This window comes from Xanthobacter autotrophicus ATCC 700552 (assembly GCF_043194565.1).
Lineage (GTDB): Bacteria > Pseudomonadota > Alphaproteobacteria > Rhizobiales > Xanthobacteraceae > Xanthobacter > Xanthobacter autotrophicus_F.
In genome coordinates this window covers 1-56,086 of sequence record NZ_JBAFVS010000021.1, presented here as the reverse complement: position 1 = coordinate 56,086, position 56,086 = coordinate 1, and the positions used below count along the sequence as shown (strand labels likewise).

Annotated in this window: 55 protein-coding genes and 2 riboswitches (1 of these 57 cut by a window edge); of the genes, 34 read left to right on the top strand and 21 right to left on the bottom strand. The window is 68.6% G+C overall.

The genetic code is table 11. The annotated features are described in order from the left end of the window. A protein-coding gene (locus V5F48_RS19040) for a primosomal protein N' (RefSeq protein ID WP_394259976.1) crosses the window boundary here: on the bottom strand, positions 1-1,027 show its 5' portion. 1,154 nt of this gene lie to the left of the window's left edge; 1,027 of the gene's 2,181 nt are visible here — the first part of the coding sequence; the start codon lies at positions 1,025-1,027; the stop codon falls past the left edge of the window. A gap of 95 nt (positions 1,028-1,122) precedes the next feature. Between V5F48_RS19040 and obgE the strand changes: the two genes are divergently transcribed. The 4 genes from obgE to proB all read left to right on the top strand — a co-directional run bounded on the left by obgE (position 1,123) and on the right by proB (position 4,050). Then, positions 1,123-2,157: a GTPase ObgE gene (obgE, locus tag V5F48_RS19035; protein WP_394259975.1), complete on the top strand. Its 1,035-nt coding sequence runs from the start codon at positions 1,123-1,125 to the stop codon at positions 2,155-2,157. Positions 2,158-2,218: 61 nt separating this feature from the next. Next, the gene (locus V5F48_RS19030) at positions 2,219-2,494 is read left to right on the top strand and encodes a type II toxin-antitoxin system VapB family antitoxin (RefSeq protein ID WP_394259974.1); all 276 of its coding nucleotides are present in this window, start codon (positions 2,219-2,221) and stop codon (positions 2,492-2,494) included. Next, positions 2,491-2,883, top strand: coding sequence for a type II toxin-antitoxin system VapC family toxin (locus tag V5F48_RS19025; protein ID WP_394259973.1), 393 nt, complete (start codon positions 2,491-2,493; stop codon positions 2,881-2,883). Before V5F48_RS19030 ends, V5F48_RS19025 begins: the two co-directional genes overlap by 4 nt. Positions 2,884-2,907: 24 nt before the next feature. Continuing rightward, positions 2,908-4,050: a glutamate 5-kinase gene (gene proB, locus V5F48_RS19020; protein ID WP_394259972.1), complete on the top strand. Its 1,143-nt coding sequence runs from the start codon at positions 2,908-2,910 to the stop codon at positions 4,048-4,050. Positions 4,051-4,062: 12 nt separating this feature from the next. On the opposite strand, the gene V5F48_RS19015 is transcribed toward proB, so the two are convergent. Next, a complete protein-coding gene (locus tag V5F48_RS19015; RefSeq protein ID WP_394259971.1) occupies positions 4,063-4,896 on the bottom strand; it encodes an FG-GAP repeat domain-containing protein in 834 nt (277 codons plus the stop codon). 421 nt (positions 4,897-5,317) lie between these two features. Between V5F48_RS19015 and V5F48_RS19010 the strand changes: the two genes are divergently transcribed. The 7 genes from V5F48_RS19010 (at position 5,318) to V5F48_RS18980 (ending at position 10,680) form a co-directional block, all read left to right on the top strand. Next, positions 5,318-6,190 (top strand): hypothetical protein, encoded by an 873-nt coding sequence (locus V5F48_RS19010; protein WP_394259970.1) that lies wholly within the window; start codon positions 5,318-5,320, stop codon positions 6,188-6,190. 250 nt (positions 6,191-6,440) lie between these two features. Next, positions 6,441-7,712: a glutamate-5-semialdehyde dehydrogenase gene (locus V5F48_RS19005; protein ID WP_394259998.1), complete on the top strand. Its 1,272-nt coding sequence runs from the start codon at positions 6,441-6,443 to the stop codon at positions 7,710-7,712. Continuing rightward, positions 7,709-8,392 (top strand): nicotinate-nucleotide adenylyltransferase, encoded by a 684-nt coding sequence (locus tag V5F48_RS19000; protein ID WP_394259969.1) that lies wholly within the window; start codon positions 7,709-7,711, stop codon positions 8,390-8,392. Before V5F48_RS19005 ends, V5F48_RS19000 begins: the two co-directional genes overlap by 4 nt. 109 nt (positions 8,393-8,501) lie before the next feature. After that, entirely contained in the window at positions 8,502-8,864 is a 363-nt protein-coding gene (gene rsfS, locus V5F48_RS18995; RefSeq protein WP_041575393.1) for a ribosome silencing factor, read from the top strand. A 30-nt stretch (positions 8,865-8,894) separates the two neighbouring features. Beyond that, entirely contained in the window at positions 8,895-9,377 is a 483-nt protein-coding gene (rlmH, locus tag V5F48_RS18990) for a 23S rRNA (pseudouridine(1915)-N(3))-methyltransferase RlmH (RefSeq protein ID WP_394259968.1), read from the top strand. A 260-nt stretch (positions 9,378-9,637) separates the two neighbouring features. Beyond that, positions 9,638-9,763, top strand: coding sequence for a type B 50S ribosomal protein L36 (gene ykgO, locus V5F48_RS18985; protein ID WP_012114086.1), 126 nt, complete (start codon positions 9,638-9,640; stop codon positions 9,761-9,763). Between the two features lie 404 nt (positions 9,764-10,167). Further along, a complete protein-coding gene (locus tag V5F48_RS18980) occupies positions 10,168-10,680 on the top strand; it encodes a tetratricopeptide repeat protein (RefSeq protein ID WP_394259967.1) in 513 nt (170 codons plus the stop codon). A 124-nt stretch (positions 10,681-10,804) separates the two neighbouring features. Here the strand turns inward: V5F48_RS18980 and V5F48_RS18975 are convergent, their stop codons facing one another. Together V5F48_RS18975 and V5F48_RS18970 are read right to left on the bottom strand one after the other, a co-directional pair. Continuing rightward, positions 10,805-11,347, bottom strand: coding sequence for a DUF1036 domain-containing protein (locus tag V5F48_RS18975; RefSeq protein ID WP_394259966.1), 543 nt, complete (start codon positions 11,345-11,347; stop codon positions 10,805-10,807). A gap of 56 nt (positions 11,348-11,403) precedes the next feature. Then, the gene (locus V5F48_RS18970; protein WP_394259965.1) at positions 11,404-12,381 is read right to left on the bottom strand and encodes a DMT family transporter; all 978 of its coding nucleotides are present in this window, start codon (positions 12,379-12,381) and stop codon (positions 11,404-11,406) included. 417 nt (positions 12,382-12,798) lie between these two features. Here V5F48_RS18970 and V5F48_RS18965 point away from each other — a divergent pair, with 417 nt between their 5' ends. After that, positions 12,799-13,062: a DUF2312 domain-containing protein gene (locus tag V5F48_RS18965; RefSeq protein ID WP_138401459.1), complete on the top strand. Its 264-nt coding sequence runs from the start codon at positions 12,799-12,801 to the stop codon at positions 13,060-13,062. Between the two features lie 128 nt (positions 13,063-13,190). On the opposite strand, the gene V5F48_RS18960 is transcribed toward V5F48_RS18965, so the two are convergent. The 3 genes from V5F48_RS18960 to V5F48_RS18950 all read right to left on the bottom strand — a co-directional run bounded on the left by V5F48_RS18960 (position 13,191) and on the right by V5F48_RS18950 (position 18,017). Beyond that, a complete protein-coding gene (locus tag V5F48_RS18960; RefSeq protein WP_394259964.1) occupies positions 13,191-14,642 on the bottom strand; it encodes a peptidoglycan L,D-endopeptidase MepK in 1,452 nt (483 codons plus the stop codon). A gap of 454 nt (positions 14,643-15,096) precedes the next feature. After that, positions 15,097-17,157: a L,D-transpeptidase scaffold domain-containing protein gene (locus V5F48_RS18955; RefSeq protein WP_394259963.1), complete on the bottom strand. Its 2,061-nt coding sequence runs from the start codon at positions 17,155-17,157 to the stop codon at positions 15,097-15,099. Between the two features lie 95 nt (positions 17,158-17,252). Beyond that, entirely contained in the window at positions 17,253-18,017 is a 765-nt protein-coding gene (locus tag V5F48_RS18950; protein ID WP_394259962.1) for a response regulator, read from the bottom strand. A 219-nt stretch (positions 18,018-18,236) separates the two neighbouring features. On the opposite strand from V5F48_RS18950, the gene V5F48_RS18945 reads away from it, so the two are divergent. The 22 genes from V5F48_RS18945 to V5F48_RS18840 all read left to right on the top strand — a co-directional run bounded on the left by V5F48_RS18945 (position 18,237) and on the right by V5F48_RS18840 (position 41,123). Continuing rightward, complete coding sequence (locus V5F48_RS18945; RefSeq protein WP_394259961.1) at positions 18,237-20,144, top strand: M3 family oligoendopeptidase; 1,908 nt, start codon at positions 18,237-18,239, stop codon at positions 20,142-20,144. 103 nt (positions 20,145-20,247) lie between these two features. Then, positions 20,248-21,669: a murein hydrolase activator EnvC family protein gene (locus V5F48_RS18940; RefSeq protein ID WP_394259960.1), complete on the top strand. Its 1,422-nt coding sequence runs from the start codon at positions 20,248-20,250 to the stop codon at positions 21,667-21,669. Further along, entirely contained in the window at positions 21,666-23,027 is a 1,362-nt protein-coding gene (locus tag V5F48_RS18935; RefSeq protein ID WP_394110439.1) for a S41 family peptidase, read from the top strand. The genes V5F48_RS18940 and V5F48_RS18935 overlap by 4 nt, the downstream gene beginning before the upstream one ends. Positions 23,028-23,295: 268 nt before the next feature. Then, entirely contained in the window at positions 23,296-24,105 is an 810-nt protein-coding gene (locus V5F48_RS18930) for a transporter substrate-binding domain-containing protein (RefSeq protein ID WP_394259959.1), read from the top strand. 255 nt (positions 24,106-24,360) lie between these two features. Continuing rightward, positions 24,361-25,035, top strand: coding sequence for an amino acid ABC transporter permease (locus V5F48_RS18925; protein WP_394259958.1), 675 nt, complete (start codon positions 24,361-24,363; stop codon positions 25,033-25,035). Beyond that, positions 25,032-25,691 (top strand): amino acid ABC transporter permease, encoded by a 660-nt coding sequence (locus V5F48_RS18920; RefSeq protein ID WP_394259957.1) that lies wholly within the window; start codon positions 25,032-25,034, stop codon positions 25,689-25,691. The genes V5F48_RS18925 and V5F48_RS18920 overlap by 4 nt, the downstream gene beginning before the upstream one ends. Continuing rightward, a complete protein-coding gene (locus V5F48_RS18915) occupies positions 25,669-26,394 on the top strand; it encodes an amino acid ABC transporter ATP-binding protein (RefSeq protein ID WP_282641801.1) in 726 nt (241 codons plus the stop codon). Before V5F48_RS18920 ends, V5F48_RS18915 begins: the two co-directional genes overlap by 23 nt. Before the next feature lie 185 nt (positions 26,395-26,579). Beyond that, the gene (locus V5F48_RS18910; RefSeq protein ID WP_394110444.1) at positions 26,580-27,185 is read left to right on the top strand and encodes a F0F1 ATP synthase subunit delta; all 606 of its coding nucleotides are present in this window, start codon (positions 26,580-26,582) and stop codon (positions 27,183-27,185) included. Continuing rightward, a complete protein-coding gene (atpA, locus tag V5F48_RS18905) occupies positions 27,185-28,714 on the top strand; it encodes a F0F1 ATP synthase subunit alpha (RefSeq protein ID WP_394110445.1) in 1,530 nt (509 codons plus the stop codon). The genes V5F48_RS18910 and atpA overlap by 1 nt, the downstream gene beginning before the upstream one ends. A gap of 36 nt (positions 28,715-28,750) precedes the next feature. Continuing rightward, a complete protein-coding gene (locus V5F48_RS18900; protein ID WP_394259956.1) occupies positions 28,751-29,626 on the top strand; it encodes a F0F1 ATP synthase subunit gamma in 876 nt (291 codons plus the stop codon). Between the two features lie 48 nt (positions 29,627-29,674). Next, a complete protein-coding gene (gene atpD / locus V5F48_RS18895; protein ID WP_394110447.1) occupies positions 29,675-31,111 on the top strand; it encodes a F0F1 ATP synthase subunit beta in 1,437 nt (478 codons plus the stop codon). A gap of 137 nt (positions 31,112-31,248) precedes the next feature. Next, positions 31,249-31,485: a hypothetical protein gene (locus tag V5F48_RS18890; RefSeq protein WP_394259955.1), complete on the top strand. Its 237-nt coding sequence runs from the start codon at positions 31,249-31,251 to the stop codon at positions 31,483-31,485. A gap of 152 nt (positions 31,486-31,637) precedes the next feature. Beyond that, positions 31,638-32,057, top strand: coding sequence for a F0F1 ATP synthase subunit epsilon (locus tag V5F48_RS18885; protein WP_394259954.1), 420 nt, complete (start codon positions 31,638-31,640; stop codon positions 32,055-32,057). 321 nt (positions 32,058-32,378) lie between these two features. Beyond that, positions 32,379-33,155 carry a Crp/Fnr family transcriptional regulator gene (locus tag V5F48_RS18880; RefSeq protein WP_394259953.1) on the top strand — a complete coding sequence of 259 codons (777 nt, stop codon included), beginning with the start codon at positions 32,379-32,381 and terminating at the stop codon, positions 33,153-33,155. 181 nt (positions 33,156-33,336) lie between these two features. Beyond that, positions 33,337-34,806, top strand: coding sequence for an ABC transporter substrate-binding protein (locus V5F48_RS18875; protein WP_394259952.1), 1,470 nt, complete (start codon positions 33,337-33,339; stop codon positions 34,804-34,806). Positions 34,807-34,811: 5 nt separating this feature from the next. Beyond that, entirely contained in the window at positions 34,812-35,774 is a 963-nt protein-coding gene (locus V5F48_RS18870) for an ABC transporter permease (protein WP_394259951.1), read from the top strand. Between the two features lie 43 nt (positions 35,775-35,817). Then, positions 35,818-36,693, top strand: coding sequence for an ABC transporter ATP-binding protein (locus V5F48_RS18865; RefSeq protein WP_394259950.1), 876 nt, complete (start codon positions 35,818-35,820; stop codon positions 36,691-36,693). A gap of 261 nt (positions 36,694-36,954) precedes the next feature. After that, positions 36,955-37,320, top strand: a complete 366-nt coding sequence (gene fdxA / locus V5F48_RS18860; protein WP_394259949.1) for a ferredoxin FdxA — start codon at positions 36,955-36,957, stop codon at positions 37,318-37,320. A gap of 10 nt (positions 37,321-37,330) precedes the next feature. Then, positions 37,331-38,104: a ferredoxin--NADP reductase gene (locus V5F48_RS18855; RefSeq protein ID WP_394259948.1), complete on the top strand. Its 774-nt coding sequence runs from the start codon at positions 37,331-37,333 to the stop codon at positions 38,102-38,104. Between the two features lie 124 nt (positions 38,105-38,228). Then, positions 38,229-38,780 carry an SH3 domain-containing protein gene (locus V5F48_RS18850; RefSeq protein WP_394259947.1) on the top strand — a complete coding sequence of 184 codons (552 nt, stop codon included), beginning with the start codon at positions 38,229-38,231 and terminating at the stop codon, positions 38,778-38,780. A gap of 148 nt (positions 38,781-38,928) precedes the next feature. Then, on the top strand, positions 38,929-39,963 hold the full coding sequence (locus V5F48_RS18845; RefSeq protein ID WP_394259997.1) for a YeiH family protein: 1,035 nt from the start codon (positions 38,929-38,931) through the stop codon (positions 39,961-39,963). Between the two features lie 218 nt (positions 39,964-40,181). Beyond that, positions 40,182-41,123, top strand: coding sequence for a LysR family transcriptional regulator (locus V5F48_RS18840; protein WP_394259996.1), 942 nt, complete (start codon positions 40,182-40,184; stop codon positions 41,121-41,123). Here the strand turns inward: V5F48_RS18840 and V5F48_RS18835 are convergent. The 14 genes from V5F48_RS18835 to V5F48_RS18770 all read right to left on the bottom strand — a co-directional run. Further along, a complete protein-coding gene (locus V5F48_RS18835) occupies positions 41,092-42,975 on the bottom strand; it encodes an ABC-F family ATP-binding cassette domain-containing protein (protein WP_394259946.1) in 1,884 nt (627 codons plus the stop codon). The two genes, V5F48_RS18840 and V5F48_RS18835, sit on opposite strands and share 32 nt — an antisense overlap. 85 nt (positions 42,976-43,060) lie before the next feature. Then, positions 43,061-44,632 (bottom strand): aminomethyl-transferring glycine dehydrogenase subunit GcvPB, encoded by a 1,572-nt coding sequence (gcvPB, locus tag V5F48_RS18830; RefSeq protein ID WP_394259945.1) that lies wholly within the window; start codon positions 44,630-44,632, stop codon positions 43,061-43,063. Continuing rightward, a complete protein-coding gene (gene gcvPA, locus V5F48_RS18825) occupies positions 44,632-45,972 on the bottom strand; it encodes an aminomethyl-transferring glycine dehydrogenase subunit GcvPA (protein WP_394259944.1) in 1,341 nt (446 codons plus the stop codon). Before gcvPA ends, gcvPB begins: the two co-directional genes overlap by 1 nt. Before the next feature lie 12 nt (positions 45,973-45,984). After that, positions 45,985-46,458, bottom strand: coding sequence for an OsmC family protein (locus V5F48_RS18820; RefSeq protein ID WP_394259943.1), 474 nt, complete (start codon positions 46,456-46,458; stop codon positions 45,985-45,987). A gap of 2 nt (positions 46,459-46,460) precedes the next feature. Beyond that, the gene (gcvH, locus tag V5F48_RS18815; RefSeq protein ID WP_394110460.1) at positions 46,461-46,838 is read right to left on the bottom strand and encodes a glycine cleavage system protein GcvH; all 378 of its coding nucleotides are present in this window, start codon (positions 46,836-46,838) and stop codon (positions 46,461-46,463) included. Between the two features lie 3 nt (positions 46,839-46,841). After that, positions 46,842-47,987 (bottom strand): glycine cleavage system aminomethyltransferase GcvT, encoded by a 1,146-nt coding sequence (gene gcvT, locus V5F48_RS18810; protein WP_394259942.1) that lies wholly within the window; start codon positions 47,985-47,987, stop codon positions 46,842-46,844. 93 nt (positions 47,988-48,080) lie between these two features. After that, positions 48,081-48,194: riboswitch (glycine riboswitch) on the bottom strand. Positions 48,195-48,197: 3 nt separating this feature from the next. After that, positions 48,198-48,294: riboswitch (glycine riboswitch) on the bottom strand. A 75-nt stretch (positions 48,295-48,369) separates the two neighbouring features. Beyond that, positions 48,370-49,308 (bottom strand): hypothetical protein, encoded by a 939-nt coding sequence (locus V5F48_RS18805; protein WP_394259941.1) that lies wholly within the window; start codon positions 49,306-49,308, stop codon positions 48,370-48,372. Between the two features lie 247 nt (positions 49,309-49,555). After that, on the bottom strand, positions 49,556-50,848 hold the full coding sequence (locus V5F48_RS18800; protein ID WP_394110463.1) for a M16 family metallopeptidase: 1,293 nt from the start codon (positions 50,846-50,848) through the stop codon (positions 49,556-49,558). Between the two features lie 77 nt (positions 50,849-50,925). Continuing rightward, positions 50,926-52,335 carry a M16 family metallopeptidase gene (locus V5F48_RS18795; protein ID WP_394110464.1) on the bottom strand — a complete coding sequence of 470 codons (1,410 nt, stop codon included), beginning with the start codon at positions 52,333-52,335 and terminating at the stop codon, positions 50,926-50,928. A gap of 111 nt (positions 52,336-52,446) precedes the next feature. Beyond that, positions 52,447-53,202: a hypothetical protein gene (locus tag V5F48_RS18790; protein WP_394259940.1), complete on the bottom strand. Its 756-nt coding sequence runs from the start codon at positions 53,200-53,202 to the stop codon at positions 52,447-52,449. A 76-nt stretch (positions 53,203-53,278) separates the two neighbouring features. Beyond that, positions 53,279-53,812: a signal peptidase II gene (gene lspA, locus V5F48_RS18785; RefSeq protein WP_394110466.1), complete on the bottom strand. Its 534-nt coding sequence runs from the start codon at positions 53,810-53,812 to the stop codon at positions 53,279-53,281. Positions 53,813-53,874: 62 nt separating this feature from the next. Then, positions 53,875-54,177, bottom strand: coding sequence for a type II toxin-antitoxin system RelE/ParE family toxin (locus tag V5F48_RS18780; RefSeq protein WP_394259939.1), 303 nt, complete (start codon positions 54,175-54,177; stop codon positions 53,875-53,877). Then, entirely contained in the window at positions 54,174-54,398 is a 225-nt protein-coding gene (locus V5F48_RS18775) for a hypothetical protein (protein ID WP_394259938.1), read from the bottom strand. The genes V5F48_RS18780 and V5F48_RS18775 overlap by 4 nt, the downstream gene beginning before the upstream one ends. A 52-nt stretch (positions 54,399-54,450) precedes the next feature. Next, positions 54,451-56,086, bottom strand: a 1,636-nt coding sequence (locus V5F48_RS18770) for a class I tRNA ligase family protein (protein WP_394259937.1), incomplete at its 5' end; no start/stop codon positions are given.

The window sequence follows — 56,086 nt, the reverse complement described above, 5'->3', positions numbered from 1 at the left end:
GCCGCGCCCGCACCACCGCCATGTCGCGGGCGTGGTAGGCGACGCCGTCCTCCTGCTTGTAGGCCGGGTCGTGCTCCTCATCCACGATGATGAGGCCGAGGTCGCGGAACGGCAGGAACAGGGCCGAGCGGGCGCCGGCCACCACCTTCACCTGTCCCGAGGCCACCTCGTTGAGGATGCGCCCGCGCCGCCGCGTGGAGACGCCGGAATGCCATTCCGCCGGCTTCACCCCGAAGCGGGTGGTGAAGCGGTCGAGGAAGGCCTGGGTGAGGGCGATTTCCGGCAACAGGATCAGCGCCTGCCGGCCGTCGCGGATCGCCTGCGCCACCGCCTCGAAATAGACTTCCGTCTTGCCCGATCCGGTGACGCCGTCCAGCAGGAAGACGCCGAAGCCCCTGGCGTCCACCGCGCCGCTGAGCGCCTGCGCGGCCTGTGCCTGCGGCTCGGACAGCGTGGGCGTGGCAAAGGCCGGGTCGGGGGGATAGGCGGCGGGCTCGGGGGGCAGCACCACGGTTTCGAGCGCGCCCTCGTCCACCAGCCCATCCACCACGGAGGGGGAGACCCCGGCTTCCCGCGCGGCTTCCGACTTGCCGCGCACGAAGCCGTCGGCGAGGAGGTCGAGCAGCCGCGCGCGGGCCGCCGTCATGCGCGCGGGGGCCGGGCCGCTGACGCGCACGCCCACCCGCTCGCGGCCGGCGCCGGGACTTTCGCCATGCCGCAACGCCATGCGCAGCACCATGCCGCGCGGGGCGAGGGTGTAGTCGGCCATCCAGTCGACCAGCTTCAGGAGGTCCGGCGGCAGCGGGACATAGTCCAGCTTCGCCTTCACGGTCTTGAGCCTCGCCGCGTCCACCGGCTGGCCGGTGTGGCCGTCGGTGCGGGGCCAGACGCAGCCGATCATCCCGCGCGCGCCCAGAGGCACATGCACGAGGTCGCCGGGGGAGAGCGTCATCCCCTCGGGCACGAGGTAGGAATAGGGGGTGTCGAGGCCCAGGGGCAGCAGGACATCGACCGTGCGCAGGCTCATGGCGGTGTTTTGGTCCGGCGCGAGGCAAAGGTCAAAGGGGACGTGAATCTGGCGCGCCCCTTGCGTTTGCGGCGCCTCCCGTCTACCTCCAAGCCATGAAATTCCTCGATCAGGCCAAGGTCTATGTGCGCTCCGGCGACGGGGGGGCGGGTTGCGTCTCCTTCCGGCGCGAGAAATTCATTGAGTTCGGCGGTCCCGATGGCGGCGACGGCGGACGCGGCGGCGACGTGTGGATCGAGTGCGTGGATGGCCTCAACACGCTCATCGACTATCGCTACCAGCAGCATTTCAAGGCCAAGAAGGGCGACCACGGCAAGGGCGCCAACCGCACCGGGGCCCGGGGCTCCGACGTGGTGCTGAGGGTGCCGGCCGGCACCCAGATCCTCGACGAGGAGGAAGACACCGTCCTCGCCGACCTCACCGAGGTGGGCCAGCGGGTCAAGCTGCTGGAAGGCGGCAATGGCGGCTTCGGCAACGCCCAGTTCAAGACCTCCACCAACCAGGCCCCGCGCCGCGCCAATCCCGGCCTCGAGGGGCAGGAGCGGTGGATCTGGCTGCGCCTGAAGCTGATCGCCGATGCCGGCCTCGTGGGCCTGCCCAATGCCGGCAAGTCCACCTTCCTCGCCGCCACCACGTCGGCCAGGCCCAAGATCGCCGACTATCCCTTCACCACGCTGCATCCCGGCCTCGGCGTGGTGCGGGTGGACGGGCGCGAGTTCGTGCTGGCGGACATTCCCGGCCTCATCGAGGGGGCGCACGAGGGGATCGGCATCGGCGACCGCTTCCTCGGCCATGTGGAGCGCTGCCGGGCGCTGCTGCATCTGGTGGACGGCACCTCCGAGCACGCCGGCAAAGCCTACAAGACCGTGCGGGCCGAGCTTGCTGCCTATGGCAATGGCCTCGACGAGAAGCCTGAGATCGTTGCGCTTTCCAAGGTGGATGCGCTCTCCCCCGAGCTGCTCAAGCAGCAGAAGGAGCGCCTGAAGCGGGCGGCCAAGAAGACGCCGCTGCTGCTCTCGGCCCAGTCGGGCCAGGGGGTGCAGGAGGCGCTGCGCCTGCTGCTCTCCGTGGTGGAGCAGGAGCGGGGCGCCGAAAGGGCAGAGGAACCGCGGGACAGCTGGCGGCCGTGAGCGGGCCGGGCTGACGTCGGTTCCCATGTGTGCTAGCATTTCGTGATCGGGAGCTAGCATCATGGCGCGACAGCTGAATATCCGCAGCGACGAGGCGTTCGAGACCGCCAGGCGACTGGCGGAACGCCATGGATGGACCACCACGGAAGTGGTGGTGCGGGCCTTGCGCCGCATGGATGAAGCCGAAGGCCAGGCCCTGCGGCATGCGGATCTTTCGCCCCGGCAGAAGTCCTTGCATGATCGCCTGGCGGAGCTTGGCCGCAAGGCGCGGGAGGCGGCACCCGAGGCCACATCCGAGCATGGGGACCTCTATGGTGACGATGGCGCCCCCCGGTGATCGCCATCGATACATCGGTGCTCATCGCCACCTTCACCAACGAGCCGGATGCCGATCTCTACCGCCCCATCCTCGCCGGCGCGCCCTGCCTGATCGGCGCGCCGACCCTGTTGGAGACCCACCTCGTGCTGCGGGGGCGGGGCTATGCCTACACGCTGGAAGCGGTCGAGCTCTGGCTGGAGGAAGGCGACGTGACGGTGGTTCCCCACGACCTGCTCCAGGTGCGGCTGGCGCGGCAGGCCTTCGACCGTTTTGGCAAGGGCCGGCATCCGGCGGGCTTGAACTTCGGCGACTGCATGGCCTATGCCGTCGCCAAGGCGCATGACGCGCCGCTCCTCTTCAAGGGGGATGACTTTTCCCGCACCGACGTGCGCGTGCTGCCCGTCTGAGTGCCTTCCGGTCGCAAGAATACCATGGCCTCGCAGGTTTCCGGGCAAGCCCCCGTCTTCACCGACTTCCGCCGCATCGTCATCAAGGTGGGCTCCGCTTTGCTGGTGGACCGCGACCACGGGCGGGTGAAGCTCGCCTGGCTCACCTCGCTGGTGGAGGACATCGCGACGCTGCACGCCCGCGGCTGCGAGGTGATGGTGGTGTCGTCCGGCGCCATCGCTTTGGGGCGCACCGTGCTCGGCCTGCCCAAGGGGCCGCTGAAGCTGGAGGACAGCCAGGCCGCCGCCGCCGTGGGCCAGATCACCCTGTCGCGCACCTGGGCGCAGATCCTCGGGCATTACGGAATGACCGCCGGCCAGGTGCTGCTGACCCTGGGCGACACCGAGGAGCGCCGGCGCTATCTCAACGCCCGCTCCACCCTCGGCCGGCTGATGGACCTGAAGGCGGTGCCCATCATCAACGAGAACGACACGGTGGCCACCACCGAGATCCGCTACGGCGACAACGACCGCCTCGCCGCACGGGTCGCCACCATGGCGAGCGCCGACCTGCTGGTGCTGCTCTCGGACATCGACGGGCTCTATACCGCCCCGCCGGCGCAGGACCCCAACGCCACACTCATCCCGGTGGTGCCGCGCATCGGCGCCGAGATCGAGGCCATCGCCGGGGATGCGGGCTCGGAACTGTCGCGCGGCGGCATGCGCACCAAGATCGAGGCCGGCAAGATCGCCACCTCCGCCGGCACCCACATGGTCATCGCCTCCGGCCATGTGAAGAACCCGCTGAAGCGCATCATGGAGGGCGGGCGCTGCACCTGGTTCCTCACCTCAGCCAATCCGGTGCGCGCCCGCAAGAGCTGGATCGCCGGGGCGCTGGAGCCGCGCGGCACGCTGCATCTGGACGATGGCGCCGTGGCGGCCCTGCGCCGTGGCGCCAGCCTTCTGCCGGCCGGGGTGAAGCGGGTGGAAGGCCTGTTCGACCGCGGCGACGCGGTGGTGCTGCGCGGCCCGGACGGCGCTGAGGTGGGCCGGGGGCTGGTGGCCTATGATTCCACCCACGCCGCCCGCATCATGGGCCGCACCACCCCCGAGATCGAGGCGCTGCTGGGCGGCCAGGGCCGCTCGGAGATGATCCATCGGGATGACATGGCGCTTGGCGTGGAGTGAGGCGGTAACGCCTCAGGGCGAGACCTGCTCGCGTCGACCGCCGGCAAGGCCGACCTCCACCACCGGATGACCCGCCGTTACCACCAGCGTGAAATCCGCGACCGCCTGACCGTTCAAGGGCTTCGTGCCAATCTCGTGCACGCCGCCCTTGAAGGAGAGGAATCGCAGCCGGGTTCGATCGAAGCTTGGCACCGCAAGATCGGCTACGCCGTCGCCGTCGAAATCGGCAACGGCGGAAAGCCCCATCTGGTGCGACCCTGCCACGTGGTTGGAGGTGTTTCCGGTCGCGGCGATTTCCACGAGCGCACCATTGCGCAGGGTGAAGACGCGGAGCCGCCCCACGGCATGGGGCTGCTGCACATAGGCGATGTCCAGATGGCCGTCGCCGTCGAAATCGGCGATACCGGCCGGGTTGAGCCAACGGCGCGGTGCGCCGGTCGGCGGACCTTCCGCAACGATAGCAAGCATCCCGCTGCGTTCGGCCACCACGACAATGGCCGATCCGGTTTTCAGCGAGGACCGCACCAGCACCACCTCGTCGCGCCCGTCGCCATCGAGATCGACGATGCGTGGGCGACGGTCCTCGAACACCTGGTCGGCCGGAAGGTCGATCTGCAACGTCCGCCCATCCTTCAGGCGCACCTGCAACCCGGCGGCCTCCACCTCGGCGCCGAGGACGAAATGCCGATAGCGGTCGGTGGGATGAACGAGCCTGGCCTCAGCGAGGGAGCCATTGCCGCGCGCCGTGCGCGCCTGCGGCAGGTCGCCGGTGGCATTCGCGCCCGCAGCCGCGGCGGGGAGCGGTGCGGCGAGAAGGCCGAGCAGGACGAGAGGGAGAGAGCGCACGATGGAAGCTCGCTTTGGATGGGAAGGATGAGCGCGGTGTGGCATCGCTTCACTGCCACGCTTCGATCGGTGCCGCCGCTGACAATGCCGCGAGCCCGCGAACCCGGTACCCCGCGCCGGCCTGCCGCATTTCGCCTCTGACGGGCTAGGCCGACATGGGCCGTCGCGCAGCCGCAGGCGCCTTAAGGGTTTGGCCGCTCGTGCCAAGTCGGCTCATGGCCCGGCGCCAAGTCCGATGCCAAGTCCGGCTCCTCTCCCGGCTCCTCTCCCGCTGCGCCTGCTGCCGTTGCGTGATCGGCAAGTTGCCGCACCGTCGTCCGCTCGACAGGTTGCACATCCTCCAATACCGGTTGTGCCCGCGACGGTTGAGGGGGCCGGCTGTCGCCCGCGCGCAGCGTTGCCCCGGTCAGGCGGTTGGACCATGGTCGAGGTGTATCGGGACGAGGATGAGGGGCCGACTGTAAAGCTGCCGGTGTTCCGCTCGGTGAAGCTGGCACTGCTGTGGACCGCGGCGGTGCTGGCGCGGCATTGGCGCTTCGTGGGGCTTCTCACTCTGGCGCCGGCGCTTGCGGTGATAGCGTCGCGGGTCTTGCCCTCGCCTGTTGTGTCCATACTCGTGGCTGTGGTTTTCGTCCTGGCATACTGTGCGCTGATCCCTTTGGCGCTGATCACCCACAACGAAGTTCTGCGGGGGCCGTCGGGCCTTGATGCGGCGACTCTCGGCAAGGGTCCGGGCCGGGCACTCGGCTATGTGCTGGACTGGATCGTGATCTTCATCTTCACGGCGCTCTATATGCTCCTGCTGGGAATTGGAGCGGCGCTCATTGGTGCCCTCATTCAGGCGATCAGAATTCCCGAGCCATTGGCCGCCTTGATCGTGTTTCTGGTTTTTGCCTGCGCATATGTGTCGTGGCTGGGTTTTTTCGTGCGCCTGATGCTTCGCCTGCCGTCGCGCGCCCTTGGGCAGCCCCTGCCGTGGAGCGAGGCGCGGGCCTTGGGAAGTGGGAACTCGCTGCGCCTCGTGGCGGCCCATTTTCTTGTCGGGCTCGTGACGATAGTGCTGCTGGTGCCCGTCGGAGCTGTCGTGTTCAACTTTTTTCCGCTCGCCGACCTGATGCCGGATCCCCATACGTTGGCGGCAAAGGGGCCGATGTGGGCCGGTCCACCCGTGGTCCTGCAGGTCGTCATGGCCGTCCTGAGTTCCGTCCTGGCGCCGGTCCAGATCATCCTTGTGTGCGCCCTGATCTCCGTCGTCTATCTGCAGCTTCGGCAGCGCACCCCGCGCATCACCTAGCTTGCAAGCGTGACCTTCACGAACGGAAGACCTTCAGGCCGGCGCACGGCGATGACCGTGTACCCAGTCCGGTACCCCGATCCGGCCTGTCGCATTGCGCCCCTGACGTGCTAATCAGGGCGATGATGCCTATCTTATGAGGCATCATCGTCTTATCCGTCAGCGAGACCCCGCCATGGCCACCGCCACCGCCGCCCGCACCGATGTCTCCGCCGCCGCGGGCCGGTCCGTGCCGCCGACGGAGGCCGGGATGGAGGCCGGGATGGATCTTGCCGTCGCCATGGCCGACATGGGCCGTCGCGCCCGTGCCGCCTCCCGCATCCTCGCCCTCGCCGCGCCCGAGGCGAAGACGCAGGCGCTCCATGCCGCCGCCGCCGCCATCCGCGCTGCGACGGACGAAATTCTCGCCGCCAATGCCGGTGACGTGGCCAAGGCCAAGGCGGACGGTATGACCGGCTCGTTCCTTGATCGCCTGACCCTCACCCCCGCCCGCATCGCGGCCATGGCCGAGGGCGTGGAGCAGGTGGCGGCCCTTCCCGATCCCGTGGGCAAGGTGACCGAGCGCTGGACCCGCCCCAACGGCTTGATCATCGAGCGCGTGCGCACGCCGCTGGGCGTCATCGGCGTCATCTATGAGAGCCGGCCCAACGTGACGGCGGACGCCGCCGCCCTGTGCCTGCGCGCCGGCAATGCCGTGATCCTGCGCGGCGGCTCCGACAGCCTCGCCTCGTCCGGCGCCATCCACCGCGCCTTCGTTTCCGGCCTCAAGGCCGCCGGCCTGCCGGAGGATGCGGTTGAGTTCGTCGCCGTGGCCGACCGGGCTGCGGTGGGGCTGATGCTGGCCGGGCTTGACAACACCGTGGATGTCATCGTGCCGCGCGGCGGCAAGAGCCTGGTGGCGCGGGTGCAGAGCGATGCGCGGGTGCCGGTATTCGCCCATCTGGACGGCATCAACCACGTCTATGTGGACAAGGCCGCCGACCTCGCCATGGCGAAAACCGTGGTGCTGAACGCCAAGATGCGCCGCACCGGCGTCTGCGGCGCCGCCGAGACCCTGCTGGTGGACCAGGCGGTGGCCGCCACCCATCTGAAGCCGCTGGTGGAGATGCTCATCGACGCCGGCTGCGAGGTGCGCGGCGACGACGCCGTGCAGGCGGTGGACGCACGGGTGAAGCCCGCCACGGCGCTGGACTGGGACACGGAATATCTCGACGCCATCATCGCTGCGAAAGTGGTGGACGGGGTGGCCGGTGCCGTCGCCCATATCGAGGCCCACGGCTCCCACCACACCGATTCCATCGTCACGCAGGATGCGGCGGCGGCGGAGCGGTTCCTGGCGGAGGTGGATTCTGCCATCGTGCTCCACAATGCCTCCACCCAGTTCGCCGACGGCGGGGAATTCGGCTTTGGCGGGGAGATCGGCATCGCCACCGGGCGCATGCATGCCCGCGGCCCGGTGGGGGCCGAGCAGCTGACCTCGTTCAAATACCGCATCCACGGCACGGGGCAGACCCGTCCGTGAGCTTCCCACCCGCCAGCGGGGGGGCGTGGGACGGCGGCGCGGTGAGCCCGCGCGCCGCGCGCCACATGCCGTGGGTGACGGACGGCCTGCGCGTGGGCCTGTTCGGCGGCAGCTTCAACCCGGCCCATGAGGCCCATCGCGCGGCGAGCCTCATCGCCCTGCGGCGGCTGCGGCTCGACCGGGTGTGGTGGCTGGTGACCCCCGGCAATCCGCTGAAGGACAATCGCGCGCTGCCGCCGCTGGAAGAGCGCGTCGCCATCGCGCGGCGGGTGGCGTGCCATCCGCGCATCGACGTGACCGGCTTCGAGGCCGATCTCGGCGTGCGCTACAGCTACCAGACCGTGGACTATCTGGCGCGGCGCCTGCCCACGGTGCGCTTCGTGTGGATCATGGGGGCGGACAACCTCGCCCGCTTCGATCGCTGGCAGCGCTGGCGGGCCATCGCCGATCTCATGCCCATGGCGGTGGTGGACCGCATGGGCGAGAGCCTCGCCGCCACCGCCTCCGTGGCGGCGCAGGCGCTGGGGCGATACCGCATCGACGAGAGCGACGCGCCCCTCCTGGCGGACCTGAAACCGCCCGCCTGGGTGTTTCTCCACGGGCTGAAATCCCCCATGTCTTCAACGGGAATACGGGCCGCGCGCGGGGGGCTCGACGGGCCACTGCGCCAAACATCTTGAGTTTTCGTTGATTTAGCCCCATCCTGCGGGGGTGCGACGGTTTGTGCCGTCGCCTGTATCAAGAGGATTTGGACCCCTGTCCACGACGGCACTTCTGGCGGCCGCTGAGATGACACCGCCCGCCACGGTCTCCCGGGCGCTTCCCGACGCCGAGGAGATTCTCGCCCTCGTCACTGCCCGGCTCGAAGACGACAAGTCCGAGGACATCGTCTCCATCGACCTGCGTGGCAAGACCTCCATCGCCGACTACATGGTGATCGCCTCCGGCCGCTCGCAGCGGCATGTGGGCGCCGTTGCCGAGCACCTCATCGAGGCGCTGAAAGCGGCTGGGATCAAGCACGTGCGGGTCGAAGGCCAGCCGGCCTGCGACTGGGTGCTCATCGACGCGAACGACGTGATCGTCCACGTCTTTCAGCCCGAGGTCCGCAGCTTCTACAACATCGAGAAGATGTGGTCCGGGACGCGCCCCTGATGCGTTCCGGGACGGCCGGCTGAGAGCTGCGTGCGCCTCGTCCTCGCCTGTGTCGGCCGGCTGAAAGCCGGGGCCGAGCGCGACCTCGTCACGCGCTATGTGGACCGCATCCGTCCCGCCGGGCGGCCCCTGGGCCTCGGCCCCTGCGACATGATCGAGATTCCTGAATCCGCCGCCCGCCGTGCCGAGGACCGCATGGCGGAGGAGGGCGCGGCCCTGCTCGCGGCCCTGCCCGCCGGGGCTGGGCTGATCGTGCTCGACCCGCGCGGGCGCCAGGTCTCCAGCGCCGATTTCGCGGCCCGCGTGGCGGCCGAGCGCGACGGCGGCCTGTCGGCGCTTGCCTTCGTCATCGGCGGCGCGGACGGGTTGTGCGATGCGGTGCGGGACAAGGCCATGCTTATGGTCGCCTACGGCACCGCCACCTTTCCCCACCAATTGGTGCGGGTGATGCTGGCGGAGCAGATCTATCGCGCCGTCACCATTCTTGCGGGCCATCCCTACCACCGGGCGTGAGGGCATTGCGACGGGGACGCAGGTGGTTTTCACCGGCATCACTGGTGTTTCTTGGCGCCGGTCTGCCCCCATCCCAGCCCTCTCCGCCGCAAGCGGGAGAGGGAGTTGCGAGGGTGCTCCATTTCAAACGCAGACACCACCTGCGGCCCGCCCGCATTGACATCGGCCCCGCCGCCCCTTATCACCCCGGCTCGATCCAGCAACACGGTGTCGATGGGGCCGCGCGGCAACGCGCAGCGGTCGGCCGGAAAGAGTTTGTCATGAAGATCCGCAATTCGCTGAAGTCGCTGCTCGGGCGCCACCGGGACAACCGTCTCGTGCGCCGCAAGGGCCGCGTCTACATCATCAACAAGACCCAGAAGCGCTACAAGGCACGCCAGGGCTGAGCCGCGCGCGGGCCATTCCTCGCCCGCGCCATCGCTTGTCCGGCTTCTGCCCCCGCCTCTGTCGTCCTGCCGTCTCCCCGCATCGTGACCGCCCCGCCCGGCTTCCGGCCGGCGGGTGAGTTGACGCGATCCGCGCATGGGCGGACACTTCTGGAATGACCGAGGACACGCCGCCCATTCCCGCCCCTTTCATCCGCTCTTCCCGCAGATGGAAGAGGCGCGTCCGGCCGGTCGCGCTTCTTTTATCGCTTCCCCTCCTGGTTGCCCTGTCCGCCGGTGCCGGCGCCCAGTCTGTGCTGCCGGGTGAGCGGGTTCCTGTGCCGCTGCCAAGCCCGCCGTTGCAGGGTTCGCCGCTGCCGGGCGCGCCGACAGGGCCGTCCGCCGGAGTGCCGCCGGGAGAGGCCGTGCCCGCCCGCCCGCGCCTTCCCAAGGACAAGCGCACCCAGCTCGAAGGGCTGTTCGCCGCGCTGAAGGTGGCCCCTGACGACCGCAGCTCCAAGATGATCGCGGACCGGCTCGACCAGTTGTTCTCCGAGTCCGGCAGCCCCAGCGTCGACCTGCTGATGGCGCGCGCCGGTGCCGCCGCCGAGGCCAAGGCGTTCGACCTCGCCCTCCAGATCCTCGATCAGGTCATCGAGATCGAGCCCGACGATCTGGGCGCCCGCAGCAAGCGCGCCACCATTTTCTACATGCGCGACGATTATGGCGGCGCCCTCGCCGACATCCGCGAGGTGCTGGCCCGCGAGCCGCGCCATTATTCCATGCTCTACGGCCTCGCCCTCATCATGCGCGAGGTGGGCGACGACAAGCGCGCGCTGGAGGCGGTGCGCAAGGCGCGCGCCGTCAATCCGCGCCTCGACGGTGCCGAGGAGATGGAAAGCCAGTTGTCGCTGAAGGTCGAAGGCCGCGGCATCTGATACCGACGGCTTCGGCTGTCCGTCCTGCCGGTGTCGCTCAAGTACCGCCTGAGGCCGACGGCCGGCCATGCCAGACGGACGTGGTGTCGTCTCGACCCGGGGCCCGGCTCTATCTGGGCCGTCTCTACCTGGGTCTTGGCGGTGGAGGAGGCGGAGGGGGCACGGTCGTCGGCTTGGTCTGCCCCGATTCGGTTAGCTGCACGGTCCAGGCCTTCTGCTCCTGCGTGTCCACCTCGAAGAAGCCGGTGCGGTCGAAGCCGCGGGCGAGGCAGTCGTCGGCCGCCTTGATGGTGAATTCCTTTTCCCGCGTGCACATATAGGCCTTGCCAGCCCATTCCCCGCCCTGGTCGTAATCCAGGGCATAGAGGTAATAAAATCGGGCTGACAACTCACCGCGCAGCAGGGTTTCGCAGCTGTTGGCCGCCACGTTCCACCAGCCTTCGGTGGTCCAGATCTCGCCGTCCTTGTAGCCGAGGGCGATGCCGATCCGGCTCTGGGTGCGGTTGCACAGGCGGAACTCGGCGGCGGCGGCATCCGGGAAGAGCGATACGGCCGGCACGGCTGCGCACAGCACCAGCAGTGCCTGGCACACGCCGCGGCGCCCGCGCGAGATGGCGCGTGTCAGGCAGCGGCTCAAGGGGGAGCGGCTCAAGGGGGAACGGGTCATGCCGTCTGACGGGAAGGACATGTCGCGATGGTGTGTGCCTCTCCGGCGCCGGCCCGTCAATGGCCGCGCTCCTGCGGGCGGCCTGGCGGATGATCTGGCGGGCGATCCTGCGCCGTTGCCGCTCCTTCTGCAGCCGGATCGGGGCGCGAGCGAGGCAGGGCCAGCGTCGGCCCCCGGGGCCGCGCCACCACCAGGCCGCCGAGGATGAGCAGCCCGCCCACCGCCTGAAGGGCGCCGATGGGCTCGTGGAGCAGAACGGCGCCCAGCACCGCCGCCGACACCACCTCCAGGAAGAACACCAGGGCGCCGAAGGCCGGCGGCACCAAGGCGAGCCCCACCGCCATCAATCCTTGTCCGCCCACCTGGGCGACGAGGGCGAGGGCCACCAGCGCCGCCACCCCGCCGGCGCTCGCGGGCCACAGGGTCGGCTCGGCAAAGAGGGCGACCCAAAACAGGATGGTCGCCGTCGCCGCCGTGGACACCAGCGTCGCCGCCGCCGCGCCCCGCGTGCGTCGGGCGCGGCTCAGGGCCAGGAAATAGCCGGCGAAAAACAGGGCGGTGACCAGCCCGGCGGCGTCCCCCGGCAGGTGGGCGGGATCGAACTGCCAGCTGCGCCCCACCAGCGCCAGCGCCCCGAGCCCGCACAGGCCGAGCCCGATCCAGCCGGCGCGGGTGACCGTCTGGCGCAGCACCAGGACGGCGAAGGCGGTGATCCAGACCGGGGAGGTGGTGGCGAGCACGGTGGCGTTGGCCACGGTGGTGCCGAGGATGGCGAGGTGCCAGAAGATGAGGTCGCCGGCAAAGAAGCCCCCGGCGAGGAGGGAGGCGCGATCCGGCCGGAACGCGCGCCGCCCCTCCGCCAGCGCGGCCCACACGGCGAGGACCGGCAAAGCGAGGCCCACCCGCCAGAAGGCGCTGGCGAACGGCCCCACGTCGGCCTGCCGCACGAACAGGACGGAGGCGCCCATGGCGAGGGCGCCGAGGGTCAAGGTCGCGATGCCGAAGGCGAGGCGCGGAAAGGGTTTATCGGGCACGGAACGATCGGGGATTCTGCAGGATGCCGCGCTCGCACGAACCGGCAGCAGCGGTCAGGCGGGACGGGATAGGAATGAGTCCGGCAGGCGGCGCGGTCAACCCCGCGTCCGCGCCGGGCGTGAGACATGGGGGTGTGACCCGCGGGCGGGCCTCCCCGGCGCGTCCGGCCCCGTCCGACCGGATGGGCGCCCGCGGTCTCGTCGCCCGCGCCCGCCGCTTCGGATCAAGATACCATAAGTGGTCCCGGAGCCCTGATGCGGCGTGGATAGCGGGGACGTATCCTTGACGCGGACCCGTGCGGTGGCCTCTATCTTCCTCCCGCTCCGGAGCCGTGCCGGCTCCGGACCCTTTTTTCGTGCGGCCCGCCGGCCAGCCTGGCTTGCGGAACGTGCTTTCGAGCCAAGGAGACCGGCCAGGTGGCTGAAGACGTATCAGACGGCCCCGCGGGCTTTGCCAAGGAACAGCTCAAGTCCTTCATCGAGCGCATCGAGCGGCTTGAGGAAGAGAAAAAGGCCATTGCCGACGACATCAAGGATGTGTTCGCCGAGGCCAAGGCCAATGGCTTCGACGTGAAGGCCCTGCGCGCCATCCTCAAGATCCGCAAGGAAGATGCCGAGGAGCGCAAGGAGCTGGAAGCGATCGTGGAGCTTTATCTCCAGGCGCTCGGCATCTTCGTCTAGAGCGTTTTCGAGCGAAGTGGATACCGGTTCGCGTAAAGAAAACGCGTAAACTCAATGCTCTAGGGCAGCCGGCGGGGGGTGCCCCGCCGCGTCACCCGGCCATCTCAGGCTCGGGCGGCTGAGCCTGCTCACATGCGCTGGGTGTAGGCGATGGTCGGGGCGCGGAACACATAGGTGGGCAGGTCCGCCACCGCCGTGCCGGAAAAGCGCGATTTCAGGCCGAAGGAGCCGTCCCGCGAGAAGGCGGAGGCCACCACTTCATGCGGCGGCGCCATGAAGGTGGCGAGCTGCCGCAGCTCCGGCGGGCGCAGGTAGAGCTCGGTGGCGAGGCTGGGCGACAGGAACAGCCGGCCGAACGCCACCTCGGCGAGCCTGGCGCGCGGCTTGCCGGCGGGGGCCGGCGCATGCGCCACGGTCGGGGCGGGGGCAGGGGGCATCATGCCGCCGGAGAGCACGCTGCGCTGCTCGCTCAAGGGGCCGGGGGAGGCATAGCCCAGCGCCGGACCCGCTTCCGTCGCCACCCCGCGGGTGATGACCGCGGGCAACGGCGCCGCGGCGGTGTTGGAGCCCGGCGCGGTCAGGCTCGCCACCACCCGGGCGTCGCGGCCACCGGCTTCGGCCGGGCGACGCAAGGGGAGCGGCGCGAACAGGCTGGCATTGGCGGCCACCAGCGCGCGGGCGGCGATCTCGGCCGGGCGGGACGGAGGCACCGGCGCGGCGGCGACCTGAAGGGCGGCGGCAGGCGCCGTCGTGGCAGGCGTTGTCTTGCCGGCGGCGCGGGCGGGCGTGGCGTCCTCGGTGGCTGCTGCCGCGACGGTGGTGGTCTCGCCGCCCTCGTCGTCGTCCGCATCCTTCTTGCCGAACAGGCCGGAGAAGAAATTCTTCACGCCCTTGCCGCCATCGGCCGAGGCCACGGCGACGCCGGCCTTGGAGCCACGGGCCTGGATTTCGGCGAGGGCCGCGCCATAGCCCGAGAGCGGGCGTCCATCGGTGCCCACATGCACGGTCTTGCCGTCCGGGAAGACGCGGGCGAGCTGGTCGTGGGTCATGCGCGGCCAGTGGCGCACATTGCCCGTGTCCATGTGGACGAAGGGCGAGCCGGAGGTGGGATAAAAGCCCACGCCGCCGCGCTGGAGCCGGAGCCCGGCCACCCGCAGGTCGGTGAGGTTCACGCCGGGGATATAGAAGTCCATGGCCCGGCCCAGCATGTGCTGGGAGAATTTCGCCACGCCGCTGGAGCGGGCGCGCAGCATGGAATTGGTCTCGGGCGAGCGGTAGGAAGACACGATCTGGATCGGCGCGGTGGCGTCGGTCTCGCGGTAGACCTCCCACGCGATGTCGAACAGGGCCGGATCCATCTGCGTGGACTTCTGGTTCCGCCAGTCCCGCAGGAAATGATTGAGCTGGGCCAGCACCTCACTGTCGTAGCGGCCATTCTTCTTGAAGGTGAAGCTGCCGCTCTCGCCGGAATGGGTGTGGTGCAGGGTGAGGGTGCGGGTGTCGCCGTTGGCCACCGCATTCTGCAGCGACGAGGTGCCCGCCATCAGAAGGCTCGTGCCGATGGCGACGGCCCGAAGCACGGGCAGCCCCTTGAGGCGCACGGATCCCGCGGATGCGGATCTTGTGCGCAGGGATCGGACGGCGGTGATCGCGGAACGGATGGCCAATGTCTCGAACCCGAGGCTCAGATGTCAAGGACGCCGCGACTGTTGCCGCGACGCTATGGGATGAGAGTCTTGTCGGGTTCGGTTAAGGGTGAGTTGACACCCCGCGCCCCCTTGCAGCCGAACCTCAGGTTTCCCTCAAGTATCGGTCACGGGTCCGTGAATTAGCGGCGGAGTGTGGCAAAAACGTGCCGGTGCGGGCTGCGGGCTGTGGCTCTACCGCACCAGGCAACCTATGACATGCGTTATTCACAGGGTGAAAAGCGCGGCAGACTGACGCGCTGAAGATGGGGCGGTGTAGCACAACTCATTGAATCAAAAAGGGACGGCCGCCGGGCCGTCCCTGTCGCTACGGTATGAGTGCGGACTTTCAGCGGGTCTTGGGCGCGGTGCCCCTGGCCGAGGCCCCATCGGCGATTCGCTGCTTGCTGGTGAGGCCGAGCAGGGTCTTGGTCTCGGCATTGATGCCGTAGAGGTCCTCGCGCACCGCCAGGCGGCCGGCATCGTCCACCACCAGGTTGAAATAGACGATGTGCACCGGGAAGCGCTGCTTGAGGTTCACGTAGCGCTCGGAGCTGCCGAACATCTTGCCGATGCGCGCCTGGGTCCAGTTGTCGTTGGGCAGGCCGAGGTTGAAGATGACCTCGCCGAACTTGAGCGGTTCGTAGACCCGCACGCAGCCATGGCTGTAGGCGCGCCGGTCGTTCTGGAACAGCGCCTTCGACGGCGTGTCGTGCAGATAGACCGAATGGTCGTTGGGGAACATGAACTTGATGCGCCCCAGCGCGTTGCGCTCGCTGGGCACCTGGCGGAACGAGTAGCCGCCGGACCCGTTGCGCACCACCTCGATGCCGCGCCGCGACAGCGCCGAGGGGTCCGAGCGCAACAGCGGCATCATCTCGTTGCGGGCGATGGACGGCGGGATGTTCCACGCCGGGTTCACCACGATGTACTGCATCTCGCGGGTCAGCAGCGGCGTCGGCGTCTGCGGCTTGCCCACCACCACCCGCGTCTCGTGGATCTCATGGCCGCTCTGGTAGATGCGCACCAGGAATTCCGGAATGTTGACCATCACATAGGCTTCGCCGAGGTCGCGCGGCAGCCAGCGCCAGCGCTCCATGTTGGCGATCACGTCCGACTTCAGGCTGCCGCCGCCCGGGGTGGCCCCGGCGTTGAGGGCAGTGATGGTGGAGGGGCCGACGATGCCCGTGGGCTTGATGTTGGAGGCCTCCTGGAAGGCCTTCACCGCATCCACCAGCGCCGGGTCGTAGGCGGTGTCGTCCCCCGCCCGCCCGGTGGTGCCGAGGCGGGTGCGCAAAGTGGGAATGCGCGGGTCGCTGGCGCCGGGGCGGATCTGCGGGCCGGCTGGAACGGCGACGATGCCGGGGGTCTGGCCGGTCACCCGGGCCAGCTGGGCCTTCAGCGCGCGATAGCCGGCATGGGGCGGGTTGAAGCCGGCCAGGGCCGCGTTGGCGTCGGGAGCGTAAGCCACCTTGGCCAGCACCGCCGCGGGATCGGGAATTTCGCGCACCGGTGTCACCAGCGCCGAGATGCGGCCGGGATCAAAGCGGCCGGCCTGGGCATGGCGGGCATAGGTGGAGGCGGCAATGGCCACCTTCAGCTCGGTGCGGGCAAGATCGGCGGCGGCCGCGCCGGGCCTGGGCAGGGGAACCGCATAGTCGGTGGGGTCGAGGCCGTCCTCGCCGGCGGCCTCAAGACGGGCGATCACCGCCTTGCCGCGGGCGTCGAGGCCCTTCAGCCCGACGAACACCGGCATGTTCTGCCGCGCGCCGTAGAAGGCGACGAGGCCTTCCTGGTCCTTCTTGGAGGCGGTGACGCTCTCGGGCGTCGCCAAAAGCGCCGCGATGGCCTCGGCCACGGGGGCGAGGGGATCTTCGACCGCGACGGTGACCGGCGGGGTCGCCGGCTGGGCCGCAGGCGCCGGGGTCGCGACCGTCGGAGCCGGCTGCGCGGGGGCGGACTGGGCCGGTGTTGGCGCCTGCTGGGCCTGCACCGGCTGGGCGGGGGCGGGATAAGCCGAAGGATGTGACGGCGCAGGATGGGTCTGCGGCGTGTCGCCAGCGGAATCGACGCCGCCGCGCACGGGAGCCGGAGACGCCGGCGAGAGGGGCTGGGGCACGGTCGCGGCCGCGCGGGGGGCGGGGGCCGAAACCGGCGGCAGCGGCGTGGTGAGGGGCGCGTCGCCCGTTCCCATGCCGGCATTGACGGTAACCGGGGCGGCAGCCGGCGGGTCGGGCTGTTCCGCAAAGGCGGACGACGGCATGAAAGCGGCGAGCGACATCCCGGCGAGCGATACGCCGATGAGCCCCGCGGCCATCAACCGGGAGAGCGGTCCCGCCAGCCCCGTGACCTCGCGCCCTTCGTCGCGCCGCTGATACCCGTTAGCCCCGTACCTACTGGCCCCGAACATGGCCTTCTCCTCGCCACAGCCCCGCCCGTTGGTGCCCCGCTCCGGGGTTGCGATCAACTCACAAGCTTGAGCGAGTCCAGGTTTTCACTGACTTGTCACTCAGCGGCAACAAACCGCCCGGCGGATGGTTCCGCTTCGCGGTTGCGGCCTACCGCGTCCAGGTCCAGGTCCGAGTCCAGGTGCATGTCAGAGTCCAGGTGCAGGTCGGCGAGCTTGCGGTAGAGGGTGGAGCGGCCGATGCCGAGGCGGCGGGCCACCTCCGCCATGCGCCCGCCGTAGAGGTGGCAGGCAAAGCGGATGGCTTCGGCCTCGATCTGCTCCAGCCGCCGGGCATGGCCGGCGGCATCGAGGCGGGCATAGGCAAGGGTGTCCGCCCGCATGGTCGGGGGCAATTCCCCGGCCACGCCCGCGCTGACCGGGGCCGGTGCGGCAGCCGGGACAAAGGGCACCACATTGCCGGCAAAGGCGCGCGCCGGCCGGGTGGCCGGTGCGGCGCGGCCGAGGGCGACGGCGTTGGCGAGGGCCACCTGAAGGCGGAGCACGCCGGCCGGCTTCACCACGAAATCCCGCGCGCCGGAGCGTATAGCGCCCGAGGCGGCATCGAGCCCGGCGGCCGTCACCTGCACCACCACCGGTGCGGTGATGCCGCGCGCGGCCATGGCGTCGAGCACGCCCATGCCGTCGAGCCCCGGCACCACCAGATCCAGCAGCACCACGTCGAAGGCGCGGGCGGCCAGCTGGTCCAACGCCGCGTCGCCATCCTCGGCCAGGGTCACCTCGTAGCCGAGGCCGGCGAGGGCCGACGAGAGGCGGCGCGCTTCGACAGGGTCGTCTTCGACCAGAAGCAGGGGCAGGGTCATTCGGGAATCGCTTGCGGCAGGACGAGGGAGAGAATCACCGGGAGCTTGGCGGGCGATGGTTAAGAAGCCCTGAGCCCCGCCGTCATCCCTGCCGCGGCCCAGCATTGGCGCAGGCGTGGCGGGGCCGGCTTGCGGCGCCGGCCCATTGCGGCGATTTTGTCCTCCACGACCGGCGCCCGCGGTGCGAGCCGCGCGCGTCGCCAAAGGTCCGGAGGTTCCATGTTGCACGCATTTTTCCGCACGCCCGCGTTGCGCGCGTCCGCCCATCCCGTTCTTTCGGCTGATTTCGAGAGCGCGTTTGCCGCCGCCCGTCACGCAGCTCCTGCCACTGCGGCCGCGGTGGCGAGCGCCGAGCGCCTTCCCGAATGGAACCTGACGGACCTTTACCCGGCCATGGATTCGCCCGAGCTGAAGGCGGATCTCGAACAGGCCGACGCCGCCTGCACGGCGTTCGAAGCCGCCTTCAAGGGCAAGCTGGCCGATATGCTCGCGGCCCCCGACGGCGGGGCGGCGCTGGGCGCGGCGGTGAAACGCTATGAGGAGGTGGACGACCTGCTCGGCCGCATCGCCTCCTATGGCAGCCTCATCTATGCCGGCGACACCTCGGACCCGGCCCGGGCCAAATTCTACGGCGACATCCAGGAGCGCCTCACCGACGCCTCCACGCACCTGTTGTTCTTCACGCTGGAAATGAACCGGCTGGACGACGCGGCCCTTGAAGTCGCCTTGGCCGATCCCGCGCTCGGCCATTACCGCCCGTGGGTGGAAGACCTGCGCAAGGACAAGCCCTACCAGCTCGAGGACAAGATCGAGCAGCTGTTCCACGAGAAGTCGAACCCCTCCCGCGGGGCCTGGAGCCGGCTGTTCGACGAGACCATCTCGTCCCTGCGCTTCACCGTGGACGGGCAGGACCTCGCCATCGAGCCCACCCTCAACCTGATGCAGGACCCGCGGGAAGAGGTGCGCAAGTCGGCCGGGCTGGCGCTGGCCGACACGTTCGGCAAGAACCTGCGGCTGTTCACCCTCATCACCAACACCCTGGCCAAGGACAAGGAAATCTCCGACCGCTGGCGCGGCTTTACGGATGTCGCCTCGTCCCGGCACCTCGCCAACCGGGTGGAGAAGGAGGTGGTGGACGCCATGGTGGAGGCGATCCGCGTCTCCTTCCCGCGCCTGTCCCATCGCTATTACGCGCTGAAGGCCCGCTGGTTCGGCAGGGACAAGCTGGAGTTCTGGGACCGCAACGCGCCGCTGCCAAAGGTCGAGACCGCGGACATCGGCTGGGGCGAGGCGCGGGATACCGTGCTGTCCGCCTACGGCGCCTTCTCGCCGAAGATGGCGGACATCGCCAGGACCTTCTTCGACAAGTCGTGGATCGACGCGCCGGTGCGCCCCGGCAAGTCGCCGGGCGCCTTCGCTCACCCGACCGTGCCCTCCGCGCACCCCTATGTGCTGCTCAACTACCAGGGCAAGCCGCGGGACGTGATGACGCTGGCCCATGAGCTGGGCCACGGCGTGCACCAGGTGCTGGCCGCCCGGCAGGGGGCGCTGATGGCGCCGACCCCGCTGACCCTGGCCGAGACCGCCTCCGTGTTCGGCGAGATGCTGACCTTCCGCCGGCTGCTGGACGGCGCCGAGACCCCGAGGACGCGCAAGATCATGCTCGCCCAGAAGGTGGAGGACATGATCAACACGGTGGTGCGCCAGACCGCCTTCTACACCTTCGAGCGCGAGGTCCACACCGAGCGCCGGCAGGGCGAGCTGACCGCCGAGAAGATCGGCGAGATCTGGATGAAGGTGCAGGGCGAGAGCCTCGGCCCGGCCATTTACCTCGGCGCGGGCTACGAGAGCTTCTGGACCTACATTCCCCACTTCATCCACTCGCCGTTCTACGTCTACGCCTATGCCTTCGGCGACTGCCTCGTGAACTCGCTCTATGCGGTCTACGAGAATGCGGCGGACGGCTTTGCCGACCGGTATCTGGAGATGCTTTCGGCGGGCGGCACCAAGCACCATGCCGAACTGCTGGCCCCGTTCGGCCTCGATGCCCGCGACCCGGCCTTCTGGCAGACCGGGCTCTCCCTCATCGACCGCATGATCTCCGAGCTGGAGAGCATGGAGGGCTGACCACGGCCCGCATGTGCATCCGGCGGGGGAAACCTCGCCGGATCGGCGGCCGGAACGCGAAGGTTAACGTCTCCTAAACCCTGTTTCCCCGAGGATCGGGGCCATGACCGCAAGGGCCGCCCTGCTCCTGTCGCTTGTGCTCGCCGGCCTGTTGCCGGCGGCGATGCCGGCGCTTGGGCAGACCGGCGCCGCGCCCGCCGTGGTGCCGCTGCCGCCCCCCGTCCCCGCGCGTTCCGGCCTCGATACCGATGCGCTGAAATCCGACCTTCGCGGCACCGAGGAGGCGCAGAAGCGCCTTAGGGCGGAGCTGGAAGCGGCCAAGGGAGCAGGCACCGGCGATCGCGCCCGGCTCAACCAGATGCTGGTGGAGACCGCCACCCGCACCCGTTCCGTCGAGCAGCAGCTCATCGACGTGGAGGGGCGGATCGGGGTGCTCGACGGCTCTGCCGCGGACCTGGGCGCGTCCCTCGCCAAGCGTCGCGGCGTGCTGGCCCAGGTGCTGGCGGCGCTGATGCGCATGGGCCGCGAGCCACCGCCGGCCCTGCTGATGCGCCCGGACGATGCGCTGGACGCGGTGCGCTCGGCCATCCTTTTGGGCGCGCTGCTGCCGGAATTGCGGGTGGAGGCGGAGACGCTGGCGGCCGATTTGTCGGAGCAGGCGCGCGTGCGCGGCGAGCTGACCGCCGCCCGCGACAGCCTCACCCGCCTCAAGGCCGAGCTGGACGACGACAGGAAGCGGCTCTCCATCCTGGTGACGGAACGTCAACGCCGCCAGGCCGAGGAGCAGCCGGTTCCGCCGATCGATCGGAGCCAGGCCGAGACGGTAGCCAAATCCACCGGCGACGTGCACGATCTCGTGACGCGGCTGGAGACGGAAGTGGGGCCGTCCGCCCGCGCCGCCGACGCGGCGAAGGCGGTGACCCGTCCCATCGAGCCGGGGAAGCCGGACCTCACCGCCCTGCGCAATCCCGCGCGGATCACCCCCGCCATCGCCTTCAGCCAGGCTAAGGGCTTGCTGCCGCTGCCGGTTGCCGGCGTGACCCTGAAGGGGTTCGGCGCGCCGGACAGCGTGGGCGGAGCCGAGAAGGGCATGACCATCGCCACCCGCGCGGGCGCCCCCGTGAGCGCGCCCGCGGATGGCTGGGTGGTCTATGCCGGGCCGTTCCGCAGCTACGGACAACTCTTGATCATCAACGCGGGCGGCGGCTACCATATCCTCATGGCAGGCATGGAGCGGATCACCGTGGACCTTGGCCAGTTCGTCCTGGCGGGCGAGCCGGTGGGGGTGATGGGCGGCCTGTCGCGGACTGCGGCTCCCGCGGTGCGCGGCCCGGCGGTACCGGCCTCAAGTCAGGCCGCAGTTCAGTCCCCAAATGTTGTTCCGGCAGCCGGATTACGTTTTGGCAATGAGCCTGGCACAGCCTTGGGACAGCCCCAATTATATGTCGAGTTCCGAAAAGACGGGATCTCCATAGATCCTACCCCGTGGTGGGCCGCAACGGACAGTCAGAAGGTGCGTGGATGATGCGTCGGACGTCTCTATTTCTTTTCGGCGTGGCGGCGGGCGCCCTCGTGGCCGTTGCAGCGGTGCAGCCGCGGGTGCTGGCGCCCTTCTTTCTGGGCACCGCGGCCGAGGCGGCGTCTTCGGACACCTACAAGCAGCTCAACCTGTTTGGCGACGTGTTCGAGCGCGTGCGCACGGACTATGTGGAGAAGCCCGACGACGCCAAGCTGATCGAGTCTGCCATCAACGGCATGCTCCAGTCGCTTGATCCGCACTCCTCCTACATGGACGCGAAGAACCACCGCGACATGCAGGTGCAGACGCGCGGCGAATTCGGTGGCCTCGGCATCGAGGTCATCATGGAAGACGGCCTCGTGAAGGTGGTGACCCCCATGGAGGACACCCCGGCGAGCAAGGCCGGCATCCTCTCCGGCGACCTCATCGCCAAGCTGGACAACGACCAGGTTCAGGGCCTGACCCTGAACGAGGCCGTGGACAAGATGCGCGGCCCGGTGAACACGCCGATCACGCTGACCATCCTGCGCAAGGGCGTGGAGAAGCCCATCGAGATCAAGCTGGTGCGCGACACCATCAAGATCCAGACGGTGCGCTCGCGGGTCGAATCGGACGACATCGCCTATATCCGCCTCAACTCGTTCACCAACGAGCAGACCTACGAGGGCCTGAAGAAGGCCATCGACGAACTGACCGCCAAGATCGGCCCGGACAAGATCAAGGGCTACATCCTGGACCTGCGCAACAATCCCGGCGGCCTGCTCGACCAGGCGGTGGCGGTGTCCGATGCGTTCCTGGAGCGTGGCGAGATCGTCTCCACCCGCGGCCGCAATGCCGAGGAGACGCAGCGCTTCAACGCCCGCGGCGGCGACCTCACCAAGGGCCGGCCGGTGATCGTCATGGTCAACGGCGGCTCGGCCTCGGCCTCCGAGATCGTGGCCGGCGCCCTGCAGGACCACAAGCGCGCCACCGTCCTCGGCTCGCGCTCGTTCGGCAAGGCCTCGGTGCAGACCATCATTCCGCTGGGCCAGCAGGGCGCGCTGCGCCTGACCACGGCGCGCTACTACACGCCGTCGGGCCGCTCCATCCAGGCCAAGGGCATCGAGCCCGACATCATTCTGGTGCAGGACCTGCCGGACGAGATGAAGCAGAAGCTCGGCGCCGCCGCCGACACCACCCGCGGCGAGGCCTCGCTGAAGGGCCACCTGAAGAACGGCGAGGACGAAGCCACCGGCTCGCCCTCCTACGTGCCGCCGGACCCGAAGGACGATACCCAGCTGAAGCTCGCCGTCGAGCTGATGAAGGGCACCGTCAAGAACGCCGCCTTCCCGGCGAGCCCCAACAAGGCTTCCCAGGCGAACTGAGGGTCCCTCTCCGGGAGCCTGCCCTAAACATGGGCGCCTGAAAATTATGCAAATGCCCCGTCCGAGACATCGGGCGGGGCATTTTTGTTTGCCCCGACCTGCTCCAACCCGCCGCCACCTGTCGCCCCGGCGCCGATACGTCGTGTGACCGCCGCGCGACAACCCGCCCCCTCCGGGAAAGGCGCGCCGCCCGATCTCCTTGGCATAGGCTTTGCTGAACCCTTGGACGAAAGGCGCTGTGGCGCCGTGTCAGGGAGGCAGGCGCGACATGCGCTCAGATCGCAGGACTTTCCTTCGAACCGCGTTCGCCGCCGGTGCGCTGCTCGGCGCGTTGGCCCCGGTGGCGCTGTCCACCGCCGCGCGGGCGGACACCCTCGACGACATCATGAAGGCGGGCGTGATCCGCATCGCCGTGCCGCAGGATTTCCCGCCCTTCGGGTCGGTGGGCATCGACCTCAAGCCGCTGGGCTATGACATCGACATGGCCAACCTCATCGCCGCCAAGCTGGGCGTGAAGGCGGAGCTGGTGCCGGTGACCAGCGCCAACCGCATCCCCTACCTCCAGACCAAGAAGGTGGACCTCGTCATCTCCAGCCTCGGCAAGAATCCCGAGCGCGAGAAGGTGATGGATTTCTCCGTGGCCTATGCCCCGTTCTTCAACGGCATCTTCGGCCCCGCCGACGTGAAGGTGGAGAAGGTGGAGGACATCGCCGGCATGACCGTGGGCGTCACCCGCGGCTCGGTGGAAGATCTGGAGCTGACCAAGGTCGCCCCGCCCACCGCCGACATCAAGCGCTACGAGGACAACAATTCCACCATCTCGGCCTTCCTCTCCGGCCAGGTGAAGGTGGTGGCCACGGGCAATGTGGTGGCGGCGGCCATCCTCGCCCGCAACCCGCCGAAGAAGCCGCAGGTGAAGGTGCTGATCAAGAATTCCCCCTGCTACGTGGGCCTCAACAAGGACGAGCCCAAGCTGCTGGAGAAGGTCAACGCCATCATCACCGCCGCCAAGGCGGATGGGTCGCTGGAGAAGATCTCGCAGAAATGGCTCGGCGCGCCGCTTCCGGCGGACCTGTGAGGGCCTGAGTTTCACGCGGGCCGGGGCAGCGGGCGGTCCCGGCTCTGCGGTCCTGGTTCTTGGGAACCGAGCCCGGCAACAGCCGGGTTCGGGCGGGGCGGGCAGGGTGGGGGACATCGTCGGGTTTGACCGCCTGCACTCGGGCATCCGTCCAGGCCTGCCCCCTCCCCATCCCTCCCCCGCAAACGGGAGAGGGCGCAGCGGCTCGCCGTCGGGTGACGCTTTTGTCGGTCCGCCATCGGGGAAAGGGCACAGATGGCCTACAGCTTCGATTTCTCCTCCCTGGCCGATTATGTGCCGGTGCTCGTCAAGGGCGTCGCCATCACGGTGGAACTGATCGCCGTGGGCGGCGCTCTGGGGGTCACCCTCGGCATCGCCTGCGCCTGGGCCAAGACCCAGGGGCCGCGCTGGCTGCGGCCGCTGGTGGAGGCCTATGTGGAGCTGATCCGCAACACGCCGTTCCTGATCCAGCTGTTCTTCATCTTCTTCGGCCTGCCGGCCATCGGGGTCGGGCTCACCGAGATGCAGGCGGCCATCCTCGCCATGGTGATCAATCTCGGCGCCTATGCCTGCGAGATCATCCGCGCCGGCATCGAGGCGACGCCGAAAGGCCAGTTCGAGGCGGGCGCCTCCCTGGCCATGAGCCGGCTGCAGACCTTCCGCCACGTGGTGCTGGTGCCGGCGCTGCAGAAGATCTGGCCGGCCTTGTCGTCGCAGATCGTGATCGTGATGTTCGGCTCGGCGGTGTGCTCGCAGATTTCGGTGGAGGAACTGACCTACGCCGCCAACTTCATCCAGTCCCGCACCTTCCGGGCGTTCGAGGCCTACATCGTCGCCACCGTGCTCTACCTCGTCCTTGCCGTGCTGGTGCGGCAGGTCATGCGGGGCATCGGCGCTCTCGTCTTCCCCCGCAGGAGTGTCGCGCGATGACGGCGTTTTCCACCTGGGACATCGTCTCCAACCTGCTTTTGGCCGCCCGCTGGACGGTGCTGCTCTCGCTGCTCGCCTTCGTCGGCGGCGGCGTGGTGGGGCTGGTGGTGCTCTATGCCCGCATCGCCCGAAGGGCCTGGCTGCGCCGCGCCGCCAGCCTCTACATCGAGCTGTTCCAGGGCACGCCGCTGCTGATGCAGCTGTTCCTGATCTTCTTCGGCCTGCCGCTCATGGGCCTCGACGTGTCGCCCTGGGCGGCGGCGTTCGTCTCCCTCACCCTGTGGAGCTCGGCCTTCCTCGCCGAGATCTGGCGCGGCTGCGTCGAATCGATCCCCAAGGGCCAGTGGGAGGCCTCCTCGTCCCTCGCCATGAGCTTCGTGGAGCAGCTGCGCTACGTGATCCTGCCCCAGTCCATGCGCATCGCGGTGCCGCCCACGGTGGGCTTCTCGGTGCAGGTGGTGAAGGGCACGGCGCTGACCTCCATCATCGGCTTCGTGGAGCTGTCCAAGGCCGCCACCATCATCACCAACGCCACGTTCGAGCCGTTCACGGTCTACGGCTTCGCGGCGCTGATCTATTTCGCCCTGTGCTGGCCCCTGTCGAAGTCGAGCCAGATCCTGGAGAGGAAGCTGAATGTCGCTCATCACAATCACTGAGGTGCGCAAGAGCTTCGGCCAGAACGAGGTACTGAAAGGCATCAACCTCGACATTGCGCCGGGCGAGGTCATCGCCATCATCGGCAAGTCGGGCTCGGGCAAGTCCACCCTGCTGCGCTGCGTCAACGGGCTGGAGACCATCGACGATGGCTCCATCGTGGTCGCCGGCGCCCAGCTCGCGCCCGACGAGGTGCACCTGCGCGCGCTGCGGCTCAAGGTCGGCATGATCTTCCAGGGCTTCAACCTGTTTCCCCACCTCACGGCGGGCCGCAACGTGATGCTCTCGCCCATGGTGGTGAAGAAGGTTTCCGCGAAAGAGGCGGAGGCCGAGGCGCGGGCGCGGCTGGACCAGGTGGGCCTCGGCCACAAGTTCGACGCCTATCCCGACCAGCTCTCCGGCGGCCAGCAGCAGCGCGTCGCCATCGCCCGCGCGCTGGCCATGAAGCCGCTGGCCCTACTATGTGATGAGATCACCTCCGCCCTCGACCCGGAACTGGTCAACGAGGTGCTCGCCGTGGTGAAGGCCCTCGCGGAACAGGGCATGACGCTGATCATGGTGACGCACGAAATGCGCTTCGCCCGCGAAGTGTGCGACCGCGTGGTGTTTATGCACCAGGGGCGGGTGCACGAGATCGGCCCGCCGGAAGACGTGTTCACCCACCCGCAGACGCCCGAGCTGAAGCAGTTTCTCGGTGTGGCATAAGGTGCCGGGCGATGGCCGAAACGGTATCCGGGCATTGCGGTGCGGCAATGCGGCCTAGGCGCCATCGTTCGGTCATGTTGCCGCCCACTTCTGCCTGTGTTAGGCACACCGAGATTTCGAGAGGCGGGTTCAGCCCTCTCGCGGGGTCGCACTAGAATATTCCCAACAGATCAAGGGCTTGGGCAATGGCTGCGCAAGGCGCGCAGCATGGGCTGCAAGTTCGAGAGAGGTGCGGGGTGGCGGATACGATCGTGTCAGGCATGGCGGGGCGCTACGCGACCGCGCTATTCGAACTGGCGACTGAGGCCGGCGCCGTCGATTCCGTTAAGGCGGATCTCGATCGCTTGTCGGCCCTTATTGCAGAGAGCGCGGATCTGGCGCGGCTGGTCAAAAGCCCGGTCTTTTCGGCCGGCGACCAGCTCAAGGCCATTTCCGCGGTACTTGATCAGGTGGGCATTTCCGGTCTTGCCGGGAATTTCGTGAGGCGGGTGGCGCAGAACCGCCGCCTGTTCGCGCTGCCCCGCATGGTTGCTGACTATGCGGCCCTCGTCGCCGCCCAGCGTGGCGAGACGACGGCGCAGGTGACGGTGCCGGCACCCTTGAGCGATGCGCACTTCTTCGCGCTCAAGGAGGCGTTGGCCCAGCAGACCGGCAAGGACGTGATTCTCGACGTGACCGTCGATCCGTCCATCCTCGGTGGTCTCATCGTGAAGCTCGGCTCCCGCATGGTCGACGCCTCTCTCAAGACCAAACTCAATTCTATCCGGCATGCGATGAAAGAGGTCCGCTGATGGACATTCGAGCCGCTGAAATCACCGCCATCCTCAAGGAGCAGATCCAGAACTTCGGCCAGGAGGCCGAGGTTTCCGAGGTGGGTCAGGTTCTCTCCGTCGGTGACGGCATCGCCCGCGTCTATGGCCTCGACAATGTCCAGGCCGGCGAGATGGTCGAGTTCGAGAACGGCACGCGCGGCATGGCGCTGAACCTCGAAATCGACAACGTCGGCATCGTGATCTTCGGTTCGGACCGCGAGATCAAGGAAGGCCAGACCGTCAAGCGCACCCGCGCCATCGTCGACGCTCCGGTGGGCAAGGGCCTGCTCGGCCGCGTCGTGGATGCCCTCGGCAACCCGATCGATGGCAAGGGCCCGATCGTGTACACCGAGCGTCGCCGGGTGGACGTGAAGGCGCCGGGCATCATCCCGCGCAAGTCGGTGCATGAGCCCATGCAGACCGGCCTCAAGGCCATCGACGCGCTGATCCCCATCGGCCGTGGCCAGCGCGAGCTGATCATCGGCGATCGCCAGACCGGCAAGACCGCCGTGGCGCTCGATGCCATCCTCAACCAGAAGCCCATCAACCAGGGCACGGATGAGAAGGCCAAGCTCTACTGCGTCTACGTCGCGGTGGGCCAGAAGCGCTCCACCGTCGCGCAGTTCGTGAAGGTGCTGGAAGAGCACGGCGCGCTGGAATATTCCATCGTGGTCGCCGCCACCGCCTCGGACGCGGCCCCCATGCAGTTCCTGGCGCCGTTCACCGGCACCGCCATGGGCGAGTATTTCCGTGACAACGGCATGCACGCGCTGATCATCCACGACGATCTGTCCAAGCAGGCCGTGGCCTATCGCCAGATGTCGCTGCTGCTGCGCCGCCCGCCGGGCCGCGAGGCCTATCCCGGCGACGTGTTCTACCTGCACTCCCGCCTGCTGGAGCGCGCGGCGAAGCTGAACGACTCGCTGGGCGCCGGTTCGCTCACCGCCCTGCCGGTGATCGAGACCCAGGCGAACGACGTGTCCGCCTACATCCCGACCAACGTGATTTCGATCACCGACGGTCAGATCTTCCTTGAGTCCGACCTGTTCTACCAGGGCATCCGCCCGGCGGTGAACGTGGGCCTGTCGGTGTCGCGCGTGGGCTCCTCGGCCCAGATCAAGGCGATGAAGCAGGTGGCGGGCAAGATCAAGGGCGAGCTTGCCCAGTACCGTGAGCTGGCGGCCTTCGCCCAGTTCGGCTCGGACCTGGACGCCTCGACGCAGAAGCTGCTGAACCGCGGTGCCCGCCTCACCGAGCTGCTCAAGCAGAGCCAGTTCGCGCCCCTCAAGGTGGAGGAGCAGGTGGCGGTGATCTTTGCCGGCACCAACGGCTATCTCGACCCGCTGCCGGTCTCCAAGGTGCGCGAGTTCGAGCAGGGGATCCTGCTCGCCCTGCGCTCCCAGCATCCGGAGATCCTGGAAGCCATTCGCGCGTCCAAGGAGTTGTCCAAGGACACCGCTGAAAAGCTGACGAAGGCCCTCGATGCCTTCGCCAAGAGCTTTGCCTGAGCGGCGCCTGTTCCTCGAACCTGACGGACGGGCAGCATGGCGAGCCTGAAAGACCTAAGGAACCGCATCGCCTCGGTAAAGGCGACGCAGAAGATCACCAAGGCGATGCAGATGGTCGCCGCGGCGAAGCTGCGTCGCGCCCAGATGGCGGCGGAAGCGGCCCGTCCCTATGCCGAGCGCATGGATACGGTGCTGGGCAACCTTGCCGCTGGCATCGTCGGCGCCGGTCAGGCGCCGGTGCTGATCGCTGGCACGGGGCAGTCGCAGAAGCACCTGCTGCTGGTGGCCACCGGCGAGCGCGGCCTGTGCGGCGCCTTCAACACCTCCATCGTGCGCCTGGCGCGCGAGAAGGCGCAGCAGTTGCTCGGCGAGGGGAAGGACGTGACGTTCTTCTGCGTCGGCCGCAAAGGTTACGACCAGCTGCGCCGGACCTATCCCGACCGCATCATCGAGCTGGTGGACCTGCGCAGCGTGCGCACCCTCAGCTTCAAGGACGCCTCGGCCATCGCGTCGAAGATCCTCACCCTGCTCGACCAGGGCGCCTTCGACGTGTGCACGCTCTTCTATTCCAACTTCAAGAGCGTGATTTCGCAGGTCCCCACCGCCCAGCAGATCATCCCCGCCGTCTTCGAGGCGCGGGACGAGGGCGAGGGCGGCCCGGTCTATGAATACGAGCCGGCCGAGGAGGACATCCTCGCCGACCTGCTGCCGCGCAACATCGCCGTGCAGATCTTCCGCGCCCTGCTTGAGAACCAGGCGTCGTTCTATGGCTCGCAGATGAGCGCCATGGACAACGCCACCCGCAATGCGGGCGACATGATCAAGAAGCAGACGCTTATCTACAACCGTACCCGCCAGGCCATGATCACGAAGGAACTCATCGAGATCATCTCCGGCGCCGAGGCCCTCTGAGGCCCGGGACCAAGGCTCGGTCGGAACCAGGATACGAGGACGACGAAAATGGCGAACAAGCTCGGACGCATCACCCAGGTCATCGGCGCCGTCGTGGACGTGCAGTTCGACGGCCATCTCCCGGAAATCCTCAACGCGCTCGAAACCACGAACCAGGGCAACCGGCTGGTGCTCGAAGTGGCGCAGCATCTCGGTGAAAGCACCGTGCGCTGCATCGCCATGGACGCCACCGAAGGTCTGGTCCGCGGCCGGGAAGTCTCCGACACCGGCGCGCCGATCCAGGTGCCGGTGGGCGCGGCTACCCTCGGGCGCATCATGAACGTCATCGGCGAGCCGGTGGACGAGCTGGGCCCGATCGAGGGCGAGGCGCTGCGCGGCATCCACCAGCCGGCTCCCTCCTACGCGGAGCAGGCCACCGAGGCCGAAATCCTCGTCACCGGCATCAAGGTGGTGGATCTCCTCGCTCCCTACGCCAAGGGCGGCAAGGTCGGCCTGTTCGGCGGCGCCGGCGTGGGCAAGACCGTGCTGATCATGGAGCTGATCAACAACGTGGCGAAGGCGCACGGCGGTTATTCCGTGTTCGCCGGCGTGGGTGAGCGCACCCGCGAGGGCAACGACCTCTACCACGAGATGATCGAGTCCAACGTGAACAAGGATCCGCACGAGAACAACGGCTCCGCCGCCGGTTCCAAGTGCGCCCTCGTGTACGGCCAGATGAACGAGCCCCCGGGCGCCCGTGCCCGCGTGGCGCTGACCGGCCTGACCGTGGCCGAGCATTTCCGCGACCAGGGCCAGGACGTGCTGTTCTTCGTGGACAACATCTTCCGCTTCACCCAGGCCGGCTCGGAAGTGTCGGCTCTGCTCGGCCGCATTCCCTCGGCGGTGGGCTACCAGCCGACGCTGGCCACCGACATGGGTGCCCTGCAGGAGCGCATCACCACCACCACCAAGGGCTCCATCACCTCGGTGCAGGCCATCTACGTGCCGGCCGACGATCTGACCGATCCGGCGCCCGCCGCGTCATTCGCCCATCTGGATGCCACCACCGTGCTGTCGCGCTCCATCGCGGAAAAGGGCATCTACCCGGCGGTGGATCCGCTGGACTCCACCTCGCGCATGCTCTCCCCCGCCGTCCTCGGCGAGGAGCACTACAACACGGCGCGCCAGGTCCAGCAGACCCTGCAGCGTTACAAGTCGCTTCAGGACATCATCGCCATCCTCGGCATGGACGAGCTTTCCGAAGAGGACAAGATCACGGTCGCCCGCGCCCGCAAGATCGAGCGCTTCCTCAGCCAGCCCTTCCATGTGGCGGAAGTGTTCACCGGCTCCCCGGGCAAGCTCGTGGACCTGAAGGACACCATCGCCGGCTTCAAGGGCCTGGTGGAAGGCAAGTACGACTATTTGCCCGAGCAGGCCTTCTACATGGTGGGTTCCATGGAAGAAGCCATCGAGAAGGGCAAGAAGCTCGCGGCCGAGGCGGCCTGAGCGGCTGTTCGGCCAAGGCGTTCCGGTCATCGTTCACAGGGTGATCGGAATGCGCGATTTTCCGGCTCCGCTTTGAGGCGAATTTGCCGCTCCGGGTGTTGTACTTATGCGGCAAATTCAAATCAGGGGCTAAGGGAATGATGAATATTAAGGTCCTGGGCCTCGTGCTCGGACTTCTGGCCGGAGGCATCACCGGCTGGCTGACCCGGCCCCAGGTCGCCGAAATCCGGCTGCCGGGCCTCAACATCGAGCTGCAGGGTGAACGCCCGGGCGGCGGGTTGACCTCGGAGCAGGGCCGTCACGTCGGTCTGGCCGCCGTGGTGGGTGCCATCATCGGTCTCGGCGTCGGCTTCGTGGCCGACCGTCGGCGCTGATGCCGCGGGGACGGTCGCGCCCGGGCTGATGGAGCCTGTGCGGTGAAGCCGTCGCCTTCATGGAGTGGGGCGTCCGTCCGGCCGGAGGGACGCCTGGAGGAGCACCCGATCATGGGGCGCCTCCCTTTCGGGACGACCCGGAGACGAGAATTATGGCGACCTTACCCTTTGAGCTGGTCTCGCCCGAGCGGCTCGTGTTTTCCGGCGCCGTGACCGAGGTGATCGTGCCCGGCGCGGAAGGCGAATTCGGCGTGCTGGCGGGCCATGCGCCCTTCATCGGCATGCTGAAGCCCGGCATCCTCACCATCAAGGGCGATGGGGCGCCGCGCGCCTATTTCGTGCGCGGCGGCTTTGCCGAGGTGAACCCGGCCGGCCTCACCATTCTCGCCGAAGAGGCGAAGCCGTTGGAGGAGCTGGATCTGGGTGCGCTCCATCAGCAGATCCAGAATGCCAAGGAAGACGTGTCCGACGCCACCACCGATGAAGGCCGGCAGCGTGCGGCGCGTCAGCTCGCCGATCTCGAGCAGGTCTATGCGGCCCTCGAAAGCGGGCGCGCCGGCGCCGGCCACTGAGTTCGGACGCTTTTACGGCGTGGCGTCTGCGGCCCTGGTCGTGTCTGGCGAGGGCAAATCCGACCGACGCCTCAGGGGCTTCAAATCGCCGATAGGCTTGCGTCCCAAGCTCATCGGGCGAGGCGGTATCGGTCTTCCATGGATCTCTGGCGCGGGTCTGGTTCGCGCATCATCGGGATGAAACGTTCAGACGGCGGCCGCAGGGCCGCCGTCTGCGTTTTCACGGCCACTCGGGTATAAATACTATTTCAATGGAATAAATTATAAATATAGTGGTACGCTTCTTGCCGGATGAGAATGCATCGAACCGGGAGAGAAGCCATGCTGAACGCACCGCCCCATAGGCATCTTCCCGTCGCGGCCTCCCCGCTTTTGGCGGTTGCCGCTCCCGCCCAGGCCCTTCTGCTCACCGAGAATGCCGCCCTTACCAACGGGCCGCCGCTGTTGTTCCAGCGCCTCACCGCAAAGGAGCGGGAGGAGGTGCTGTGCGAAGGCCAGAAACGCGTGGTCTATCGCGGCAAGATGCTGTTCTCACAAGGCACGCCCCATGACGGCATCTTCCTGATCGAGAGCGGGCGGGTCCGCGTCTTCTACATCGCGCCCTCGGGCCGGGAGATCACGCTGGCCTATTGGAATTCGGGCAATTTTGTCGGCGGACCCGAACTGTTCGGGCAGGGGCAGCATGTGTGGTCCGGCGTCGCCGCCACCAATTGCGTGGTGGTCCATCTGACCGGCAAGACCCTGCGCCGGCTCATCGCCCAAATCCCCGGCTTTGCCATCGGGCTTATCGAAGGCCTCACCTTCAAGGGAAAGTGCTATTCCGCCCTTGCCCAGATGCTGGGCACCCGCTCGGTCACCGAGCGCCTCGCGCACCTGCTCCTGCACCTATCCGACGCTTATGGCGTGCGGGAGGAGGGCGCCATCGTCATCGGAACTCCATTCACCCACGCTGACCTCGCGCACATGGTGGGCGCGACGCGGCAATGGGTCACCATCAGCCTCAAGCGCTTGCAGGAGCAGGGGGTTCTGAAGGCGGAGAAGGCCAAGATCATGGTCTATGACGTCGATGCGCTCCACGCCATGCGTGGGGATCGCTGAGGCCGACGCGGCTGAGAATCGCACCCGCGCCGGTGTGGCAGGCACGGTATGACCAAGAAAGAGGCGGGTCTGCAAAGGAGGCAACTAATCGACACCGCCGCGGCATCTTCCTTTGAATGAATGGAAGCTGGCGCCCGAAGATCACCGTCGAGAGCCGTCTTTGCCCCGAGAGGTGGATCCGATGACCCTGTTTTGCGCCAATCTTCGTCCTTCCAATCGCCTTCGTTCCAAGCTGCTTGCCTCTCTCGCCGTTGCCCTGACCGCCGGTTGCGCCGTTGCGGCGCGCCCCGCCCACGCCCAGACCGCCATCACCATCGGCATCGGCACCCAGGACACCACCACCAACACGGTGACCACCGGCGTGGTGATCAAGGAATTGAAGCTGCTGGAGAAGTACCTGCCCAAGGACGGCAAGTACGCCAATGCCGCCTACACGCTCGACTGGCAGAATTTCACCTCCGGCCCGCCCGTCACCAACGGCATGATGGCGGACAAGCTCCAGTTCGGCGGCATGGGCGATTTTCCGCTGGTGGTGAACGGCTACACCTTCCAGTCCAATCCCCAGTCCAAGTCCCAGCTGATCGCGGTGGCGGCCTACAATATCCACGGCTCCGGCAACGGCGTGGTGGTGCACAAGGACTCGCCCTACTACGAGCTGTCGGACCTGAAGGGGAAGGTGCTGAGCGTGCCGTTCGGCTCGGCCGCCCACGGCATGATCCTGAAGGCCATGCAGGACAAGGGCTGGCCCAACGACTATTTCAAGCTGGTGAGCCAGTCGCCGGAGGTGGGCTCCACCAACCTCCAGGAAAAGAAGATCGACGCCCACGCCGATTTCGTGCCCTTCGCCGAGCTGCTGCCGTTCCGCGGCTTCGCCCGCAAGATCTTCGACGGCGTGGAAACCAACGCCCCCACCTGGCACGGCGTGGTGGTGCGTACCGATTTCGCGCAGAAGTATCCCGAAGTCGTGGTGGCCTACCTCAAGGCCGTGATCGAGGCCAATGACTGGGTGCGCAAGGATCCGCAGGGCGCTGCGGAGAAGATCGCCAAGTGGACCGGTATCGACAAGGAGGTGGTCTACATCTTCCTCGGCCCGGGCGGCATCATGACCATGGATCCCACCCTCAAGCCCCAGCTCGTCGCCGATGCGGCCGAGGATGCCGCCGTGCTGCAGAAGCTCGGCCGCATGAAGGAATTCGACGCCAAGGCCTGGGTCAACGACACCTATGTGCGCCAGGCCTTCAAGGAGATGGGCCTCGACTACGAGACGCAGCTGAAGAGCCTCGCCAATTACGAGGTGAGCGGGGACGACAGCTTCTGCAAGGTGAAGATCGCCGAGCCGCGCAAGGCCGGCGAGATCTGGATCGAGGGCGAGGGCATCAAGCCCTATTCCAGCGCCGCCTGCACCCTGGGCGCGCTGGCCGAGCTGACCGCCCAGGGCAAGAAGGCGAACATGAGCTATGTGTTCGACACCGCCCGCGGCATCAAGCTGTTCGCCACCGACGCCTTCTATGCGGTCACGGCGAAGGACGGCAAGAGCGAGATCGCGCCCTTCATGCTCAAGGCCGATGCGGAAGCCGCGGCGGCCAAGGGCGGCGGCAAGGTGATGAGCTTCGGCGATGCGCTGAAGGCTGCCACCGCCGGGCGCAGGTGAGCGCCATGACGAGCGTCGCGGCCAAATCCCCCGTGAAGATGCACCCGTCCCTGCATGTCGCCGGCACTCCGGGGGAGGGCGCCCGTCCGCGTCCCCCGGCAGGAGCCATCCTGCTGCGGCCGGAGCGCCCGGTGCAGGGGACCACCCCGGTGCCGGATCGCTCGAAGGCCGGCCTTGTCCGGCGCTGGCTGAAGCTGAACATGCAGGCGATCCGCGCCACGGCGCTCGGGGCGCTGGCCATCGGCCTCTTCATCCTCGCCTGGCATGTGGTCACCGTAAACCGCATGGACCTTTACGTGCGCTTCCTGAACGTGCCGTCGCCGGAACAGGTGCTGGAGAGCGCGCGCACCGCCTTCTCCACCAGCGCCTTCTTCGACCACATCGTCATGTCCTGCCGGCGCATCTTCCTCGGCTTCGCCCTCGCGGCTCTGGTGGCGGTGCCGCTGGGGCTGCTCATGGGGCGGTTCGCGCTGTTGAAGGAGTTCGTCTTCCCCGTCTGCGAGGTGCTGCGGCCCATTCCGGCCATCGCCTGGGTGCCCATGGCCATCATGCTGTGGCCCACCAACGAGCAGAGCATCGTCTTCATCACCTTCCTCGGTGCGTTTTTCCCCATCCTCCTCAACACGCTGCACGGCATGGCCAATGTGGACGAGGTGCTGGTGCGCGCCGCGCGCTGCCTCGGAGCCAGCGAGCGTGCCACCTTCCGCGAGGTCTATTTCCCCGCGGTGCTGCCGCAGGTCTTCACCGGCCTCACGGTGGGCATGGGGGTGGCCTGGGTATCGCTGATCGCGGCGGAGATGATCTCCGGCCAGTTCGGCATCGGCTACTTCACGTGGGAGGCCTATTCCCTGGTGCAGTATCCCGACATCGCGCTGGGCATGATTACTATCGGCGTGCTCGGGCTCGCCTCCTCCTTTCTCATCCGGCTGGTCGGGCGGGCGGTGACGCCCTGGTCCCGGGCCAAATGAACGCAGCAAGTGAACGCAGCAAGTGAACCCCACGAGGCGCGCCATGGCCATTCCCGCAACCGCCCCCACGAAGACCGGGCTCATCGCGGTCACCGGCTTCGAGCTGGCTTACGACACCATCGACGGCGCGGTGATCGCGGTGAGCGACGCCGACCTGGTGGTGAACCCCGGCGAGTTCGTCTCCATCATCGGCCCCTCGGGCTGCGGCAAGTCTACCTTGCTCAATGCGGTGGCGGGCTTCCTGAAGCCCACTGCCGGCCGCGTCACCGTGGACGGGGAAGAGGTGAAAGGCCCCTCCGCCGACCGGGGCATGGTGTTCCAGCAATATTCCCTGTTTCCGTGGAAAACGGTGCGGGAGAATGTCGAGTTCGGCCTCAAGATGCGCGGCATGGGCCGGTCCGAGCGGGCGGTGGCCGCGCGCACCCTGTTGGGGCTGGCCGGGCTTTCAGCCTTTGAGAACCATTATCCGGATCGCCTTTCCGGCGGCATGAAGCAGCGGGTGGGCATCGTGCGGGCGCTCGCCACGGGGCCGAAGGTGCTGCTGCTGGACGAGCCGTTCGGCGCGCTCGACGCCCAGACTCGGGTGATCATGCAGCAGATCCTGACCAACCTCTGGCAGCGGCTGAACATCTCGGTGCTGTTCGTGACCCACGACATCGACGAGGCGATATTCCTCTCCGACCGCATCTATGTGATGACCGCGCGCCCCGGCTGCATCAAGGCCGAGGTCACGGTGCCCCTGCCGCGCCCGCGTGACGCCGCGCTGCAGCTGTCGGCGGACTTCATCCAGCTGCGGGCCGGGCTTGGCAGCCTGATCCGCGAGGAAAGCCTGAAGGCCATGGGCGGCGAGCTGAACGAGGACGCCCTGAAGGGCCTCGCGGTGAACCTCAACGGCTCGAACCTCGCCCAGGTGGTGTGAGCCGGGGGGTGGCCTGAGATTGTCCGGTGCGCGCCCCTATCCCGCCGTCACCCTCCGGCTCGACCGGAGGGTCCGCCCTTCCGCTCGCTGTGCCTCTCCAGCTCTTGCGCGCCAGACACGGCGGCTGCGCCGGAGTATGACGGCCGTCTTGTTCGCCCGGATATTAAAAAGACTGCAATTAATTGACCCTTCAAGGTCTTAATACTCAGTCCGATGGCCTCGTCCGGCTAGTCTTGGTGCAGATTTAACAGGACCTGCCCCATGGCCTATGTCGTGACTGACAGCTGCATCCGCTGCAAATTCATGGATTGCGTCGCCGTCTGCCCGGTGGATTGCTTCTACGAGGGCGAGAACATGCTCGTCATCAATCCGGATGAATGCATCGACTGCGGCGTCTGCGAGCCGGAATGTCCCGCCGCCGCCATCGCCGCCGATACGGCGCCGGAGGCCGGGCCGTGGATCGCGCTGAATGCGCACTATGCCGCCCTGTGGCCCAACATCGCCGAGAAGAAGGAGCCGCCGGCGGACGCTTCCCAGTGGATGGACGTGGCCGGCAAGTTCGAGAGCGCGTTTTCGCCCGCGCCGGGGCAGGCGGCTTCCGGTTCGTCCGCGACCGGTGCGGCGTGAGGGTATGGCGATGAGCAACCTCAACACCGAGACCGTCCTCGCCGTCCGCCACTGGACCGACCGCCTGTTCTCCTTCACCGCCACGCGCGATCCGGCGTTCCGCTTCAAGAGCGGACAGTTCACCATGATCGGCCTGCCGGCGGAGGAGCGCCCGCTGCTGCGGGCCTATTCGCTGGCCTGCGCGCCCCACGAGGACCTGCTGGAATTCTTCTCCATCAAGGTGCCGGACGGCCCGCTCACCTCGCGCCTGCAGATGCTGAAGCCCGGCGATCCCATCCTGGTGGGGCGCCGGCCCACGGGCACGCTACTGCTCGACAATCTGAAGCCGGGCAAGCGGCTTTATCTGCTGGCCACCGGCACCGGGCTGGCGCCGTTCGTGTCCATCGCCAAGGACCCGGAGGCCTATGAGCGGTTTGAGCACATCATCCTGGTGCACGGCTGCCGCGAGGTGGCGGAACTGGCCTATGGCGAGGACGTGGTGGCGGCGCTGAAGGCCCACGATTTCCTCGGCGAATACGCCTCAACCCAGCTGCTCCATTATCCCACGGTGACGCGCGAGCCGTTCCGCAACCGTGGCCGCGTCACCGACCTCATGGAGAGCGGCCAGCTCTTCGCCGACCTCGGCCTGCCCGACCTCGACCCGGCCTTTGACCGGGTGATGCTCTGCGGCTCGCCGCAGATGATCGCCGACACCCGCGACCTCCTGGAACGCCGCGCCTTCGCGGAAGGGGCGGGACACCGGCCCGAGACCTTCGTGGTGGAAAAGGCCTTCGCCGAGCGATAGGCACTGCGGATCGGACGGCGATCCGTTCCTGTTACAAAACGTTGCCTGGGCGGCTCCGCCTGAAATATCGGCGCAACCGGACGGCCTGAGCCTGCAGGCGGATTGGATGCCGCGGGAGGCGCACATGGCCAAGGATGTCCGGAAGGTCTCGCCGATGCGTTTCGGGCTCGGGGGGATCGCGCTCGCGCTCGGTCTCGTCCTGGGTGGGGCGGCATCCGCGGCGACGCCCGGCGTGGCGCTGACCAACGTGAACCTGCGCGCCGGGCCGAGCGTCGGCTTCCCCGTGGTAACGGTGGTGCCGGCGCGCGCCGCCATCGTCACCTACGGCTGCCTCGCCGATACGAGCTGGTGCGACGTGAGCTTCGCCGGAGCGCGGGGCTGGATCGCGGCGAGCTATATCCAGGTGGTCTATGCCGGCGCACCCGTGGTGCTTGCCGCGCCGGTGGCCCCCGCCGTCGGCGTGGCGGTGGTGGGCTTCAGCCAAGCCTATTGGAACGCCTATTACGTAGGCCGGCCATGGTATGGGCAATGGAACCGCTATTATGGCCCCTATGCCCGCGGACCGGTCGTCCATGCCGGCGCGACCCGCTGCTCGGGCGGAACCTGCACGCATGTCGGGGTGACCCGTGGGCCGGCCGGCAACGTCATTGTTCGTCGGGGGACGATCAGCCGCTAACTAATCCGATATATCGATTGAATGTAGAAATATAATTTGATTGATCGATTAAAGATACGGCGCGATCTTCCCATCAAGTGAGGACGCCGCCGTGACCGACAACACTCCTTCCGATACCGTCATAGTTCCGGCAGACCTGCCAGGGGCCTTGCCGCAGGACCTGCTGGGCCTGCGCCGTGCAAACCCGCTCACCACGCTCTTCGGCGGCATCCTGCCGGGCCTTGCCTATACCGTGCTCATCGCCGCCGTCGCCTACGGGCTGCGGCAGATCCCGGGCATGGGGCTGGTGAGCCCGCTGGTGCTCGCCATCGTCATCGGCATGGCGCTGCACAATGTGTTCGGCACGCCGGCCATCGCCAAGCCCGGCGCCAAGTTTGCGCTGCGGCGCATCCTGCGCTTCGCCATCGTGCTGCTGGGCCTGCAACTCACCTTCGCGCAGGTGCGTTCGGTGGGCTTCGTGGGCTTTTCCATCGTGGCCGGCACGCTGTTCGCCACCTTCTTGGCCACCCGTTGGCTTGGCCGCCTCATGGGGGTGGACAAGCAATTGTCCGAGCTGATCGCGGCCGGAACCGCCATTTGCGGCGCCTCGGCGGTGATCGCCACCAACACGGTGACCCGCGGCTCGGACGAGGACGTGGCCTATGCGGTGGCCTGCGTCACCGTGTTCGGCTCGCTCTCCATGCTGATCATGCCGGCGCTGCTGCCCTATACGGGCCTTGATGCCCATGGCTTCGGGCTGTGGACCGGCGCGTCCATCCACGAGGTGGCGCAGGTGGTGGCTGCCGCTTTCCAGGGCGGCCAGCAGGCCGGAGAGTTCGGCACGGTGGCCAAGCTCTCGCGGGTGATGCTGCTGGCGCCGCTCGTCATCGGCCTCGGCGCCGCCGCCATCTGGCGGGCGCGCGGCGACAAGGACGCCGGCCATGCCAGCCCGCCCATGCCGTGGTTCGTATTCGGCTTCATCGGCATGGTGATGCTGAATTCCACCGGCGTGGTGCCGGTGGAGGTGAAGAGCGAGATCGCCGTCGCCACCACCTTCCTGCTGGCGGTGGCGCTGGGCGCCATGGGGCTGGAGACCGACATCGCCAAGCTGCGCCTCAAGGGGATAAAGCCCCTGCTGCTCGGCGCCGCCGCCTGGCTGTTCATCTCGGTGCTGAGCCTTATCCTCATCAAGACGCTCATGTGAGCCCGCGCGGCGATTGAGCGATGCCCTCTTGGCTCCGGTCGCAGACCGGGGTCGTCGGCACAAGATAGCCCGCGCGGCGCCTGAGCGAAGCAAGAGCCCGCGCGGCGCCTGAGCGAAGCAAGAGCCCGCGCGGCGCCTGAGCGAAGCAAGAGCCCGCGCGGCGCCTGAGCGAAGCCAAAGCCCGCGCGGCGATTGAGCGAAGCAAAGTGAGCGCGTCCATGACGCTGGAGCAGTTGAAGGTCTTCGTCGCCGTCGCCCGCGCCCTGCACATGACGCGCGCGGCGGAGGGCCTTCACATGACCCAATCGGCGGTGAGCGCCTCGGTGGCGGCGCTGGAGGCGTCCTGCGGCGTTGCCCTGTTCCATCGGGTGGGGCGGCGGATCGAATTGACCGAAGCCGGCCACGCCTTCGTGCCGGAAGCCGAGGCGGTGCTGGCCCGCGCCGCCGCGGCCGAGACCGTGCTTGCGGACCTGTCAGGCCTGAGGCGCGGGCGGCTGGCGCTGCAGGCCAGCCAGACCATCGCCAACTACTGGCTCGGGCCGGTGCTCAACCGCTTCCACACACTTTATCCCGACATCGCCCTGTCGGTGGTCATCGGCAACACCACGCAGGTGGCGGCGGCAGTGCGGGAGGGAGTGGCCGATCTCGGCTTCGTGGAGGGCGAGGTGGAAGAGCCGTTGCTCGCCCGCACCGCGGTGCCCGGCGACCGGCTGGTGCTGGTGGCGGCGGCGAACCATCCCGCCGCCGAGCGCCGTGCGATCACCCCGGCGGACCTGTTCGAGATGCCGTTCGTGCTGCGCGAGCCGGGCTCGGGCACGCGGCAGGTGTTCGAGGATGCGCTTCGGGCCTCCGGGCTCAACCCCGCCGGGCTCAAGGTGGCGCTGGAGCTGCCCTCCAACGAGGCGGTGGTGAGCGCGGTGGCGGCGGGGGCGGGGGCGACCGTGATCTCCGATCTCGTGGCGGCGGCGGGCCTTGCCACCGGCACCCTGCGCCAGCTGCCCCTGACCTTTCCGGCCCGGCGCTTTTATGGGCTGCGCCACGCCGATCGCTATCATTCGCGGGCGGCGCAGGCCCTGATGGCGCTGGTCCGCGAACCGGATGGAGCGCCCGAAGCCGCCCCGGCGCCCGTCAGCTCCCCGCGGCCTCGAGCTCGGCGCTGACGGCGAGCCATTCCTCCTCCGCCGCCGCGAGTTTCTCCACGGCCTCGGCGCGGGCCTTGGCGAAGCGGGCGGCGTCGAACGGCTTCTTGACGTGGAGGTCGGGTGCCGCGAGTTGCACGTCGATGCCGGCGATCTCCTTTTCCAGCTTCTCCACGGCGGCTTCCAGTTCGCGGATGCGCTTCTTCAGGGGGCCGGTGGCGACGCGGCGCTTGCCGTCCGCCGGGGTGCCGTCCTTCTTCAGCTCGGCCTTGTCCTTGCGGCCGGCATCGGTCATGCGGTCGCCGTCGGACTTGGAGAGCACCTCGCGCTTGTACTGGTCGAGATCGCCGTCATAGGCCTTCACGGTGCCGCCGGAGACGCGCCACAGCTGGTCGGCGCAGGCTTCCAGCAGATGCCGGTCGTGGGACACGAGGATGACGGCGCCGGGATAGTCGTTGATGGCCTCGATGAGGGCGGCGCGGGCCTCGATGTCCAGATGGTTGGTGGGCTCGTCGAGGATCAGCAAATGCGGCCCGTTGAAGGTGGCAAGGCCCAGCAGCAGCCGCGCCTTCTCGCCGCCCGAGAGCGACGATACCTTGGTGTCGGCGGCGCCGCCGGAAAAGCCCATCTCCGCCGCCCGCCCCCGCACCCGCGCCTCGGGTGCGTCGGGCATGAGCTTGCGCACATGCTGGGCCGGGCTGTCGCCGGGGATCAACTCGTCGATCTGGTGCTGGGCCAGATAGGCCACTTCCAGCTTGTCGGCGCGCACCAGGCTGCCGCTTTCCTCCTGGAGCCGGCCGGCGAGGAGCTTGGCGAAGGTGGACTTGCCGTTGCCGTTGGGGCCGAGCAGCGCGATGCGGTCGTCCTCGTCGATCCTGAGGTCGAGATCGCGCAGGATCGGCTTGCCCGGCACGTAGCCCACCGACACGTGGTTCATCACCAATATGGGCGGGGACAGCAGCCGTTCCGGGTGGCGGATGGAGATGGCGGCGCCTTCCTCGCTCACCTGGGCGGCGAGCGGCTCCATGCGGGCCAGGGCCTTGAGGCGCGACTGGGCCTGCTTGGCCTTGGTGGCCTTGGCGCGGAAGCGGGCCACGAAGGATTCCATGTGGGCGCGCTGCATCTCCTGCTTCTTGCGCGCCTTCTGGTCCAAGAGCAGCCGCTCGCGGCGCTGGCGGTCGAAGCCGGTGAAGCCGCCCTTGTAGATCGTCAGCTTCTTCCCGGAGAGGTGGAGGATGTGGTCCACGCTCTCGTCCAGCAGGTCGCGGTCATGGGAGATGAGGATCACCGTGCGCGGATAATGCGCGAGGTAGTCCTGCAGCCACAGGGTGCCTTCGAGGTCGAGATAGTTGGTGGGCTCGTCCAGCAGCAGCAGGTCCGGCTCGGTGAAGAGCAGGGCGGCGAGGGCCACGCGCATGCGCCAGCCGCCGGAAAATTCCGAGCATGGCCGCTGCTGCGCGCTCTCGTCGAAGCCGAGGCCGGCGAGGATGGTGGCCGCCCGCGCCGGCGCCGAATGGGCGTCGATGTCGAGAAGCCGCATCTCGATCTCGCCCATGCGCATGGGGTCGTGGGTGGTCTCGCGTTCGTGCAGCAATTGGGCGCGCTCGGTGTCGGCGGCGAGCACGCGTTCCAGCAGGCTGTCGGGGCCGGCGGGCGCCTCCTGCGCCACGCGGCCGATGCGGGTGCGGTTGGGCAGGCGCACGGCGCCGCTCTCCAGCTCCAGCTCGCCCACGATAGCCTTGAACAGGGTGGTCTTGCCCGAGCCGTTGCGTCCGACCACGCCCACCCGCGCATTCTCCGGAATGGCGACGGAGGCATGGTCGATGAGCAGGCGCCCGGCGAGGCGCAGGGAAATATCGTCGAGAACGATCATGGGCGCGCTTTTCGCAGGCGCGGGCGGCGGGGGCAAGGGGCGGGGGTGCCGCCCCTTGCAATGCTGGCCTGCTACTGCGCCGCCTTCACTCCGCCGCGTCGGCCACCGGCGCCGGCTTCACCCAGCGCAGCACCGGGGTGCGGGCGGCGCGGGTTTCGTCGAGGCGGCGGCGCGGGGCGTAATAGGGCGCGCCGAGGAAGCGCTCCTTGTCCCCGGCCTTGGCGGCCAGCGCCAGATCCCGCAGCGCCGCGATGAACAAATCCAGCGCCGCCTTGGATTCGCTCTCCGTGGGCTCGATGAGCATGGCGCCGTGCACCACCAGCGGGAAATACACCGTCATGGGGTGGTAGCCCTCGTCGATGAGGGCCTTGGCCACGTCGAGCGTGGTGAGGCCGGTGCCGGCGAGCCACGCATCGTCGAACAGGGCCTCGTGCATGGCCGGCCGCTCGGCGAAGGGCGCGCTCATGAGGTCCATGAGGCAGGCGCGGATGTAATTGGCCGACAGCACCGCATCTTCCGAGGCCTGCCGCATGCCGTCCGCGCCGTGGGAGAGCATCCACGCCAGCGCCCGCACGAACATGCCCATCTGGCCGTGGAAGGCGCTCATGCGGCCGAGCGCCTGCTGCGCGCCGTCTGCGCCCTCGTCCTCCACCAGTACCAGCCCGTCCGTGGTGGCCACCAGCGCCGGCACCGGAGCGAAGGGGGCAAGCGCATCCGAGAGCACCACCGGCCCCGCGCCCGGCCCGCCGCCGCCATGGGGCGTGGAGAAGGTCTTGTGCAGGTTGATGTGCATGGCATCGACCCCGAGGTCGGCGATGCGCACCTTGCCGAGGATGGCGTTGAAATTGGCGCCGTCCGAATAGAAATAGGCGCCGGCGTCGTGCACCGCCGCGGCGATGGCCACCACGTCGCGCTCGAACAGCCCGCAGGTGTTGGGATTGGTGAGCATCAGCGCCGCCACCTCAGGGCCGAGCGCGGCCTTCACCGCCTCCGGGTCCACCGTGCCGTCGGCGCGGGCGGGGATGGAGCGCACCTGATAGCCGATGAGGGCGGCGGTGGCGGGATTGGTGCCGTGGGCGCTCTCGGGCACCAGCACCACGTGGCGCTGTTCGCCCTCGCCACGGGCGGCGTGGGCGGCCTTGATGGCCATCATGCCGCACAATTCGCCGTGGGCGCCCGCCTTGGGCGTGAGCGCCACCGCCTGCATGCCAGTCAATTCCAGCAGATAGCGCGACAGCTCGGCCATGAGGCCCAGCGCGCCCTGCACCGTGGATTGCGGCTGCAGCGGATGGATATCGGCGAAGCCGGGCAGCCGCGCCATTTTCTCGTTGAGGCGCGGATTGTGCTTCATGGTGCACGAGCCGAGCGGGAACAGGCCGCTGTCGATGCCGTAATTCATGCGCGACAGGCGCACGTAATGGCGCATGGCCTCGGGCTCGCAGAGGCCGGGCAGGTCCAGCGGCGCGGTGCGCGCCTTTGTGCCGAGGCGGTCGCGGAACGGGGCGGGCTCGGCAATATCGACGCCGGTCACCTCCATGCGGCCGATCTCGAAGATCAGGCCTTCCTCCAGGTCCAGCGCACGGTTGCCGGTGAAGGTTTCAGGGCCGGTGAGGGCAATGGAATGCGGCGCGGTGGCGCCACGGCCTTCGCGGTTCATCACAGCACCTCTTTCAGGGCGGCGGCATAGGCGGCGCGGTCGTCTTCCGTGGTGGTCTCGGTGGCGGCGACGAGGATGAGGTCGTCGAGCCCCGATGCGGGCGCGAGGCGCGCATAGGGCACGCCGGCGAGGATGCCCTTCGCCGCCAGTCTCTCCACCACGTCCGCCGCCGAGCCGGGCACGCGCAGGGTGAATTCGTTGAAGAAGGTGTCGTTGATGATGCTCGCCCCCTTCACCGCCGCCAGCCGGTCCGCGAGGTCGCAGGCCGCCGCATGGTTGGCGCGGGCAAGCCGGGTGAGGCCGGTTTTGCCCAGCAAGGTGAGGTGGATGGTGAAGGCGAGCGCGCACAGGCCGGAATTGGTGCAGATGTTGGAGGTGGCCTTCTCGCGGCGAATGTGCTGCTCGCGGGTGGAGAGGGTCAGCACGAAGCCGCGCCGGCCTTCCGCGTCCACCGTCTCGCCGGCAAGTCGCCCCGGCATCTGGCGCACGAACTTCGAGCGCGTGGCGAACAGGCCCACATAAGGCCCGCCGAAATTCAGCGCATTGCCGATGGACTGGCCCTCGCCCACCACGATGTCGGCGCCCTGCGCCCCCGGCGGCTCGATGAGGCCCAGCGCCACCGCTTCCGTGAACACCGCCACCAGCAGCGCGCCGGCCTTGTGGGCGGCCTCGGCGATGGGCTTCAGGTCCACCAGGTTGCCGAACACGTCCGGCGACTGCACCACCACGCAGGAGACCGTGTCGTCGATGGGGGTGATGAGGTCTTCCTCGCCGAACGGGGCGGCCGGCAGCGCCACCACGTCGTCGGCGGCGTAGCGCGAGAGCGTCTCGATGGTGGCGCGATAGTGGGGATGCAGGTTGCCCGCCAGCACCGCCTTGCGGCGCCGGGTGACGCGATGGGCCATCAGCACCGCCTCGGCGGCGGCGGTGGAGCCGTCATACATGGAGGCGTTGGCCACCTCCATGGCGGTGAGTTCGGCCACCTGGGTCTGGAACTCGAACAGATAGTGCAGCGTGCCCTGCGCGATCTCGGGCTGGTAGGGCGTGTAGGAGGTGAGGAATTCCGAGCGCTGGATCAGGTGGTCCACGGTGGCCGGCACATGGTGGCGATAGGCCCCCGCACCGACGAAGAAGGGCACCGCGCCCGCCGTCACATTCTGCCCGGCGAGGCGATTGAGCGCGCGCTCCACCTCCAGCTCGCTTTGGTGGAGGGCGAGGCGCGGCAGCGCGGTTTCGCGCTTGTCGGCGGGGATGTCGGCGAACAGCTCATCGACCGAGGCGACACCGATCCGCGCCAGCATCTCGGCGCGGTCCTCGGGGGTGAGGGGGAGATAGCGCATGGGGACCCCGGGTCAGGCGATGGTGAAGCGCGGCGTGATGACGATGTCCGCGCGCACGGAATGGGCGATGAAGCATTCCTCGTGCGCCCGGTGGTGGATGGTCTCCACGTCCGCCGTGCTGGGCAGCTTGTCGCCGGAGAAGACCATCACCGGGTTGAGGGCGATGCGGGAGATGAAAAGCTTGCCCTTCTCGTTGGGCGTCATCTCGCCTACGGCGGCGTCCTCGTAGCTGTCCACGCGGAAGCCGCCGCGGCGGGCGAAATCCAGGGCGAACAGCATGTGGCAGCTGGCGGCCGAGGCCACCAGCGCCTCTTCCGGATCCACCGCGTCCTCGCGGGAGAGCGGCACGCGCACGGAGGACGGCGCCGAGGAGCCGGGCACCTCGAGGCCGTCGAAGGCCCAGACATGGGCACGGGCGTAGCGGCCGTCGGTGAAGGCGGCATCGCCGCGCGCCCAGCGGATGGTGGCTTTGTGATCGGTCGCCATGGTCAGGCCAGCGTGTCCAGGAAGTCCTTGTAGGCGTGCTCGTTCATGAGGTCGCCCAGCTCGGCCGGATTGGAGAGCTTCAGCTTCATGAACCAGCCCTTGCCCTCCGCGTCCTCGTTGACGAGGCCGGGGGCGCCTTCCAGCTCGGCGTTCACCTCCACCACCTCGCCGGAGAGGGGGGCGTAGACCTCGCTCGCCGCCTTGACGCTCTCCACCACGGCGGCCTCGCCGCCACGGGTCACGGCCTTGCCAACGGCCGGCAGCTCGACGAACACCACGTCGCCGAGCTGCTGCTGGGCGTAGTCGGAGATGCCCACCACGGCCACGTCGCCTTCGACGCGCACATATTCGTGGTCCTTCGTGTAGCGCACGCTCGTCATGGATCAGGCCCCAGCTTTAGGTTTGCGCGCATAGCGCGTCGGCACGAACGGGAGGGATGCGACGGTGGCCGCCAGCGCCTTGCCGCGCACCAGGATGTCGAGGCGGGTGCCGGGCGCGGACAGGGCCGGCGGCACATAGCCCATGGCGATGGGCGCGGCGAGGGTCGGCGCGAAGCCGCCGGAGGTGACACGGCCCACCACGGCGCCGCCGGATGCGATCTCCGCCCCCTCGCGGGCCGGCGCGCGGCCCTCAAGCCTCAGCCCCACGCGGACGCGGGCCGGGCCTTGCGCCAGCTCGCTCTGGATGCGCGCGGCGCCGGGAAAGCCGCCCTCGATGCGCCGCCGCTTCTGGATGGACCACATCAGCGCCGCCTCGATGGGGGAGGTGGCAAGATCGATGTCGTGGCCGTAGAGGCAGAGCCCGGCCTCAAGCCGCAGGCTGTCGCGGGCGCCGAGGCCGATGGCCTTCACTTCCGGCTCGGCGAGCAGGGCGGCCCAGAGCAGGGGCGCGCTGTCGTTCGCCACCGAAATCTCGAAGCCGTCCTCGCCGGTATAGCCGGAGCGGGAGACCTCCACCGGGATGCCGTCGAAGTCCGTCGCGATGGCGGCCATGAAGTCCAGCGCCGCCGCCTGCGGGCAGTGGCGGGCCATGACGGCGGCCGCCTCCGGCCCCTGCAGGGCGAGGAGGGCGCGCTCGGGGCGCTCGACGAGGGCGACGCCCTCCGGCAGGCGGGCGGCGATGTGCGCGAAGTCGCCGGCCTTGCAGGCGGCGTTGACCACGAGGATGAGGGTGCCGTCCGCCTCAGGCGCCAGCGGCCGCGTCACCATGAAATCGTCGATGATGCCGCCGTCATCGGCCAGAAGCTGGGAATAGCGCTGCTTGCCGGGGGCGAGGGTGAGGAAATCCGCCGGGGCGAGGGCTTCAAGGGCGCGGGCGGTGGTGGCGTGGTCGGGTCCCTTGAGCAGGGCCTGGCCCATGTGGGAGACATCGAACAGCCCGGCATGGGTGCGGGTCCAGCCGTGCTCGGCGAGGATGCCGTCAGGATAGTGCACCGGCATCTGGTAGCCGGCGAAGGGCACCATGCGCGCGCCGAGGGCGCGATGGGCAGGGAACAGCGGGGTTTCGAGCAGGGGCTCGGAATGATCCAAGGGGGGCTCCCGGACGACAGCGCCAATTTCCGGACCGGTCTTGAGTCGAGACAATAGCGTCAAGACACAAGAAGCGGGTCCGCGCGGCGCCCCCTCTGTCTTAGGACCTGAGAGATTTCACCGCGCCTCGTGGAAGGGCACGGCTTACTCCTTCGGTGAGCGCCGAGGACGCGCGTTGCCGCGCAGCACCGACGCTGCTTTCCAGAGATTCGTCCCCCTGCGGTCCATTGGCCTGAGCGGTTCCGGGGCGGTTGCGCCTTCGGCGCCGGCATACCTTGCGGCTGCCGGTCTCTCCCGCAGGGATCGTCCGATCACGCCCGAGCCGAGGCCCGGGCGCGCGTGCAGCATAGGCCAATGGCGCCGTGCGTCAACGCGCCCTGCTTCAACGTGGTGGCGGCGAGAAGGTGCTGGTGGAAGGCGGCGCCTCGAACCCGCCGCTGGATGGCGACGCGAGGGTGCCGCTGCTGCCGGGTGGCGGGCCGAACACGTCGCCCTGGGGGGCGCCGCTGGTGGCCGGCTTCTGCGCCGCCGCCGGCTTGGCCGCGGCGGGCGTGTCGGAGGTTTCGGCGGGGGCTGGCCTGGGCTTGGGCTTGGGCTTCGCGGCGGGGGCGGGCTTGCGCTCCTTCACCTCGCCGCCCTGCGGGTCGAAGCCCACATAGATCACGTGGCGTTCCATCTCCGCCGGCCTCAGCAGCGGGAAGGCGATCTGCTCCTCCACCACGGTGAAGGCGGCATGGCCCGGATCGGCGGGCAGGTCCACGGCCACGTTGAAGAATTTGGTGGTGATGGTCTTGGGGGTGGGCCCCTCCTGCACCACGGCGATGCGGATTGGCACCTTGACCTGTCCGGGCCCGCCCTTCTCGCCCATCAGGACGCGGCCCTCGATGCCGACGCGGACCATCATGGTGCCGCCGGAAATGGAGCATTCCCGGGCGAGGCGACCCAGCGTGCCCTGATAACGCAGGCCGCCGCCGGCAGTGACCTGCCAGGAGCCGGCGCCGGTGCGCACGGTGACCGGCGGGCAATCATAGGTCTGCGCGTCCGGCCCGGTGCCCACCACAAGGGCGCCGGTGGTGGCGCTGTTGACCACGCCGGCGGACGTGCTGCCGGCGCGGGCCACGCCCGTATCCTGCGCGCCGAATGCGCCATCCAGCCCCTCGCCCCCGGCGCAGCCGGCCAGCGCGCCGACGAGCAGCACGGGAAGGGCGAGACGTGGCAGGGCGAGCCGCGGCAGGCGCGAAAAGCGGCGGGCGCGCGCGCCATCCGCCGCGGGAGTGTCCGCAGCCGTTCCCAATGCACCGGCCAGTTGTGCGCGCACCATGTCCATCAACTCCGTGGGCGCCCCCGATCCCATTGCCTTATAGCAAAAGGGGCAAGGGCTCCGGAACCACCCCCCGGCGTTTCGAGGGAGCGCGACCGGTTCTCGTGCGGATTAAGGTTACCCAGCGCAACCTTCCGCCCCGGCGGATGGCCGGGCCGGCGGGTCGCGCAGGCCGGATGCCGGGGAAGCCGCGGCAACCCGGCCACCAAGGCGCGTGTTCTAGGGCGCGTGCTCTAGGGCGCGTGCTCTAGCCGCCCAGGCCCACCGGCTTGCCCACCACCACCACGAGGGCGTCGCGGGCGGTGGCGAGGCGCGCCGCCACGCGCTTCAGGTCGTCAAGGGTGACGGCGCCGATAAGGGCGTTGCGCCGGTCCACATAGTCGATGCCCAACTCGTCCAGCTGGATCTGGAGCAACTGGCCGGCCACCTTGGAGGAGGTGTCGAAGCGCAGGGCATAGCTGCCCATCAGATAGCTCTTGGCCTCGTCCAGCTCGGTCTGGCTGGGCCCGTCCTTCAGGATCTTGCGGAACTCGTCGGTGATGATGGCGATGGATTCCCCCGCCCGCTCGTTCTTGGTGGCGGTGCCGGCGAACCACAGGCCGGTATGGCCGAGGGCCACCTGGTAGGAATAGACCGAGTAGGCCAGCCCGCGGGCCTCGCGCACTTCCTTGAACAGGCGGGATGAAAACGCGCTGCCGCCGAGGATGTGGTTGAGCACGAAGGCCGGGATGAAGTCCGGGTCGCGCCGCTCCAGGCCGCCGGTGCCCATCACCACCACCGACTGGGACACGTCGAGGGGGATGACCTCCACGGTGCCGATCTTCTGCGGTTCCACATTGGCCACGGCGGTGAGCGGGGCGGTGGCCGGCAGGGTGCCGAACACGGCGTCGAGCCGCTGGCCCAGTTCCTCTGCGCTGATGTCGCCCACCACCGCCACCCGCAGGTTGGAGCGGGCAAGGGCGCGCTTGGCGAAGCCGGCGATGTCGTCGCGGCTGATGCGGGCGACGGTCTCCAGCGTGCCGTCCACCGGCCGGCCATAGGGATGGTCGGGGAAGGCGAGGGAGAACCAGCGGTCGTTGGCGATGGAGTTGGGCTCGGTGGAGCGGCGGCGCAGCATGGCCATCTGGGAGGCGCGGATGCGCTCCACCGCCTCGGTGTCGAAGCGCGGCGCGCTGACCGCGAGGCGCATGAGGTCGAACGCCTTCTCCCGGTTCTCCGACAACGTGCGCAGGGAGCCGCGGATCTCGTCGCGGCCGGCATCGAAGTGCAGCTCCACCGCGTGGTCGGCCAGCGCGCTCTGGAAGGCGGCGGCGTCAAGGGAGCCGGCGCCCTCGTCCAGCAGGGATGCGGTGAGGTTGGCAAGGCCCGGCAGGTCCTTGCCGTCCTGGGAGGCGCCGCCGAGGAAGGCGAACTCCACGGCAATCAGGGGCAGGGTGGTGTCATGCACCAGCCACGCCTTGATGCCGCCGGGGCTGGTCACTTCGGTGATGCGGTTCGACTGGGACTGTGCCGTGGTGGCGGAGAGAAGGGAAAGGGCCATGGCTACCATCGCAAAGAGGAGACGACCGGCGCGCATGGCGCTGCCGGTCCGGTCGGAAAGGGGGGCGGGGCCAGCCCTCACGAGCGGTCGTCCTTCCTGGTTTCGCTTTTGGGGCCGGCGTCCTTTTTGGGCTCGGCCAGCTTCAGGTAGCCGGTGACGGCGCGGTCAGTTACCAGATACCGGCGCGCCACATCCTTCACCTGCTCGGCGGTCACCGCCTTGATGCGCTCGGGCCAGGCACGCACATCGTCGGCCGACATGCCGGTGGCCCAGGAGGCGCCATAGATGCGGGCGAGGGTGGCCTGGTTGTCCTGGGAATAGATGGTGTCGGCGGTCAGCCGGGTCTTGGCGCGGGCCAGTTCCAGGTCGTCCACGCCCTTCTCCTGAAGCTCCGCGATCACACCGTCCACGGCCGCCTCAAGGTCCTCCAGGCTCACGCCGGGGCGGGGCGAGGCATAGGTGACGAAGCGGGTGGCATCGTATGCGGTGCTTTGGTACCAGGCGCCGGAGCCGGCGGCGATGCCCTTCTCAGCCACGAGGCTGCGATAGAGGCGGGCGGTCTGGCCGCCGCCGAGGATCTGGGAGAGCACTTCCAGCGCCTCGGATTCACCCGGCTGGGCGGTGCGGGAGGACGGCACCAGATAGGAGCGCTGCAGGCTCGGCTGGGCCACCCGCGGGTCGGACAGGGCCACCCGGCGGTGGGCCTGCGGCTCGGGCTCCTGCGGGCGGTTGCGGGGCGGGGTGTCGGCGCGGGCCACCTTGCCGTAGGTCTTCTCGGCGAGGGTGCGCACGGTCTGCGGGTCCACGTCGCCGGCCACCACGAGGAGCGCGTTGTTGGGCGCGTAATAGCGGCGGTAGAAGGCGAGGGCGTCCTCGCGGTTCAGCCCCTTGATCTCGTGCTCCCAACCGATGATGGGATGCTGGTAGGGGTGGTTCATGTAGGTGGTGGCCTGCAGCACCTCGGACAGGCGCGCGCCGGGATCGTTGTCGGTGCGCATGCGGCGCTCTTCCAGCACCACGTCGCGCTCGGGCAGCACCACCTCGTCGGAGAGCTTGAGGCCGGTCATGCGATCGGCCTCGAAGCCCATCACCTTTTCCAGGTGCTCCTTGGCGACGCGCTGGAAATAGGCGGTGTAGTCCTGCGAGGTGAAGGCATTCTCCTGCCCGCCCAGGCGCGCCACCTCGGCCGAGAACTGGCCTTGCGGGTGGGCGTCGGTGCCCTTGAACATCAGGTGCTCGAGGAAATGGGCGATGCCGGACTTGCCGGCCTGCTCGTCGGCCGATCCCACCTTGTACCACACCATGTGGGTGACCACCGGGGTGCGGTGGTCCGGGATGACCATGACCTGAAGGCCGTTGTCGAGCTGGAACTGGGTGACGTCCGGCCCGGCCGCGTCAGCAATGCGGGGGGCGGCAGTGGCCGCGGTGGCGGCGAGAATAGCAATCATGGTGAGGCGGCTCATGAACACGTGGCGATCTTCCGTCATTCGACGCGCCGAATGACGGGCACGTCAAGGAAAGATAGGAAGCCGGGCGCGGACGCAAAGGCGGCACCCGTCAAGATCGCCCTGCCCAGTGGATCGAATAGGTGTGGTCCGTCACTCCCGGTCGAACAGGGTCGGGAACTTGAACGTCTCTTTCTTCGGCTCCACCACGCCGTAGGGGGCGTTGGGAGCCGGCGTCTGGTAGCCCGGCGGGGGCTGGATCAGGTTTTCGCGCTCCGGCTCGCCGTTGAAGGAGAGCTGCTCCTGCTTGCCGCCCAGGCCGCCCATCCAGCTGGTGAAGCCGAGCTGCGACGGCAGCAGCACGTCGCGCTTGGATTCCGCGCCCACGGGTTCGGTGGGGGAGGTCGAGTTGCCGAGGTTCTTGTGCTTGCCGCCCTTCAGCTCGGAGGGCAGCAGCGGCCGGCCGGGATCGTCGCGCACGACCGGTGTCTTGGAAGCCGCCGCCTCCTGCTTGCGGCGCTGGACATCGGGGTCCTTCGGCCAGTTGGGATGGGCGTCCGCCGCGCTCGCCTGGGGCGGGGGCAGGGCTTCCGGCACCTTGGGCGGCACCACGAGCGGCGCGCGCTCGCGATAGTCGATCTCGGGCTTGGGCTCCTCGTCCTTGAGGCCGAGGAGCTGCATGGTGCTCTCCATCAGGCTCGATGACCCGTCGAAGGTCTGGGCGGCCGCCGGCCGGGGGGCGGTCGTCATGAGGAGGCCGGCGCCCAGCAGGGCCGCCGCCAGAAGGCGGGACTGCCGCAGCGGCATCCGGGAGCCGTCGCACGAGGGACTGGACAGAGAGAAGGCGGAAAGATCGCCCGCGGCCCGCTCGGCGGCGATGCCGCGTGAAAAGTTCGGGCTCACGCGCATGGTTCCTGTTCCCCGACGTCTTTGGTTTCCCTGAGGCCTTCGGCAGTCGTTCAGAACGCGCCTTCAGAACGCGCGCTCAGCTTCGCTCGCGCTCAGCTTCGGATTTCGCCGCCATTGGCGGGGCCGAGGGCGGCAATTTTGAGGCGTGACCTAAGAACGCATCATAAAGAAGCAGTCCCACCCCCACAACCACGGCCACGTCAGCCAGGTTGAACACGTACCACCGGTAGCCAAAGGCGTGGAGCGAGACGAAGTCGAACACCGCGCCATAGACCACCCGGTCCACCGCATTGCCGATGGCTCCGCCGATGAGCAGGCCGAGGGAAACCGCCTCCAGCCGTCCCCGCGAGCGCGTGAGCCAGACGGTGAAGAGCAGGGCGGCGGCGACCTTGATGGCCACCAGCACCCAGCGCCCGGTCTCGCCCTGCGGGAACAGGCCGTAGCTGATGCCGCTGTTCCACAGCGTCACGAAGTCGAGCCCCGGCGCCACCGTGTGGATCTGACCCACCCACCGGTACGACCAGGCGAGCACGAGGCTCTTCGTCGCCTGGTCCGCCACCAGGACGAGGACCGCGACCAGAAGGCCGAAGAGGATGTGGCGTCGCTGCAAAGGGGCTCTCAGGCTGGTCGGAACAGGGCTTTTGCTCACAAAGTCGGCGACGATCGCACCGTTCAGGCGGGTTCATCCTCACCCGATCCGCTCCAAGGTCGTTGTGCGGCGTGGCGAACGTGGAGGAGGATGATCTCCTCGCCGGCCGTGAGGTAGTAAATGAGGTAGGGCCAGCGGGCAACGTGAAGCTCGCGGACATCGGCCTCGTCCGTCGGTCGTCCGAGGTGCGGAAAGCGGAGAAGTCGTTCGGCCGCGGCCTCGATTGCCGCAAGGGCGCGGTCCGCCGCGGCCGGGCTGTCACGCTTGATATGGGCGGCGATGGTCGCGATATCGGCGAGCGCCCGCGCGGTGAACCGCAGCTTCATCGCTTGCGGAAGACCGCCCCAACCTCGGCCTGCGAGGCGAAGTTGCCCGCCTTGGCCTGCGCCAGCCCCTCGCGCACGGCCCGCCGCGTCGCCTCATCCAGCACGGCCGGCAATTGGTGGCGTTCCTCAATGGCGAGGAGAGCCCAAACCGCCTCCTCCCGCGCCGCTTCCGGCCAGGAAGCGACCCGCGCCGCGATGGTTTCAAGATCCTTCGTGCTCATACGCGAAGGATATCGCGGCGCGTGGTTCTAGTCACCTCGCCAATCCGTCACCTCACTGGGCCGCCGCCTGCGCGGCATAGAATTCCCGCAAGGCGTCCGCGTCGCGCGGGGTCACGTCCGGGAACTCGCGATCCGTGCCCACCTCGGCGGAGATCTTCCAGGAGCGGGCGCACTTCTTGCCCTCGGCGCGCACCGGCACCACCGCCACGCCCGGCACGTCGGGCAGGCGGAAGGCGTCCGCCGGCCCCTCGGACCGGATGAGGGGGGCGGCGCTAGTGATGGTGATTTCGGCGAGGTCCAGCCCGTCGAGGGCATCGGCCAGGGCGGGGTCGCTCACATAAACCTCCGGCGCCGCCTCCAGCGAGGAGCCCATGCGCTTGGCGGCGCGCTCCACCTCCAGCGCGCCCAGCACCACCCGCCGGATGAGGCGCACCCGGCGCCATGTGTCCGCCAGCGCATCGTCGCGCCAGTCGGCCGGGGTGTCCGGGAAGCCGAGGAGGTGAACGGAGCCCTCCTCATCGCCTGTGCGGGCGATATAGGCCTCCTCGCAGGTGAAGGGCAGGATGGGCGCGAGCCAGGTGATGAGGCGCGCGAACACCGCGTCCAGCACGGTGAGGCAGGCCCTGCGCGTCACCGACGACAGGGGATCGCAATAGAGCGCGTCCTTGCGGATGTCGAAATAGAAGGCCGACAGCTCGATGTTCATGAACTGGGTGAGCGCCGCGTTGACCTTCTTGTAGTCGAAGGCGCGGTAGGCGGCGCGGATCTCGCCGTCCAGCTCGACAAGGCGATGGAGGATGTAGCGCTCCAGTGCCGGCATCTGCGCGAACGCCACGTGCTCCTCCGGCCGGTCGTGGTGCAGGGAGCCCAGCAGCCAGCGGATGGTGTTGCGCAGCTTGCGGTAGGTGTCGGCGGTGGTCTTCAGGATTTCCGGGCCGATGCGCAGATCGTCCGCATAGTCGGAGGCGCACACCCACAGGCGCAGAATGTCGGCGCCGGACTGCTTGATCACCTCCTGCGGCGAGGTGACGTTGCCCAGCGACTTGGACATCTTGCGGCCGTCCTCGTCGAGGACGAAGCCGTGGGTCAGCACCACGTCATAGGGCGGGCGGCCGCGGGTGCCGCAGCTTTCCAGCAGCGAGGAATGGAACCAGCCGCGATGCTGGTCCGAGCCTTCCAGATACATCACCTTGTCATTGCCTTCGGGCGGGCGCACGGCCTTCAGGTCCGGCCGCACCTCGAGGGTGAAGGCGTGGGTGGAGCCACTGTCGAACCACACGTCGAGCACGTCCCGGACCATTTCCCATTCGTCGGGCGTCTCAACGAGACCTGAGAGGAAGCGCTCCTTGGCGCCCTCCTTGAACCAGGCGTCGGCGCCCTCGGCGGCAAAGGCCTCGGCGATGCGGGCGTTCACCTGCAGGTCCTTCAGGATCTCGACGGTGCCGTCGCCCTTGTCCTTCACGAACACGGCGATGGGCACGCCCCAGGCGCGCTGGCGCGAGACCACCCAGTCCGGGCGGTTGGCGATCATGCCGGTGATGCGGTTCTCGCCCGCCGCCGGCACCCATTCCACCGTCTTGATTCCGGCCAGCGCACGGGCGCGGAGGGTGTCGGGCTCCGCGTTGCTCCCTCTCCCGCTTGCGGGGGAGGGCTGGGGAGGGGGCGCGGCTGCGGACAAGGTCAGGTCG

Coding starts and splice junctions, on each gene's coding strand:
- obgE (WP_394259975.1), top strand. CDS start 1,123: ATGAAATTCCTCGATCAGGCCAAGGTCTATGTGCGCTCCGGCGACGGG.
- V5F48_RS19030 (WP_394259974.1), top strand. CDS start 2,219: ATGGCGCGACAGCTGAATATCCGCAGCGACGAGGCGTTCGAGACCGCC.
- proB (WP_394259972.1), top strand. CDS start 2,908: ATGGCCTCGCAGGTTTCCGGGCAAGCCCCCGTCTTCACCGACTTCCGC.
- V5F48_RS19010 (WP_394259970.1), top strand. CDS start 5,318: ATGGTCGAGGTGTATCGGGACGAGGATGAGGGGCCGACTGTAAAGCTG.
- V5F48_RS19005 (WP_394259998.1), top strand. CDS start 6,441: ATGGAGGCCGGGATGGATCTTGCCGTCGCCATGGCCGACATGGGCCGT.
- rsfS (WP_041575393.1), top strand. CDS start 8,502: ATGACACCGCCCGCCACGGTCTCCCGGGCGCTTCCCGACGCCGAGGAG.
- ykgO (WP_012114086.1), top strand. CDS start 9,638: ATGAAGATCCGCAATTCGCTGAAGTCGCTGCTCGGGCGCCACCGGGAC.
- V5F48_RS18975 (WP_394259966.1), bottom strand. CDS start 11,347: ATGACCCGTTCCCCCTTGAGCCGCTCCCCCTTGAGCCGCTGCCTGACA.
- V5F48_RS18955 (WP_394259963.1), bottom strand. CDS start 17,157: ATGTTCGGGGCCAGTAGGTACGGGGCTAACGGGTATCAGCGGCGCGAC.
- V5F48_RS18950 (WP_394259962.1), bottom strand. CDS start 18,017: ATGACCCTGCCCCTGCTTCTGGTCGAAGACGACCCTGTCGAAGCGCGC.
- V5F48_RS18945 (WP_394259961.1), top strand. CDS start 18,237: ATGTTGCACGCATTTTTCCGCACGCCCGCGTTGCGCGCGTCCGCCCAT.
- V5F48_RS18940 (WP_394259960.1), top strand. CDS start 20,248: ATGACCGCAAGGGCCGCCCTGCTCCTGTCGCTTGTGCTCGCCGGCCTG.
- V5F48_RS18935 (WP_394110439.1), top strand. CDS start 21,666: ATGATGCGTCGGACGTCTCTATTTCTTTTCGGCGTGGCGGCGGGCGCC.
- V5F48_RS18930 (WP_394259959.1), top strand. CDS start 23,296: ATGCGCTCAGATCGCAGGACTTTCCTTCGAACCGCGTTCGCCGCCGGT.
- V5F48_RS18925 (WP_394259958.1), top strand. CDS start 24,361: ATGGCCTACAGCTTCGATTTCTCCTCCCTGGCCGATTATGTGCCGGTG.
- V5F48_RS18920 (WP_394259957.1), top strand. CDS start 25,032: ATGACGGCGTTTTCCACCTGGGACATCGTCTCCAACCTGCTTTTGGCC.
- V5F48_RS18915 (WP_282641801.1), top strand. CDS start 25,669: ATGTCGCTCATCACAATCACTGAGGTGCGCAAGAGCTTCGGCCAGAAC.
- V5F48_RS18910 (WP_394110444.1), top strand. CDS start 26,580: ATGGCTGCGCAAGGCGCGCAGCATGGGCTGCAAGTTCGAGAGAGGTGC.
- atpA (WP_394110445.1), top strand. CDS start 27,185: ATGGACATTCGAGCCGCTGAAATCACCGCCATCCTCAAGGAGCAGATC.
- V5F48_RS18900 (WP_394259956.1), top strand. CDS start 28,751: ATGGCGAGCCTGAAAGACCTAAGGAACCGCATCGCCTCGGTAAAGGCG.
- atpD (WP_394110447.1), top strand. CDS start 29,675: ATGGCGAACAAGCTCGGACGCATCACCCAGGTCATCGGCGCCGTCGTG.
- V5F48_RS18890 (WP_394259955.1), top strand. CDS start 31,249: ATGATGAATATTAAGGTCCTGGGCCTCGTGCTCGGACTTCTGGCCGGA.
- V5F48_RS18885 (WP_394259954.1), top strand. CDS start 31,638: ATGGCGACCTTACCCTTTGAGCTGGTCTCGCCCGAGCGGCTCGTGTTT.
- V5F48_RS18880 (WP_394259953.1), top strand. CDS start 32,379: ATGCTGAACGCACCGCCCCATAGGCATCTTCCCGTCGCGGCCTCCCCG.
- V5F48_RS18875 (WP_394259952.1), top strand. CDS start 33,337: ATGACCCTGTTTTGCGCCAATCTTCGTCCTTCCAATCGCCTTCGTTCC.
- V5F48_RS18870 (WP_394259951.1), top strand. CDS start 34,812: ATGACGAGCGTCGCGGCCAAATCCCCCGTGAAGATGCACCCGTCCCTG.
- V5F48_RS18865 (WP_394259950.1), top strand. CDS start 35,818: ATGGCCATTCCCGCAACCGCCCCCACGAAGACCGGGCTCATCGCGGTC.
- fdxA (WP_394259949.1), top strand. CDS start 36,955: ATGGCCTATGTCGTGACTGACAGCTGCATCCGCTGCAAATTCATGGAT.
- V5F48_RS18855 (WP_394259948.1), top strand. CDS start 37,331: ATGAGCAACCTCAACACCGAGACCGTCCTCGCCGTCCGCCACTGGACC.
- V5F48_RS18850 (WP_394259947.1), top strand. CDS start 38,229: ATGGCCAAGGATGTCCGGAAGGTCTCGCCGATGCGTTTCGGGCTCGGG.
- V5F48_RS18840 (WP_394259996.1), top strand. CDS start 40,182: ATGACGCTGGAGCAGTTGAAGGTCTTCGTCGCCGTCGCCCGCGCCCTG.
- V5F48_RS18835 (WP_394259946.1), bottom strand. CDS start 42,975: ATGATCGTTCTCGACGATATTTCCCTGCGCCTCGCCGGGCGCCTGCTC.
- gcvPB (WP_394259945.1), bottom strand. CDS start 44,632: ATGAACCGCGAAGGCCGTGGCGCCACCGCGCCGCATTCCATTGCCCTC.
- gcvPA (WP_394259944.1), bottom strand. CDS start 45,972: ATGCGCTATCTCCCCCTCACCCCCGAGGACCGCGCCGAGATGCTGGCG.
- V5F48_RS18820 (WP_394259943.1), bottom strand. CDS start 46,458: ATGGCGACCGATCACAAAGCCACCATCCGCTGGGCGCGCGGCGATGCC.
- gcvH (WP_394110460.1), bottom strand. CDS start 46,838: ATGACGAGCGTGCGCTACACGAAGGACCACGAATATGTGCGCGTCGAA.
- V5F48_RS18805 (WP_394259941.1), bottom strand. CDS start 49,308: ATGGTGCGCGCACAACTGGCCGGTGCATTGGGAACGGCTGCGGACACT.
- V5F48_RS18800 (WP_394110463.1), bottom strand. CDS start 50,848: ATGGCCCTTTCCCTTCTCTCCGCCACCACGGCACAGTCCCAGTCGAAC.
- V5F48_RS18795 (WP_394110464.1), bottom strand. CDS start 52,335: ATGACGGAAGATCGCCACGTGTTCATGAGCCGCCTCACCATGATTGCT.
- V5F48_RS18790 (WP_394259940.1), bottom strand. CDS start 53,202: ATGCGCGTGAGCCCGAACTTTTCACGCGGCATCGCCGCCGAGCGGGCC.
- V5F48_RS18780 (WP_394259939.1), bottom strand. CDS start 54,177: ATGAAGCTGCGGTTCACCGCGCGGGCGCTCGCCGATATCGCGACCATC.
- V5F48_RS18775 (WP_394259938.1), bottom strand. CDS start 54,398: ATGAGCACGAAGGATCTTGAAACCATCGCGGCGCGGGTCGCTTCCTGG.